This window comes from Microbacterium sp. 1S1 (genome assembly GCF_008271365.1).
GTDB lineage: Bacteria > Actinomycetota > Actinomycetes > Actinomycetales > Microbacteriaceae > Microbacterium.
On sequence record NZ_CP043430.1, the window covers coordinates 1232684 to 1289069 of the forward strand.

Consider the following 56386-nt stretch of genomic DNA (forward strand, 5'->3'; position numbering starts at 1 on the left):
ACCAGCTGCAGCGCTTCCTCCGCGAGTACGAGTTCGGGATGCGCGAGGTGGAGACGAAGATCTCGATCCTCCGTGACGAGTTCACCCACGACCACGCGTACAACCCGATCGAGCACGTCAAGAGCCGGCTGAAGTCTCCGGACAGCATCGTCGAGAAGATCGCCAGGAAGGGCATCGACGACCCGGACTTCGACCGCATCCGCGCCGAGATCACCGACATCGCCGGCGTCCGCGTGACGTGCAGCTTCGTGGCCGATGTGTACCGGCTGTTCGACCTGCTCACGGCGCAGGACGACGTGACCGTGCGCACCGTCAAGGACTACATCGCGAACCCGAAGCCGAACGGGTACAAGAGCCTGCACGCCATCATCGAGGTGCCCGTGTTCCTCTCGACCGGTGCGCTGTCCGTACCGGTCGAGGTGCAGTTCCGCACCATCGCGATGGATTTCTGGGCCAGCCTGGAGCACAAGATCTACTACAAGTTCTCGAACCAGGTGCCCGCGCATCTCGTCGACAGTCTCAGCGATGCCGCGGATGCCGCCGCCGAGCTGGACACCCGCATGGAGCGGTTACACCGGGAGGCGCACGGCGTGCCGCAGCGGCAGCTCGCCCCGCCGCCCCCGCCCGCGCCGCGGGTCGTCGAGGTCTGACCGCGTCCGCCCTCCTCAGGCGAGGAACTCGCGCGCGGCCGCGGACATCGCGGTGACCCCGACCTCGATCGTCGGATGGATCTCGGGCGCGAAGAAGGGGGAGTGATTGGTGGGGATGTCCTTCTCCACGGTGCCCGCCGCGAGGGCCTCGGCGAACCGGGTGGGTTCGACGCCGCCCCAGAACCAGAAGACGAGCGGCACGTCGGCGTCGCGGGCGAACCATGAGACGTCCTCGCTGCCGGTGAACATGCCGGGGTCGACGACGGCCGACTCGCCGAGCGCCCGACGCAGGGCCGCGGAGACCCGCGTCGTGGCCTCCTCGTCGTTGATCGTGGCGGGCAGTGTGTGATCGGTGCGGATCTCGGGCTCGCGCTCGGCGCCGGAGGCCGTCGCCTCGGCGCGCACGATGCGCTCGACGCTCGTGAGCACCTTGTCGCGCACCTCCTCGTTCGGATAGCGGAGGCTGAGCTCCAGCTTCGCCTCGGCCGGAATGATGTTGTTCTTGAGCCCGGCGTGGATCGAGCCGACCGTCACCACGGCCACCCCCTGCGGATCGATCTCCCGCGACGTGATGGTCTGCAGGCGCATCACGGTGGCGGCCGCCATCACGACGGGATCGATGGTCGCGTGCGGGCGGGAGCCATGGCCGCCGCGGCCGTGCAGCGTGACCGTGAGCCCGTCGGAGGCGGCCATCTGGGTTCCGCTGCGCACGCCGATGATGCCGGCGGGGAGCGGGGTGACGTGCTGGCCGAGCACCACGTCGGGCTTCGGATACCGGGTGAGCAGGCCGTCGTCGAGCATCGCCCTGGCACCGGCGCCGTACTCCTCCGCGGGCTGGATGAGCACCACGAGGGTGCCCGACCACTCGTCGCGGTCCGCGACGAGCCTCTCGACGGCGCCGATCATCGCGGTGACGTGCATGTCGTGGCCGCAGGCGTGCATCACGGGCACCGTCGTGCCTGTCGGGTCGACACCCTTCGCCGTGCTCGCGTACGCCAGCCCGGTCTGCTCCTCGACGGGCAGGGCGTCCATGTCGGCGCGCACCCACACCACCGGTCGCGGGAACTCCTCGCCCGCCTGGCTCCCTGAGCCCGTCGAAGGGTCTGAGCCCGTCGGAGGGTTCCGCAGGACGCCGACCACGCCGGTCACGCCGACCCCCTCCTCGACGTCGAGCCCGAGGTCGCGGAGGTGCTGGGCGGCGATGCCCGCGGTCCTCGTCTCCTGGAACGACAGCTCCGGGTGCTGGTGCAGATCGATGTAGAGCGCTTCGAGGTCGATGGCCATGCGCCCGAGCCTAGTCGGGTGGTCAGGGCTGCGCGTAGGACTCCAGAGCCGGTCCCGGATGCAGCACGCCGTTCACGATCGCGCGGATCGCGAACTCGCTCGCGGCGCCCAGGGAGACCGCTCCGGGGTGCAGGAGCCACTGGAGCTGCAGGCCGTCCATCACGGCGAGGATCGCGGCGGAGGCCGCGGCGATGGTCGCGGGTTCGGTCACGCCTTCCTGAGCGCAGAGCTCGCCGAACGCTGCGGTCACCTCCCGGCGCAGCGTCGTGTAGCGCTCCTCGAAGTACTCGCGGCCGGGGTGGTCGTCGGTCACCGACTCGGACGACAGGACGGTGTAGGCCTGCACGATGCCCGGCCGCTTCTCGTTGGCGAACGCGGTGCGGACGAGGTGCAGGAAGAGCTCCGGCCCGTCGGGGATGTGCTTCTCGGCGAGGTCGGCCACGTCGGCCTGGTCGCGGTAGGCGAGCACCTCGAGGAGGAGCTTCTGCTTCGAGCCGAAGTGATGCAGCACGCCGGCGTGGGTGATGCCGACCTGCTCGGCGACGTCGGCGAGCGTGCCGTTCGTGGAGCCCTTGTTGCCGAAGATCTCCACCGCCGCCTTGAGGATCTGCTCGCGCTTCTCCCGCGTCGCCGGGCGCACCCGCACCGTGTGCACGTCGTCCGTCATGCGCCCACCTCCCGTCGTCCCGCTCTGCTTGCCATCCAACTTACTCCTCGGTAACCTCTCCACAGCTTACTTTCTCGACAGTAAGCAAAACGCAGCGGCCGGAGGCGGTCCCTCGGCCGCGACGCCGCACAAGGACCCGTGCCCAAGGAGAAGCAATGAAGCTCACGAAAACCCTGATCGCCGCCAGCGCGGTCGCCGCCCTCGGCGTTTCGGCGCTCGCCGGATGCTCGGCCGGCGGTGGATCCGACGACGCCGTCGGATCCGCCTCCCTCACCATCGCGAAGCCCGACGGCGCGATCACCACCGAGTCGAACAACCCGTTCGTCGGCGACTCCGCGGCGTCGAAGTACGGCTACGCCAAGGTCGTGTTCGAGACCCTGGCCCTCGTGAATCAGACGGGTGACCGCGGCGTGACGCCGTGGCTCGCCGAGAGCCTCGAATGGAACGACGACTACACGCAGCTCACGGTCGTCCCGCGCGAGGGCGTCACCTGGAGCGACGGTGAGCCGTTCACGGCCGACGACATCGTCTTCTCGTTCGAGACCGCCTCGATCCCAGCCCTCGACACCGCCGGCCTCAAGTTCGAGGGTGCCGAGGTCGACGGCGACACCGTCGTGCTGAGCTTCGGCGACTCCAAGTACGTCAACCAGGCACGCGTGCTGCACGTCCCCATCGTCCCCAAGCACATCTGGGAGAAGTTCGAAGACCCCGCCACCGACCCCGTCAAGGGCGACGATCTCGTCGGCACCGGCCCCTACGCGATGGCGAACTGGTCGACCGAGTCGGTCACGCTCGACGCGCGTGACGACTACTGGGGCGGCGATCTCGCCGTGCCGGAGCTGCACTACGTCTCCTACGGGGACAACACCGCCCTCACCACGGCCCTCGCGAACGGCGACGCCGACTGGGCGCAGGCGTTCATCCCGCAGATCGAGGAGCAGTTCCTCTCCGCCGATCCCGAGCACAACAAGTTCCTCGCCTCCCCGACCACCGGCTCCGCCACGCTGTTCATGAACCTGCAGCAGAAGCCGTTCGACGACCCCGCCTTCCGTCAGGCGCTCGCCTGGGTGATCGACCGCGACGCCTACGTCGACATCGCGCGGGAGGGTGCCAGCGAGCCCGTCTGGTCGGTCACGGGCCTGTCGTCGATCCTCGAGGGCGAGATCCAGCCGGAGTTCGAGGGCGTCGAATACGAGGTCGACCCCGAGAAGGCACGCGGCCTGCTGGAGGCCGCCGGGTACACGTGGAAGGACGACGCGCTCATCGACCCGGACGGCACGCCCGTCTCGTTCACGCTCTCCGTCCCGTCCGGCTGGACCGACTGGAACACCGCGCAGGAGCTCATCGCCGAGGACGTGAAGGACGGAATCGGCGCCGAGGTCAAGATCGACATGCCCGACTGGGGTGGCTGGGCCGACCCCCGCGACAACGGAACGTTCTCGGCGATCATCCACTGGCTGGAGGACAGCGGCACGGCGTACGGCCTCTACACCTCGACCATGGACCCGCGGTGGATCTCGCCGGAGGGCAAGGCCGGCTTCAACTTCGGCCGCTTCGACGACCCGGAGGCGACCGCCGCACTGAACACCTACGCCAACGCCTCGTCCGACGAGGAGCGCACCGCCGCCATCGACACCCTGCAGACGATCTTCTCGGAGCAGGTGCCGGCCATCCCTCTGGGTGCCCACCCGCTGCTGGGTGAGTTCAACACGCGCAACTACGTCGGCTGGCCGTCGGAGGACGACACGTACGCGTCCGCCGACCCGACCCAGCCGAACATCGTGCAGATCTTGACGAAGCTGAAGCCCGCCGAGTAGGACGTCGACAGGCTCAGCCACCCACCGCGAAGCCTCGACAGGCTCAGCCACCCAGCTGGGTCCCTGAGCCTGTCGGTGGCCCGCCCCCACGAAGGACGCCCCATGCCAGATCCCCTGCTCACCGTGCGCGACTTCTCTGTCGTGTACGACGTCGATCCGCCCGTCGAGGCGGTGAAGAACGTGACCCTCGAACTGCAGCGCGGCGAGATCCTCGGCCTTGCCGGAGAGAGCGGATGCGGCAAGACCACGCTCGCCTACGGGGTCCAGCGCCTGCTGCGCGCTCCGGCCGTCATCACCGGAGGCAGCGTGACCTTCCACGACGCGGCGGGCGTCGACGTCGACGTCAACGCGCTGGACGTCGACGCGATGCAGCGATTCCGCTGGGACAGGGTGTCGATGGTGTTCCAGGGCGCGATGAACGCCCTCAACCCTGTCGCCACGATCGGCTCGCAACTGGAGGACGTGTTCGAGATCCACCGCCCCGACATGAACCGCCGGCAGCGGCGTGCCGAGGTCGAGGAGCTGCTGGAGATCGTCAAGGTCGGACGCCAGCGGGTGCGCTCCTTCCCGCACGAGCTCTCCGGCGGCATGCGTCAGCGCGTCATGATCGCGATGGCCCTCGCGCTGCGTCCGCAGCTGATGGTCATGGACGAGCCGACGACCGCGCTCGACGTGCTGGTGCAGCGGGAGATCCTGAAGCAGATCTCGCACCTGCGGCATGAGTTCGGCTTCTCGGTGATCTTCATCACGCACGACCTTCCGCTCCTGCTGGAGATCAGCGACCGGATCGCGATCATGCGCGAAGGCGAGATCATCGAGCTCGCGAGCGCCGAGCGCATCTGGACGCAGCCGGAGCACGAGTACACGAAGACGCTGCTGTCGTCGTTCCCCCGGCTCACCGGGGAGAGAGGAGTGCTGGTGCGATGACCACCCTCGAGTTCCGGAAGGTCACGAAGGCGTACGCCGTGCGCGGTGCCGGCCAGATCAAGGCCCTCGACGACGTGAGCTTCACCCTGAGGTCCGGTCGGACGATCGGCCTGGTCGGACAGTCCGGCAGCGGAAAGTCCACGATCGCGAAGATCCTCACCCAACTGGAGAGCCCGACCAGCGGTGACGTGCTGCTCGACGGGAAACCCATCCCGCGCCGCGGCCGGGGTCTGCGGACCTATCGCCAGCAGCTGCGCATGGTGTTCCAGGACCCGTTCGCCTCGCTCAACCCTTATCACTCGATCCGCTATCACCTGGAGCGGCCGATCCGCCTCGACGATGTGGTGCCCAAGAAGGAGACCGAAGACGAGGTGCGCAGGCTCCTCGACCGGGTGCGGCTCGATGCGGACGCGGTGATCGACCGCCGCCCGCATGAGCTCTCGGGCGGGCAGCGGCAGCGCGTGGCCATCGCGCGGGCTCTCGCCTCCCGGCCGTCCCTCCTGGTCGCCGACGAGCCGGTGTCGATGCTGGACGTCTCCATCCGGCTCGGGGTGCTGAACCTGCTCGCCGATCTGCAGCGCGAAGAGGGACTCGGTGTGCTCTACATCACGCACGACCTGGCGACCGCCCGGCACTTCAGCGACGAGATCATGGTGCTCAATCAGGGGCGCGTCGTGGAGTACGGCACGGCGGACGACGTGATCCTGAATCCGCAGGACCCGTACACCCGCGAGCTGCGCGCCGCCTCTCCCGATCCGGAGAGGCACTTCGCCGCGGCGGCATCGAACGGAGGCACCCTGTGAGCACGGCATTCCCCCAGCTGGACGACAACGACCTCGTCGCCCGCGACGCCCTCGAGGTCGGCACGACCGCGACCACGGCGCAGCGCACGAGACGGCAGGTGCCGTGGCGCTTCTTCGCCGGTCGCGCCGGGTTCTACCTGTTCACGCTGTGGGCGGCGATCACGATCAACTTCTTCCTGCCCCGGCTCATGAAGGGCGATGCGGTCAGCTCGTACCTCGCGCGCAACCGCACCGTGAGCCCCGAAGCCGCCGACGCGTTGCGGGTGCTGCTCGGCATCGACAGCGACAAATCGATCGGGCAGCAGTACCTCGAGTACTGGGGCATGCTGCTGCGCGGCGACCTCGGCATCTCGACCCTGCACGGCCTACGGCCTGTCTCCGAGGTGCTCGCCGCCGCCCTCCCCTGGACGCTCGGGCTGGTCGGCATCGCGACCGTCATCTCCTTCACGATCGGCACCCTTGCGGGAGCCGTCGTCGGGTGGAAGCGCGGCAGCAGGCTCGACGCGATCGTCCCCGTGACGACCTTCTTCAACACGATCCCGTACTTCTGGCTCGGACTCATCGCGATCGCGATCTTCTCGTCGACGCTGAAGTGGTTCCCGTCCTCGCACGCCTACGACAAGGGGCAGTCGCCGGAATGGAGTCTCGACTTCATCGGCCAGGTGATCATGCACGGCACGCTCCCGGCATTGACCATCGTGGTCGCCTCGCTCGGCGGCTGGGTGCTCGGGATGCGCAACATGATGCTGACGGTGCTCGACGACGACTACATCACGGTCGCGCAGGCGAAGGGCATGCCGAACAAGCGGGTGCTCTGGGGGTACGCCGCCCGCAACGCGGTGCTGCCGCAGATCCAGAGCTTCGCGCTGTCGATCGGCTTCATCGTCGGCGGCACGATCGTCATGGAGATGGTGTTCAGCTATCCGGGTGTCGGCAAACTGCTGCTCGACGCGACCAACGCCAAGGACTTCGCCCTCATGCAGGGTGTGTTCCTCGTGATCACGCTGTCGGTGCTCGTGGCCAACATCCTCGCCGATGTCGTCTACGCGTACCTCGACCCGCGCACGCGCCAGATGGAGTCCTGACATGACCGTTCCCCCCACCGCAGCGACCACGGCACCGGACGGATCCGCCGTCGTCACCGGCATGCCGGAGACCGCCACCCTGCGCACCCCACCGGTCGGAGCGCCGCCCCGCAAGACGTTCTGGTCTCAGCTCGCCCAGGCGTTCGCCATGTTCCGCAACCCGAAGTCGATCACGGGGCTCCTCATCCTCGGGGCGTTCGTGCTCATCGCGATCCTCGCTCCGTGGATCGCCCCGTACGGACCGACGCAGAAGGACCGCGCGGCGCTCCGTCAGCCGCCTTCCTGGGAGCACTGGCTGGGTACGACGCACATGGGCGAAGACGTCCTGAGCCAGATCATCTACGGCACCCGGGGGGTGATCGTCGTCGGCTTCCTCGCGGCGTTCATCGCCACGATCATCGCGATCACGATCGGTGTGATCGCCGGCTACGTGCGCGGGTGGAAGAGCGAGTCCCTGTCGGCCCTGACCAACGTGTTCCTGGTGATCCCCGGTATCCCGCTGATCATCATCATCGCCTCGCAGTTCGAGAACCCGCCGCTGATCGTGATCGCCGCGGTGCTCGGGATCACCGGCTGGGCGTGGGGTGCTCGCGTGCTGCGCGCGCAGACCATGTCGCTGCGCAACCGCGACTTCATCCAGGCCGCGCGCGCGAACGGCGAGCCGCTGCGCCGCATCATCACGGTCGAGATGCTCCCGAACCTCATGGCGCTCATCGCCTCGAGCTTCGTCGGCACGGTGACCGCGGCCATCCTCGGTCTCACGACCCTGGCTTTCATCGGGGTGATCCCGGTCAGCAACCTCAACTGGGGCACCATCCTGTTCTGGGCGCAGCAGAACGGCGCCTTCCCCCGGTTGTGGTGGTGGTACGTGCCCGCAGGGCTCTGCATCGCCGTCATCGGAGTGGCCCTCTCGCTCATCAACTTCGGCATCGACGAGTACGTCAATCCGAGGCTGCGGTCGGCGGGAGAGCGAGCCAGGGCGATGAAGAAGAAGGGGCTGAACGTGAACGACGCCGTCACGGTCGTCCGCAGCGTGCCCCTGCCGGAGAAGGGCCCCGATCCCGTATCGTCGGCGACCCCACCCGTCTCCTCCAGCACCGCCGACTCCTCGAAGACCGCGACACCGAACACGGACCAGAACACGAAGTGATGACCTCTCAGACCCTGACCACGCAGCTCCCGTACCAGGACCCCGCTCTCTCGATCCGCGAACGCGTGGCCGACCTCCTCGGCCGGATGACGCGGGAGGAGAAGGTCGGGCAGATGCTCCAGCTCGACGCCCGCGACGACATCGACGACCACATCGCCCGCCGTCACGCGGGATCGATCCTGCACACGTCCCCCGAGCGCATCCTGCGGGCGAACGAGCTCACCGCGCGGACCCGACTTCGCATCCCGCTGCTGGTGGGGGAGGACTGCATCCACGGACACTCCTTCTGGCCGGGCGCGACGATCTATCCGATCCAGCTCGGCATGGCGGCGTCGTGGGATCCGGCGCTCGTCGAGCGCGTGGCGCGGGCGACGGCAGAGGAGGTCGCGGCGACCGGCATCCACTGGACGTTCTCGCCGGTGCTGTGCATCGCACGCGACCTGCGCTGGGGGCGCGTGGGAGAGACCTTCGGCGAAGACCCGTTCCTCATCGGGGAGCTCGCGAGCGCGATGGTCCGCGGCTACCAGGGTGACGGCCTCGACGATCCCACCGCGATCCTCGCGACGGCCAAGCACTTCGCCGGCTATTCCGAGACGCAGGGCGGCCGTGACGCGAGCGAGGCGGACATCTCTCCGCGCAAGCTGCGCTCCTGGTTCCTTCCGCCGTTCGAACGGGTGGCGCGCGAGGGCTGCCGGACGTTCATGCTCGGTTACCAGACGACCGACGGGGTGCCGATCACGCTGAACGACTGGCTGCTCAGCGATGTCCTCCGCGGCGAGTGGGGGTACACCGGCACCCTCATCACCGACTGGGACAACGTGGGCCGGATGGTGTGGGAGCAGCGGGTGCAGCCCGACCTCACGCATGCCGCCGCCGCGGCCGTGCGCGCCGGGAACGACATGGTGATGACCACGCCTGGGTTCTTCGAGGGCGCGCTGGACGCGGTCGCCACGGGGCTGCTGCCGGAGGACGCGTTCGACGACGCCGTGTCCCGCATCCTCACCCTGAAGTTCGAGCTCGGGCTCTTCGAAGACCCCCGTCTCCCCCGCGACGACGTGTCCATGGTGGTCGGCAGCGCCGGCCACGCGGAGCTCAACCTCGACATCGCGCGTCGTTCACTCGTGCTCCTCGAGAACGACGGCGTCCTGCCGCTCGACCCTGCGGCGCCGCTGCGGGTGGCGGTGACCGGGCCGCTCGCGGACGACGCGCAGACCCAGCTCGGCGACTGGGCGGGAGGTTCGGGGCAGGCGGGCTGGCTCGACGGGCAGCCCCGCGAGATGATCACCACCGTGCTCGACGGCCTCCGCGCGGTGGGCGCGTGGAACGTCACGCACACGCGCGGCGCCGACATCCTCACGCTCGCCGACGACCCCCGCGGCACCCACTTCCCGGACAACCAGCCGCGTCCTCCCGTGGTGCAGCCGTGCCCGCCCGATCCGGCGCTGATCGCGGAGGCGGTCGCCGCCGCCGAGGCCGCGGACGTCGTTGTCGCGGTCGTCGGCGATCGCATCGAGCTCGTCGGCGAGGGGCGGTCCACAGCCACGCTGGAGCTCATCGGCGGCCAGAACGCGCTGCTCGACGCGCTCATCGAGACCGGCAAGCCCGTCGTCGTGGTGCTGCTGGCTTCCAAGCCCCTCGTGCTCCCGCCGTCCGTGCAGCGCGCGGCGGCGGTGGTCTGGGCGGCGAGCCCGGGGATGCAGGGCGGACGGGCGCTCGCAGACGTCGTCACGGGCGCCGTGGAGCCCTCCGGGCGGCTGCCGATCTCGTTCGCGCGCCACGTCGGGCAGCAGCCGACCTATTACAACCAGATCCGCGGCCAGCACGGCGACCGCTACGCCGATCTCACCCAGTCGCCCGCGTGGGCCTTCGGCGAGGGGCGGTCGTACACGACCGTGGCGTACGCGGACCTGGAGCTGGAGCGGGACGAGCTGGGGATCGATGACACCGCGGTCGGTCATGTGACCGTGACGAACACCGGCGACCGGCCCGTCCGCGAGACCGTGCAGGCGTACATCCGGGACGAGGTGACGAGCGTGAGCTGGACCGACCGCGAGCTCAAGGCCTTCCGGCAGGTCGAGCTCGCGCCGGGCGAAAGCGCCCGCGTGCGGGTCGAGGTCCCCGTCGCCGAGTGCACGATCGTGACCGCCGCAGGAGTCCGCACCGTCGAGCCCGGTGCCTTCACGCTGCTCGTCGGACCCAGCTCCCGCGAGGACCAGCTCCTCTCCGCCCCCTTCCAGATCACCTGACGAATCCGCCGAGGCCCCGCCTTCTCGCCGAGACCCCGTCGAATCCGCGCGGCGCGGACGGGGTCTCGGCGAGAGGTCGGGGTCTCGGCCTCGATTTGACCTCAAGTGCGCTTGAGGTTTTACGGTGGAGGGCGTGAGTGGGACAAGGAAGAAGTCGCGATGACGTACGTGATCGCGTTGCCGTGCGTCGACCTCAAGGACAAGGCCTGCATCGACGAGTGCCCTGTCGACTGCATCTACGAGGGGGAGCGGTCGCTCTACATCCACCCGGATGAATGCGTCGACTGCGGGGCCTGCGAGCCGGTGTGCCCCGTGGAGGCGATCTACTACGAAGACGACCTTCCCGACGAGTGGCAGGACTACTACAAGGCCAACGTCGAGTTCTTCGACGAGATCGGCTCGCCCGGCGGCGCCGCCCGGACCGGGCTCATCCGGCACGACCACCCCCTCATTGCCGCGCTCCCGCCGCAGGAGGTCCACGAGTGACCGCGCGCATCGCCATCGGGCGATCCGGCCGCGATGACCAGGACCCGCCCCTCGACCTCCCCGGCGTGATGGACTGGGAGGGCTGGTCGCACATCGACGAGGCCGAGCGCCGCGCCGGAGTCATCCGCGGCCGGGAGCGCACGAAGCTCGTCGACCACGTGGCCATGCGCGCCCATGCGGCCCCCACCCCCATCCCTCTCGAGGAGAGCACCCGATGACCCCCGACCCGAACACCACCCCGCATCCCGCCGCTCCGGTGCCGACACCGGTCGGGGAGGGCCTCAAGGCGGCGTTCCGCACCCATCCCGCCGGCGTCGCCATCATCACGGCGCAGGGCCCGGACGGACCGGTGGGGCTCACGGCGTCGAGTGTGTCGTCGGTCGCGGTCGACCCGGCGGCGATCGTGTTCTCGGTGACCAGGGCGACCGGCAGCGCCGGGGCCATCCTCGGCGCCGAGACCTTCGTCGTGCATCTCATCGACGACGAGCACTCCGCGCTCGCCCAGAGCTTCTGCGGTGAGCGGTGCCGAGCGCTTCACGCCGGAGCAGGGCTGGACGACGCTGCCGACCGGGGAGCCGCACCTGGCGGAGGCCCGGGTCGCGCTGCGCTGCCGAGCGATCCAGACCGTGCCCGTCGGCTCCTCGACCGTGGTGATCGCGGAGGTGCTCGAGGTGCTCACGGGGCGCCCCGCCCGCCCGCTCGTCTACATCGACCGCCGTTTCCACGCCCTGTCCCACGACACCGCCCTCTGACCCCGACACGAAAGGAACACCATGTCCACTCCGTACACGCTCCCCGAACTGCCCTACGACTACTCCGCGCTCGAGCCGCACATCTCGGGCAAGATCATGGAGCTGCACCACTCCAAGCACCACCAGGCCTACGTGACCGGCGCGAACACGGCGCTGGAGCAGCTCGCGGCGGCCCGTGACAGCGGCGACCTCGCCGCCGTGAACAAGCTCGAGAAGGACCTCGCGTTCAACCTGGGCGGTCACATCAACCACTCGGTGTTCTGGCAGAACCTCTCGCCCGAGGGCGGCGGGGCTCCGGAGGGCGAGCTCTCGGCGGCGCTCGCGGACTCCTTCGGGTCGATCGAGGGCTTCCGCGCGCACTTCACCGCGACGGCTCTCGGCGTGCAGGGCTCGGGCTGGGCCGTGCTCGCGTGGGACTCGGTCGGTGCCCGCCCGGTGATCTTCCAGCTCTTCGACCAGCAGGGCAACGCGCCGCTCGGCGTGACTCCGCTGCTGCAGCTGGACGTGTGGGAGCACGCCTACTACCTCGACTACCTCAACGTCCGCGCCGACTACGTCAAGGCGTTCTGGAACCTCGTGAACTGGCCGGACGTGCAGCGCCGCTTCGAGGCCGCGCGCACCGCGACCGCCGGTCTCATCGTCCCCTGACACCCTCGTCGACCCGGCCCCTTGCGCGCCTCCCGGCCCGTTGCGATCGTCCGCACCGGGCCGGGGTGGCCGCAGGGGGCCGGGTCGCGTTCAGGCGAGGGTGAGGAAGAGCTTCTCCAGGTCGGGCAGGGGAACTGCATCGTCCTGCGCGGGGTCTTCCAGGCACGTCTTCATCGCCGAGGCGATGATCTGGAACCCGGCCTTGTCGAGAGCCGAGGTCACGGCGGCGAGCTGGGTGACGACCGCCCGGCAGTCCCCGCCGCTCTCGACCGCGGCGATCACGGCGCCGAGCTGTCCCTGCGCGCGCTTGAGGCGGTTGGCGATCTTGCGCTGCGTGTCGGCGTCGACGGTGGTCATGGTCACTCCCTGAAGGTCGGCTGTGTATCTCACTATACCCCCGGGGGTATAGTCTCAATATACCCACCGGGGTATCCAGTGAGGAGAGTGAACACATGTGTCGAGCAGCCCGTTGCCGAACCTGCGGCAAGACCACCTGGGCGGGGTGCGGTCAGCACGTCGATGCCGTCCGTCGCACCGTGCCGGCGTCGGACTGGTGCGCGGGCCACCTGAAGGACGAGGCCAAGGGCGGGCTCCTGTCGCGGCTGTTGGGCCGATGAGCGCAGCACTTCGCGTCGTCATCGTCGGCGGTGTCGCCGGCGGCATGTCGGCGGCGACCCGGCTCCGGCGGCTGGACGAGTCCGCCGAGATCGTCGTCTTCGAGCGCGGACCCGAGGTGTCCTACGCCAACTGCGGCCTGCCCTACTACGTGGGCGGTGTCATCGAGGAGCGGGACACCCTGCTGCTGCAGAGTCCGGAATCGCTGCACCGCCGCTTCCGGCTCGACGTCCGCGTTCGCCACGAGGTCGTCACCATCGACACCGAGCGGAAGACGGTCGAGGTCATCGATCTCGAGAGCGGCCGCTGTGCCACCCACCCGTACGACCGCCTCGTGCTCGCCACCGGTGCCCGGCCCCGCGGCGACGAGCCGACCGGAGCCCTCCCCGCGCGGAGCCTGCGGACCGTGGCGGATGCCGATGCGATCGATGCCGCCCTCCGCCCCGGACTACCGGTGGTTGTCGTGGGCGGTGGGTACACGGGACTGGAGGCCGTAGAGAACCTCGTCGCCCGTGGCGCTGCCGTGACCCTGGTGCAGCGCGGTGCCCACCTGCTCGCCCCACTGGACCCGGAGATGGCCGCCCCGCTCGCGGCCGAGGTCCGGCGCCGCGGCGTCGACGTGCGGCTCGGCGTCGAGGTCGTGGCCACCGGCGCGGACTCGGTGACATTGAGCGACGGCACCGCCGTGCCTGCAGCGCTCCTCATCGACGCCTCCGGCGTGGTGCCCGAGGCCGGACTCGCCCACGCCGCCGGAATCCGCCTCGGCGAGACCGGCGGGATCGCGGTCGACGAGATCTGCCGCACCAGCGCCCGCGACGTCTTCGCGGTCGGCGACGGCGTCGAGAAGACCGACCTCGTCGGCGGTGGGGCGGCGCTGGTCACCATGGCCGGTCTCGCCAACCGCCACGGTCGCATGGTCGCCGACGTCATCGCGGGTCGAGAGGAGTGGGCGCGCCCCGCTCTCGGGACCGGAATCGTGCAGGTGTTCGGCCTCGCGGCCGCGAAGACCGGATGGAGCGAGAAGCAGCTCCGTGACGCCGGCCGCGACCACTATGCCGTGCACGTGCACCCCGGATCGCACGCCGGCTACTACCCGGGGGCGGAGACCCTGTCGATGAAGCTCCTCGCCGACCCCGCCACCGACCGTATCCTCGGGGCGCAGATCGTGGGCCGCGACGGTGTCGACAAGCGGATCGACGTCATCGCGACGGCACTGCAGGCGGGAGTCACCGCCGCCGGGCTGGCGCACCTGGAGCTCGCGTACGCCCCGCAGTTCGGCTCTGCCAAGGATGCGGTGAACATCCTCGGATACGTGGCCGAGAACACTCGCAGCGGCACCACCCCGACCGTCCAGTGGCACGAACTCGATGACGCCGTGCAGGCGGGCGCCGCCCTCATCGATGTCCGCTCCCCGGCCGAGTATGCGGACGGTGCCATCCCCGGCGCGCGGAACATCCCGCTCGACGAGCTCCGCGACCGCCTCGATGACCTCCCGGACGGACCCCTCGTGGTGCACTGCCAGGTCGGCCTCCGGGGGCACATCGCCACCCGACTGCTGCGGCAGCACGGGCGCGCGGTGCGCAATCTCGACGGCGGTTACCGCACCTGGCGGGACGCGACCGCGGCCTGATGAACTCGGCGCGTTCACAACTCAGGAGAACCGAGGCACCTGCGCCCGTCGGGGGCGGAACCGCGGGCTCCGCGCGCCACACTCCTGAGTTGTGAACGCCTGCGCACTCAGACGAGCCGAGCGGTCGTCCCGCGGACGTTGAGCTCGTAGGGCAGCGCGGCGGCCGGTCGCTCGGCCCCCGGATCGGTGAGCTTCGCGAGCACAGCGTCGGCCGCCCGCTCGCCCTGCCCGAGCGGGAACTGGTCGACCGTGGTGAGGCGGAAGAACTCGCCGAGCTCGTGACCGTCGATGCCGACGATGGACAGGTCTCCCGGCACCGCGAAGCCCAGGTCGCGGGCGGCGAGGAGTGCCCCGATCGCCATCTCGTCCGACGCCGCGAACACCGCGGTGGGACGAGGCCCCGGACGACCGAGGAGCTGCTTCGCGGCGCGGTAGCCACCCTCGACCGTGAAGTCCGCCGGCTCCAGGAACGCCGGGTTCAACGGGACCCCGGCCGTCGCGAGCGCCTTCTCGAAGCCGAGCCGCCGGTTCGTGGGGATGTGGAAGTCGATGTCGAACTCCGGGTTCGCACCGATGTGGGCGATCTCCGTGTGTCCCAGACCGAGCAGGTGCTCCGTCGCGAGTTGCGCCACGGCGACATCGTCGACCGTGAGCGTGTCGAGCTTCGGGTTCGGGCCGCCGATCGCGATGACGGGCAGACCGAGGTCGAGGAGCTGCTGCGTCTCGTCCTCGTCCAGCTCGATCGACACGGCGATCACGGCATCCACGCGCTGGCGGCGCAGGAAGGTGTCGAACACGTGGCGCCGCACGTCCTTGTCGGCGGTGATGTTGTAGAGCGTGATGTCGTAGCCGGCGCGCATGAGTGCGGCCGAGACCCCGGACAGCACGGTGCTGAAGAACCAGCGGTCCAGGAACGGCACGACGACGCCGACGTTGCGGGTGCGCCCCGACGCGAGGCTCGAGGCGCGGGAGGAGACCACATACCCGAGCGAGGCGGCGGCGGCCTGGACGCGCTCGCGCGCCGACTCCGAGACATGCCCGCGGCCGCTCAGCGCGCGGGAGACCGTCGCGGTGGAGACGCCGGCGAGCCGGGCGACCTCGTCGATGCTCGCCATCGTCTGCCCTTCGGATCGGAGACGTCCGTGGCGCGCCCCGTGTGAAGCGCGCCACGGACGTGACGGGTTTGTCAGGCCTTGGTGTACCAGACCGCGGTGTCGACGGGGACTTCCGAACCGTCGAACGGCTGGCTGCGGAGCAGGACGACGGCGCCCTCCGGAAGCTCGAGAGGGGCGGTGCCGAGGTTCGCCAGCACATGCACCTCATCGCGGCGGAAGGCCACGGCGTCGGGACCGGCGTCCTCCCACACGAGCGATCCGGTGCCGAAGCCGAACTCGCGGCGGCCGGCGAGCAGGCGCTTGTACAGAGCCAGCGTCGACGCGGGGTCGACCTCCTCGACGTCCCGGGCATAGTCCGCCCACTCCGCGGGCTGCGGGAGCCACGAGAGGCCCGTGTCGTTGAAGCCGAACGCCGGAGCCTCCGCCTCCCACGGCAGGGGCACGCGGCAGCCGTCGCGTCCGTAGCGCTCGCCGTTCGTGCGGAACCACGTCGGGTCCTGACGGTACTCGTCCGGGATCTCCATCGCCTCGGGCAGCCCGAGCTCCTCGCCCTGATACAGGTAGGCGGAGCCGGGGAGTGCGAGCATCAGCGTCGTGGCGGCGCGGGCACGGGCCAGGCCGATCGCGGTGTCCGGCTTGTCGGGGGTGTTCGGGCCGATGCCCTCGCCCTGCGGGTTGTCGATCGTGAGGGCGAGGCGCGTGGCGTGCCGGACGACGTCGTGGTTGGACAGCACCCAGGTGCTCGGGGCGCCGACTGCGCCGAACTCATCGAGCGACTCGCGGATCACGTCACCCAGGTCCTTCGCGTTCCACGTCGTCATCAGGTACGGGAAGTTGAAGGTCTGGTGCATCTCGTCCGGACGCACCCAGAGGGCGGTCTCCTTCAGCGTCGGCATCCAGGCCTCGCCGCAGAGCGCGCGGTCGCCGTCGTACTCGGCGAGCACCTTGTGCCAGTCGCGGTAGATCTCGTGCACGCCGTCCTGGCCCCAGTACGGCACGTTCGACTCGCCGCCGCCCATCGAGTCGGCGTCCGTCGGGGGCGTGTAGTCGGGCAGGCCCTCGGTCTTGATCATGCCGTGGGCGACGTCGACCCGGAAGCCGTCGACGCCGCGGTCGAGCCAGAAGCGCAGGATCGAGCGGAACTCCTCCTGCACCTCCTCGTTGTTCCAGTCGAAGTCGGGCTGCGTGGCGTCGAAGATGTGCAGGTACCACTGGCCGGGCGTGCCGTCGGCCTCGGTGACGCGCTGCCACATGCCGCCGCCGAACACCGACTCCCAGTTGTTCGGGGGTAGGTCACCGTTCTCACCGCGGCCGTCGCGGAAGATGTAGCGCGCACGCTCCGGGCTGCCGGGTGCGGCCTGGAGCGCCTCCTGGAACCAGGGGTGCTGGTCGGAGGAGTGGTTGGGGACGAGGTCGACGATCACCCGGATGCCCCGGGAGTGCGCGGCCTCGAGCATCTCGTCGAAGTCGGCCAGCGTGCCGAACAGCGGGTCGACGTCGCGGTAGTCGGCCACGTCGTAGCCGGCGTCGCGCTGCGGACTCGTCATGAACGGGCTCAGCCAGATCGCGTCGACACCCAGCTCCTGCAGGGCATCGAGGCGCTTCGTGATACCGGGGAGGTCGCCGATGCCGTCGCCCGAGGCGTCCGCGAAGGAGCGGGGGTAGATCTGGTAGATGACGGCGCTGCGCCACCACTCGGAACCGGGGGCTGCGAACTGTTCGAGCTGTGCCATGCGATCAGGCTACTGCAAACGCTTACACTCCCGCCACCACAGGTATCGAAACGGTTCGAGACTCCCTCCGCCCGTTCCGCCGACCCACCCCTTTCCGTCCGACCCACCCCTTCTGGACGGCCGGAACGGGCCGGGAGGAACGCAAGGGGTGGGTCGACGGGGGATGAGGGTCAGGGAGTCGGCATGCCGCCGTTGACGTTCAGCGTTTCGCCGAGGACGTAGCTCGACTCCGGGGATGCGAGGAAGACGTACGCGGGGGCGAGCTCGGCGGGCTGACCCATCCGCCCCAGGGGCGTGTCCTGGCCGAACTGGTCGATCTTCTCCTGCGGCTGGCCATCGCTCGGCTGCAGCGGAGTCCAGATCGGTCCCGGAGCGACGGCGTTCACGCGGATGCCCTTCGGCGCGAGCTGCTGGGCGAGACCCTTCGTGAACGCGTTGATGGTCGACTTCGTCGACGCATAGTCCACGAGGATGTCGGACGGCGAGTAGGCCTGGATCGATGTCGTGTTGATGATCGTCGACCCGGCGGGCAGGTGCGGCAGGGCTGCCTTCGTGATCCAGAACATCGCGTAGACGTTGGTCTTGAACGTGTCGTCGAACTGCTCGTCGGTCACATCGGTCAGGGACTCCTGGAACACCTGCTTGCCGCCGTTGTTGACGAGGATGTCGAGGCCGCCGAGCGCCGCGACGGCTTCGGCCACCAGCGTGCGGCAGTACTCGGGATCGCGGAGGTCGCCGGGGATGGTGGCGACGGTGACGCCTGCCTCACGCAGGATCCCGGCGATACGGCTCGCATCCTGTTCCTCCTCCGGGAGGTAGGAGATCGCGACGTCGGCGCCCTCGCGAGCGAACGCGATCGCCGTGGCCGCACCGATGCCGGAGTCGCCGCCGGTGATCAGGGCCTTGCGGCCGGTGAGTCGCCCGGTACCGCGGTACGACTCCTCGCCGAGGTCGGCCTTCGGAGTGAGGTCCGCGTCGAGGCCGGGCTCGCGCATGTGCTGCTTCTGCGGCTGGATGTCGGCGTAGAGCTCGACCGGGTTGGTGAAGGTGTACTGGTCGCGGGACATGGGGTGTCCTTTCCGGGAGGTCGGGGACGGGAGGACCATCGTGCGCGCCGCCTCCCGGGTGCGGCAAACGCCTTGCACCCATCCCGGGGCTTTGGTACACGCGCATGTGGCCGAAAGACACTTCCGGTAGTGCCTCCTGTCATGACAGGGTTGCGAGCATCCCCCCGTGTCGCTCGCGGCATGTCCCCCTGGGGGAAGTGCCGTCGAGAGGTCGTGATGTCCGCTTCTCCCCGCCGATCCGCGCCCTGGGCGGTCGTCGCCGCGCTCGTCGTCGGTGCCGTCCTGGCCGGCGCGGCGCCCGCCGTCTCCGACGCGTTCGGGGCGCGGCAGCAGCCCGCAGCGGACCCCGTGAACGACCCCGCCGCCTCGGTCGCGCTCGCGTACGAGTTCCTCGACGCCCGGGTCGACGAGTTCTGCGATGGAGACGGGCTGTGCCTGCCCCGCAGTTACGAGGGCGGCTTCTTCACCACGCCCGCCTGGGATTTCACACCGTCGTTCGTCTACGACGACGCGCTCGTCGTGATCGCCTACACCGCCCGCGGTCTCCCGGAGGACCTCCGTCGCGCCAGGGCGGTCGCCGACACGCTGCTCTTCGTGCAGGAGAACGACCCGATCGGCGACGGCCGCGTCCGTACCTCGTATGAGCCCCACGGCATCCGCCAGGGGCGCATGGAGATCACCGGGCCCGGGACCTTCACCGGCAATCAGGCCTGGGTCGGAATGGCCCTCGCGCGGCTCTTCCACGCCACGGGCGAGACGACCTACCTCGATGGTGCGGTGCGCATCGCGGAATGGATCCAGGACAACACCGCCGACATGACCCGCGCGCCGTACGGGTACACGGGCGGGCAGACCGACGCCGGAGTGCCGCTGGAGTGGAAGTCCACGGAGCACAACAGCGACATCGCCGGATTCTTCACCCAGCTCGCCCAGCTCACGGGCGACGGGGTCTGGGCGGAGCGGGCTGCCGTCGCTGCGGGTTTCGTCGCGGCGATGCAGAGCGCCGACGGACACGTGGACACCGGGACGCTGCTCGACGGCAGCACGATCAACACCCGTCCGATCCCGCTCGACGCGCAGACGTGGAGCCTCCTCGGTACCGGGGACACCCGGTACGGAGCGGCCATCGACTGGGCGCTCGCGCACCTCATGGCCCAGGACGGCCCGTATCGCGGTCCCGGCATCAGTGATGTGGACGTGTCCAAGGTCTGGTTCGAGGGCAGCGGACACCTCGCGCTCGCACTACAGGAGCGCGCGGCCGCCGGTGACCAGGCTCACGCGGACGAACTGTTGGCCGACATCCGGCTGGTGCAGCGCGACGCGGTGAACGGCGACGGCAAGGGCATCGTCGCGACGTCGACCGACGGGCTCGACTCCGGCTTCGGAGACCTCTACTACGCGAGCCTGCACACCGGCACGACGGCCTGGTACCTGCTCGCTGCGGTCGGCGACAACCCGTTCCGTCTCCCCTGACCTTGTCCGTCGACCCGGCCTCTTGCGATCGCCCCGGCCCCTTTCACGCGTCCGAACCGGGGTTGCACGCACACAGAGGGGTGGGTCGAGGAGGTGTCAGGCGGCGACGCGGGCGACCGCGGCGATGGCGCTGGTGAAGAAGTCGAGGCCGTCCACGCCGCTGCGCATCGCGACGGCGGTGTCCGGGCCGAAGCCGGGCTCGGTGGCGTGTTCGGGGTGCGGCATGAGCCCCACGACGTTGCCCGCCTCGTTCGTCAGCCCCGCGATGTCGCGCAAGGATCCGTTCGGGTTGACGCCGGCGTAGCGGAACGCCACGAGACCCTCGCCCTCGATACGGTCGAGTGTCTGCTCGTCGGCGATGTAGCCGCCGTCCGCGTTCTTCAGCGGGATGACGATCTCCTGGCCGGTGCGGAAGGCATTGGTCCAGGCGGTGTCGGCGTTCTCGACCGTGAGCTTCTGGTCACGGCGGACGAAGTGCTGGTGGTTGTTGCGGATCAGGCCGCCGGGAAGCAGATGTGCCTCGACGAGCATCTGGAAGCCGTTGCAGATGCCGAGCACCGGCATGCCCTTCGCGGCGGCGTCCTTGACCTCGGCCATGATCGGCGAGAGCGCCGCGATGGCACCGGCGCGCAGGTAGTCGCCGTAGCTGAACCCTCCGGGGAGGACGAGCGCGTCGACACCCTCGAGGTCGTGCGAGCCGTGCCACAGGGCGACCGGCTCCGCTCCGGCGATGCGGACGGCGCGCTGGGCGTCGACGTCGTCGAGCGAGCCGGGGAAGGTGACGACGCCGATGCGGACGGTCACTCCGCCACCTCGACGCCCACGACGTCTTCGATCACGGAGTTCGACAGCACCTCGTCGGCGAGGCGACGGGCCTCGGCGAGCACCTCGTCGGTGACCTCGCCCTCGACGGTGAGCTCGAAGCGCTTGCCGATGCGGACGTCGGTGAAGCCGTCGACGCCCAGGCGGGCGAAGGCGCCGGAGACGGCCTTCCCCTGCGGGTCGAGCAGTTCGGGCTTCGGCATGACGTCGACGACGATGGTGGGCATGACGGCTCCAAGAGTCGCGGGCGGACGGGCGCCCTCAGTCTACCGGCTCCCCGATGCTCCACCGAGACCCCGGCTTCCCGCCCAGACCCCGCCCTGCGCCCGCCGCAACGCCGGGGCGTCGGCGGGAAGCCGGGGTCTCGGGATCAGGTGGAGGGAGGAGGTAAAGGGGTCAGGAGTGGAAGACGGTGTGGAGGTCGCCGATCGCTTCGCGGCCGCCGAGGCCGTCGATCTCGAAGAGCACCGAGATGCCGGCGACGTGGCTGCCGAGTCGCTCCACGAGCTGGCGGCCGGCGGCGAGGGTGCCCCCGGTCGCTAGCACGTCGTCGATGAGGAGGACGCGGGAGCCGACGGGCAGGTCGTCATGCATCTCGATCGTGGCGGTGCCGTACTCGAGGGCGTAGTCGACCGAGGCCGCCGGACGGGGAAGCTTGCCGGCCTTGCGGATCGGGATGAGTCCGACCCCTGCGGCGATGGCGGCCGCTCCCGCGAGGATGAACCCGCGCGCCTCGATGCCGGCCACCACGTCGAACTGCCCCGCGAAGGGCTCGATGATCGCCTCGGTCGTCACGCGAAGGGCCTCGGCGTCGGCCAGGAGCGGCGTGATGTCGCGGAAGATGATGCCGGGCTCCGGGTAGTCCGGGATGCTGCGGATCAGGGCTTCGGCGCGGGTGAGGGCGGGGGAGAGGGTGGCTTCGGGCACCGGACAAGGGTACGCCGCGTTCACAACTCAGGAGAATTCGCACGGATCGGGCGGGAAGCGGCCGATAGGGGAGCTGGGGCGTCGGTACTCCTGAGTTGCGAACCGGCGGCGGCGGTGACGGCTCTCTCTTGACATCGTGGGAGCGCTCCCATAGAGTTCCCGACAACCCGTGGGAGCGCTCCCACGATCCCCGAAGCACCACCACGCACGAACCCACAAAGGAGTGAACCGTGAACTCACGTGCCCGCACCCGGATCCTGGCGACAGCCGCCGTGGCATCCGTCTCCGCTCTCGCCCTGGCCGGCTGCTCCGGCAACACCGGCGGCGACGGCGACACCGGCGCCAGCAGCGACGAGAAGGTCACACTGACCGTGACCACCTTCGGCACCTTCGGCTACGACGACCTCTACGAGGAGTACGAGAAGGCGCACCCGAATGTGACGATCGAGGCGACCAACATCGATACCGGCGGCAACGCCCGCACGGACGCCTTCACCAAGATCGCCGCCGGCTCCGGTCTCAGCGACATCGTCGCGATCGAGGAGGGCTGGCTCGGCGCGATCATGGACGTCTCCGACACCTTCGTCGATCTGCGGGACTACGGAATCGAGGACCGCAAGGACGACTGGGTCGACTGGAAGTACGGCCAGGCCACCGATGCCGAGGGTCGCGTCATCGGCTACGGCACCGACATCGGCCCGAGCGGGATCTGCTACAACGGCGCGGCGTTCGAGGCGGCAGGCCTCCCCAGCGACCGCGAGTCGGTCGCCGAACTGCTGAATGGCGACTGGGAGAACTACTTCCAGGTCGGGGCCGACTACACCGAGAAGACCGGCAAGGCCTGGTACGACCACTCCGGCTTCGTGTGGAACGCCATGGTCAACCAGCTCGACGAGGGCTACTACACGGCCGACGGCGACCTCAACGTGGAAGGCAACGACGAGCTGAAGGAGCGCTTCGAGCTCCTCGGCGCGGCGACGGAGGGCGGCCAGTCCGCGGCGCAGACGGCCTGGGACTGGAACGGCGGCAAGTCGTTCGTCGACGGCACCTTCGCCACCTTCGTCTGCCCCGGCTGGATGCTCGGCGTCGTGCAGGGCCAGGTCGAGGCCGGCGGCGGTGACGCGTCGACCGGCTGGGACTTCGCGGACGTGTTCCCCGGAGGCGCGGCCAACTGGGGCGGCGCGTTCCTGTCCATCCCGGAGTCCTCGAAGCACAAGGAGGCGGCGGCCGAGCTCGCCGACTGGCTGACGCAGCCTGAGCAGCAGGTGAAGCAGTCGGCGGCGGCGGGCAACTTCCCGTCGACCATCGAGGCGCAGGAATCCCTCGCCGAGGAGGCCACGCCCAACGCGTTCTTCAACGATGCGCCGACCGGCGCCATTCTCGCCGAGCGCGCCAAGGGCGTCGTCGCACAGTTCAAGGGCGCCGATGACTCGGTGATCCAGGAGAACGTCTTCGGCCCGGCGCTGAGCGCGCTCGACCGCGGTGAGACCGACACGCAGGGCGCCTGGGACCAGGCGATCGGCCTCCTGAACGACCTCGTCGGCTGATCATCTCGCTTCGACAGGCTCAGCGACCCAGCGAGGATGCTCAGCGACCCCGCAGATGGGTGGCTGAGCCTGTCGAAGCCCGGCTAAGGACTTGCCCATGACCCTCACCGCCCCGCCCGCGGAGCAGCAGGCCGCCGCCCTCGCGGCGACCGACGCCCCGCCGCGACGCTCCTGGCGCACCCGCGTCTCCCGGTTCGATCACCGCGCCTCCCCCTACTTCTACATCTCCCCGTTCTTCCTCCTCTTCGGACTCGTCGGCCTCTTCCCGCTGCTGTACACCGTGTGGGTCGCGGTGCACGAGTGGGATCTCCTGAAGGGCGAGGGGCCGTTCGTCGGCTTCGGCAACTTCGCGGCCATCCTCGGCGACGGGATGTTCTGGAACTCCATCCGGAACACATTGAGCATCTTCCTGCTCTCCGCCATCCCGCAGCTCGCCGTCGCGCTGGTGATCGCGTACCTGCTCGACCGCGGACTGCGGACCCCGACGTTCTGGCGGATGAGCGTCCTGATCCCGTTCGTCGTGACGCCGGTGGCGGTGGCGATCATCTTCTCCAGCATCTTCAACGAGGCGGACGGACTGGCCAACAACCTCCTCAACCTCGTCGGGATCGCCGATCAGCAGTGGAAGCACGACACGGTCCTGTCGCACATCGCGATCGCCGTCATGGTGAACTTCCGCTGGACCGGGTACAACGCGCTGATCCTCCTCGCCGCGATGCAGGCCGTGCCGCGCGACCTTTACGAATCCGCCGCGCTGGATGGCGCCGGGGCCGTTCGGCGGTTCTTCGCGATCACGATCCCCACCATCCGCCCGACGCTGATCTTCGTGGTCATCACGGCGACCATCGGCGGCCTGCAGATCTTCGCCGAGCCGCGGCTGTTCGACGTCTCGACCGCGGGCGGCATCGGCGGAAGCGACCGGCAGTTCCAGACGACCGTGCTGTTCCTCTGGGAGCTGGCCTTCTTCCGCCGGAACCTCGGGGAGGCCTCGGCGGTCGCGATCCTGCTCTTCCTGCTCATCGTGGCGATCGGCCTCATCAACTTCCTGATCTCCCGGCGCATCGCCACCGGAGACGCACCGAAGAACCGTGCGGCCCGACGCCGCACCCGCCCGACCGGGAAGGAGGAGGCGCGATGACCGCCACCCAAGCCCTCAGCGTGCCCGAGCGGATCCGCCGCCGGCGCGGCACCGCGAGCGGAAGCGCCGGCCTCGGCAGCCGCCCCGGCTTCCTCACCTACGGGCTCCTCGCGGCATTCGTGATCGGCGGCGCCTATCCGCTGTGGTGGTCGTTCGTCGTCGCCAGCGGCACGAACGCCACCCGCGGCGAGACCCTGCCCCTCATCCCTGGCGGCAACTTCCTCGCGAACGCAGTGAAGGTGTTCGATGCGATCCCGTTCTGGCTCGCCCTCGGCAACTCGTTCCTCATCTCGGCGATCATCACGATCTCCGTCGTGACGTTCTCCACGCTCGCCGGCTACGCGTTCGCGAAGCTGCGCTTCCGGGGGCGGGACGGCCTGATGGTCTTCGTGATCGCGACCATGGCCATCCCCACGCAGCTCGGCATCATCCCGCTGTTCATGCTCATGCGCGAGCTCGGCTGGACCGGTACGATCGGCGCGGTGATCGTGCCCACCCTCGTCACGGCGTTCGGGGTCTTCTTCATGCGGCAGTATCTCGTGGACGTGATCCCGGACGAGCTCATCGAGGCCGCCAGGGTCGACGGCGCGAACCAGTTCCGTACCTTCCTCACGGTCGGGGTGCCCGCGGCGCGGCCGGCCATGGCGATCCTCGGACTCTTCACGTTCATGACCGCCTGGACCGACTACCTCTGGCCCTTGATCGTGCTCTCCCCCCAGAACCCGACACTGCAGACGGCGCTCAGCCAGCTGCAGTCCGGTTACTACATCGACTACTCGATCGTGCTCACCGGTGCGGTGCTCGCGACCCTTCCGCTCCTCGTGCTCTTCGTGATCGCGGGGCGGCAGCTGGTCAGTGGCATCATGGCGGGCGCGGTGAAAGGATGACCCCTATGACGCGTGCCTTCCCCTCGGACTTCCTCTTCGGCGCGGCGACCGCGGCCTACCAGATCGAGGGCGCCGCCTTCGAGGACGGACGGACCGCCTCCATCTGGGACGCCTTCTGCCGGGTGCCGGGGGCCGTGGTCGGCGGCGACGACGGGGATGTGGCGTGCGACCACTACCACCGGTATCCGCAGGACGTGGCGCTGATGAAGGAGCTCGGCCTCCAGACGTACCGCTTCTCCACCTCGTGGTCGCGCGTGCGCCCGGACGGTGGCGCGGTCAACCAGGCGGGGGTCGACTTCTACAGCCGCCTCGTCGACGAGCTCCTCGCGGCCGACATCCTGCCCTGGCTCACGCTGTACCACTGGGACATGCCGCAGGCCCTGCAGGAGGTCGGCGGCTGGACGAACCGCGACTCCGTCGAGCGCTTCCTGGAGTACGCGGGCACCATGCACGACGCCCTCGGCGACCGCGTGAACGTGTGGACGACCCTGAACGAGCCGTGGTGCTCGTCCTTCCTCTCCTACACCGGGGGCGAGCACGCCCCGGGGCACACGAGCGTCGCCGAGGGGCTGTTGGCCTCCCACCACCTCCTCCTCGCGCACGGCACGACGGTGCGTGAACTCCGCGGCCGCGATGCCTCGCTCAACCTCGGCATCACGCTGAACCACACGGTGGCCGACCCCGCCGACCCGCAGAACCCCGCGGATGTCGACGCGGCCCGACGGCTGGACGGCCAGTTCAACCGGTGGTTCCTCGACCCCATCTACCGCGGCGCCTACCCCGCAGACACCGTGGAGGACATCCGCGCGGTGGACCCCGAGGCCGTGGCGCGGTTCGAGGCGGCGGTGCACGAGGGTGACCTCGACACGATCGCCCAGCGCATCGACACACAGGGTGTGAACTACTACCACGGCGACCTCGTGTCCGGCACGGGGCCCGACGACGCGGCGGTGTCCAGCGGCCCGGAGACGGCGCACGTGACGCGGAGCCCGTATCCCTCGCACGAGGGCATCCACGCGGTCGAGCGCGGACTGCCGCGGACCGCCCAGGGCTGGGAGGTCCAGCCCGAGGGACTGACGCGACTGCTGCAGCGGCTCTGGACCGAGTACGCCGAGCCCGCGGGTGTGGTCCTCTCGGTGACGGAGAACGGCGCGGCCTACGACGACACCGTCGTGGTGGAGGACGGGGAGACGCGGGTGTCCGACGCCGACCGCACCGCGTTCCTGCGCGCGCACCTCGACGCCGTGCTGGACGCCAGGGACAGCGGCGTGGACGTCCGCGGCTACTTCTACTGGTCCCTGTTCGACAACTTCGAGTGGGCCTGGGGGTATGACAAGCGCTTCGGCATCGTCCGCGTGGACTACGACACGCAGGTGCGCACGGTCAAGGACTCGGGCCGCGAGTACGCCCGCATCATCGCCGACCGCGCCCTCTGACCCGATCGCGTCGCCCGAGCGGCTCCCTCCGCGGCCGGGACAGAGCTGATCGGGCGATTCGAAGTGGCACAGTGTGCACGGGCACGGGTCCGGGTGGATGAGAATGGGGCGATGGAAGAGAGCATGCGGTGATGTCGCCCCGGGCGACCATCGAGGAGGTGGCGGCGGCCGCGGGGGTGTCCCGATCGACCGTGTCGCGCGTCGTGAACGGGTCGACGGCGGTCAGTCCCGAGGCGCTCGCCGCCGTGCGCGCCGCGATCGACGAGCTCAACTACGTCCCCAACCGCGCCGCGCGTTCGCTCGCTTCCCGCCAGACCCACGCGATCGCCCTCATCGTCCCCGAGGACACGACCCGCTTCTTCGGCGACCCGTTCTTCGCGGCGATCGTGGCCGGCATCACCGGCGCCCTCCGCAGCTCCGACTACCTGCTGAACCTGCTGATCGCGAGCGACGACCCCGGCGACAAGATGACGAGCTTCGTACGCAACGGCGGTGTCGACGGCGCACTCATCGTGTCGCACCACACGAGTGACGCGTTCGTCGACCGGATCGCGGACGCCGTACCCGTCGTCTACGGTGGCCGCCCCGTCCGACGGAGCGAGGGCGACTACGTGGTCGACGTCGACAACGTCGCGGGGGCGCGGGAGGCCACGCAGCACCTCGTGGCCATCGGTCGCACCCGCATCGCCACGATCTCCGGCCCTCTCACGATGCTGTCCTCGGCGGACCGCGTCCAGGGGTTCCGCGCCGCGCTCTCCCAGGCCGGCTTGACGCCCTTCGCGGAGGAGGAGGGAGACTACAGCGAGGCGAGCGGGGCCGATGCGGCACGGCGCCTGCTCGCGGAGGGGCGACCGGATGCGATCTTCGTCGCCAGCGACCTCATGGCCCGTGGGGCGCTCACCGCGCTGCGGGCCGCCGGCGTCCGCGTGCCCGAGGACATCGCCCTCGTCGGTTTCGACGACTCCTCGGTGGCCCTGACCACCGACCCGCAGCTGACGACGATGCGCCAGCCGATGTACGCCCAGGGTGAGGCCATGACGCAGGTGCTCCTGTCCCGGCTCGCCGGGGAGGAGCCGCCGCGGACGACCATCCTGCCGACGGAACTCGTCGTCCGCGGCTCCGCCTGAGCCGCGATCCCGGCACGGGTGAGGCCCGGTCGCGGGGCGACCGGGCCTCGGAGGTGACGGAGCTGGTGCGACGGCGGGGTCAGTTCCCGTAGAGCGAGACGACGCCGGTGCGGTCGGCGGCCGTCATCGACAGGTCGTCCGAGCTGCCGTTGCACTGCGGGTAGTGCATGATCGAGGACGAGTCGTACGGGGTGAGCGGGCGCCAGTTGTTGTCCTCGAAGCAGGTGCCCGCCTCCGGACGGGTGTGCTCGTGACGGAAGCCGAGGACGTGGCCGAGCTCATGGCCGAGCACGTTCGTCGGCGTCCACGCTCCGGCGCTCCAGATCGAGTCGTCGATGAGGACGTTCTGCTGACGAGCCGGCGTGCTGGGGAAGAATGCGCGGGCGATGTACTGTGTCGTCGCCACGGGTTCGACCGAGAAGACGACGGCATTGTTGCGCGTGGTGCAGTTCGCGTCGGCGCTGCTCACGTAACGGAAGTCGATCTTCGAGGACGCCGACTCCCAGAGCGCGGCACCGCCCTCCATCGCCCGGACGACGTCCGCGTGCCGGCTGCCGAACTTCGTGCTCACGCAGTAGGTGAGGTTGGCCACCTGCGAGGCCGACCACTTGTCGTCGATGTTGTTGACCGTGTTGACGATGAGGCCGTCGTTGCGGGTCTCGGGACCCAGGAGGCGGTCGTAGAACTCGCGCAGCTCCTTCTTGTTCGAGATCACCTCGTCGCCGTTGACGACGTAGGCGCCGTCGACATCCCGATAGGTGGACGACGCGAACTCCTGGTAGGAGGGTGCGGAGTCGTCCGGGGATGCGGCCGTGGCGGGGATGACCGCGCTGAGGCTGAGCGCGGCCGCCGCGGTGGCGGCGATCGCGAGTTTTCTGCTGAATCGCATGGAAGATCCTCTTCGATCTGAGCGGTGCCGCGCGCCCGGTGAGCGAGCGGACTCCGGCCGGAACGGTGAGCATCGCTGCCATCGAGGGGCCGAAGCCCGCTCACGCTAACCTCGCGATTTCGACGGGGTCAAGGCGCGACACGGCTCGCCGAGCGCTTTCTGCACTCAGGTCAGGAAGAGGCGGATGGGTCGCCGTCGAAGGTCCCGCCACGGCTCGGCCGGACGTCGGCACGGGCGGTCGACGACCGGGCCTGGTCGTCGGTCCCTCGTCGTAGGCCGGGGGTCGAGGATGACCACGGACGCGTCTCCGCCACCCCCTCCATCGGCGGAAGACGCGTCCGTGGCCCGCTGCGGCAGGCCCCCCACGCCGCGAGTGCTCGCACCCTCCATAGGTTGAACGAGCATTCAGTGATTAATCTATCCCGAGACGGCCCGTGAGGGAATTCCGCCGGAGGACCCGGGAGGTGGACACCGCATGGCGCGATCGGATGCGCAGAACCGTGCGGCACGGGAGCGAGCACGCGAGAACATCCTCCAGGCGGCGATCGAGGTCTTCAGCGAGCGCGGCGTCGCCGGGGCGGGCATCGCCGAGATCACCCGTCGCGCCGGAGTGGCCCAGGGGCTGGTGAACTATCACTTCGGCGGCAAGGACCAGCTCGTCGCCGCGGTGATCGACCGCTGGTTCGAGACGGTCCTGGCCTTCGCGAAGGTCGAGGGCACGCCCGACGAGATGCTGGCCGCGATCATCGACGGGGCGATCGGCGCCACGGCCTTCGCGATGCCGCTGCAGCGTGCGGTGCTCGCCATGCAGCAGCAGCCGCTGACACATCGGCTGTTCGCGGAGTCGGAGCAGCGCTACGCGGAAGGCGCGACGGCCGCCGAGGATGCCGTGCGCGCGGTGTTCCGCGCCCGCGGTGCCGAGGACCCGGCTCTGGAGGAGGTCATGCTCCGGAGCACGCTCGAGGGCGTGTTCGTGAAGTACTGCGTCTTCGGCGACACGTATCCGCTCGAGGACGCGCGGCGCTGGCTGCACCGCCGGTACGGTCTCCCGGAGCCGACCGCCGCGCTGCCCGGCCTGCCGGCCTCGCCCCAGGGCGAACCCCGACCCCGCGCGACGGCGGCGCTGCGGACCGACCCGTCCTGAGCCGCAGGCCCCGCTCAGTCCAGGTGCATGCGCGCGAAGGCCCCGAGCACGACCCGCTCCGACTGGACGAGGTAGCGCTCCAGCTCGGCCGCCCCGGCCTCGGCTCCCCGGGTGAGGAAGGTGTCGAGGACGGCGCGGTTCTTCCGCACGAACGGCTCGTGCAGCGCGCGCGGGTCGTCGATCTTGAGGAAGGCCAGACGCAGCTCCGCCGCGACGTTCCGGTAGGTGCGGGCGAGGCGGGGGCTGTCCGCGAGGTCGACCAGGGCGACGTGGAAGGCCATGTTCGCACTCCCGACCGCGCGCCAGGCGGACGTGTCGTCGGCCGAGACCCCGGCCACGGCGGCCTCGGCGGCGGCGACCGCGTCGGTCATGCGCTGGACGGCGGGATGCTCGGGCTCGGACTGCCGGAGAGCCGTGCACTCGATCACGCGGCGGGCGCGGTAGATGTCGATGACGTCGGCGATCGACGGGGAGGCCACGGAGACACCGCGGTGCGGGACGTGTTCGACGAGGCCCTGTTCCGCGAGCACCCGGAACGCCTCGCGCAGGGTGTTGCGCGACACGTCGAAGCGCTCGGCCAGCGACGACTCCGACAGTCGCGACCCCGGGGCGACGTCGCCGTCGATGATGCGCTGACGGAGCACGTCGGCGAGCGGGCCCTGCTGATTCATGCCTTCATCGTAGGTGGCACATGAAAGCAACCGTGCTGTAGCACGACGGAAACATGATTGTTGAACAATCGAGGTCTGTCCGTTCTACACTGGGGGTCACCCGACACCCACCAACGACGATGGGACCCCCCTATGTCCGAGCAGTCCGCCCCCTCCCTGACCCCCGAGGACGAGGCCCGCGCCGCCCACGCGAAGAAGCGCGCCGGCCGCAGCGCCGTCATCGGCGCGATCTTCCTCATGGCGACGAGCGCCATCGGTCCCGGCTTCATCACCCAGACCGCGACGTTCACCGCCCAGATGGGGGCCGCGTTCGCGTTCGCCATCCTCGTGTCGATCCTCGTCGACATCGCGGTGCAGTTGAACATCTGGCGCATGATCACCTCGTCCGGCAAGCGCGCCGGCGAGCTCGCCAACAGCGCCATCCCGTTCTCCGGCCACGTCATCGCCGTGCTCGTGGTGATCGGCGGTCTCGCGTTCAACATCGGCAACATCGCCGGTGGCGGCCTCGGCCTGAACGCCCTCCTCGGTCTCGACCCGAAGCTCGGCGGTGCGCTGACGGCGGCCCTCGCCATCATCATCTTCCTCGTGAAGAAGGCCGGCAAGGTGATGGACATCGTGCTCATCGTCCTCGGCATCGGGATGATCGTGATGACCCTCGTCGTGGCACTCATCGCCCAGCCGCCCATCGGCGACGCGCTGCGGCAGACCTTCGTACCCGACCAGCTGAACTTCGCCACCATCACCACGATCGTCGGCGGCACCGTCGGCGGTTACATCACCTACTCCGGTGCGCACCGCTACCTCGACTCCGGCCACGTGGGCCCGCAGTACGCGAAGCCCGTCATGCGCGCCGCCGCCAACGGCATCCTCGTCACCGGCATCATGCGCTACGTGCTGTTCCTCGCGATCCTCGGCGTCGTCGCCTCCGGCGTGGCGCTCGACCTCTCCTCGCAGGCCGCCAACCCCGCCGGTCAGGCATTCGGTGCGGTGCTCGGCGACGCCGGTCTGCGGATCTTCGGCGCGATCTTCTGGGCGGCCGCGATCAGTTCGGTCATCGGCGCGGCCTACACCTCGGCCACGTTCCTCTCGACGTTCACCGCCAAGCTCCGCGGGGGCTGGCCGCTGCAGCTCGCCACCGTCGCGTTCATCGTCGTCTCCCTCGGCGTCTACCTCGCGATCGGTACGGCTCCCGCGGCGATCCTCGTGTTCGTCGGTGGCTTCAACGGCCTGATCCTTCCCATCGGCCTGACGGTGTTCATGTACATCGGCTGGTTCCGCCGCGACCTGCTCGGCGACCGGAAGTACCCGCTGTGGCTCCTCATCGCGGGCACGGTGGTGACCGCACTCACCTGGTACATGGGCGCCGTCTCGATCGGCCCCATCTTCGCCTTCCTCGGAATCGGAGCGTGACGACATGGCGACCATCGACCTGAACTCGGACCTCGGCGAGAACGTCCCCGACCGGATCGTCAGCGACGACGCGAGCATGCTCGAGATCGTCACGAGTGCGAACGTGTCCTGCGGGTTCCACGCCGGGAGCCCGGAGGGCATCCGCGAGACTCTGGCCGCGGCCGTCGCGGGCGGCGTCGTGATCGGCGCCCACCCCGGGTACCGCGACTACGAGAACTTCGGGCGCACGAAGGTCGACATCGACTCGGCGACCCTCCAGGCGCACGTGGAGTACCAGCTCGGCGCCCTCCTCGGGCTCGCCGCGGCGGTCGGTGGACGGGTCTCCTACGTCAAGCCGCACGGGGCGCTCTACAACACCATCGCTCGTGACGAACGACAGTCGAAGGATGTCGTGGCGGCCATCAGGGCGATCGATCCCTCGCTCGTGCTGCTCGGCCTCGCCGGCGGCGTGGTGCTCGACGTCGCCGAGCGGGCCGGGCTCGCGGTCGCCGCGGAGGCCTTCGCCGATCGGGCTTACCAGCCGGACGGTCAGCTCGTCTCCCGCACCGAGGACGGGGCCGTGCTGCACGACCCCACCGCGGTGGCGGAGCGGATGGTGCGCCTGGCCGCGGACGGCGTGATCCGGGCGATCGACGGCACCGACGTGGCCGTGTCCGCCCAGTCGATCTGCGTGCACGGGGACAGCCCGGGATCGGTCGCGATGGCCGCGGAGACGAAGCGCCTGCTGCAGGCGGAGGGCATCACCATCGCCCCGTTCGCCGGAGTCTGACATGGCCGTGCTCGCGACCCCCGCCCAGCTCGCCGACGCCCGCGCCGTCCGTGCCGCCCACCGGGCCGGTCACTCCGCGCCCACCAGCGGGGTCGCTCCGGGTCTGACCCAGGCGAACCTCATCGCCGTGCCCGCGGACTGGGCCTTCGAGACCCTTCTGTACGCGCAGCGCAACCCGAAGCCGTGCCCCGTCCTCGAGGTGATCGAGCAGGGGCAGGTGGCGTCGCGGCTCGCGCCCGGCAGCGACATCCGTACCGACATCGGGCGGTATCGCATCTGGCGGGACGGTGAACTCGTCGAGGAGGTGTCCGACGCGACGGCGGCGTGGGACGAGCATCCCGACCTCGTCGCCTTCCTCATCGGCTGCAGCTTCACGTTCGAGACGGGTCTCGTGGAGGCCGGGATCCCGATCCGTCATCAGGAGCTCGGACGCAACGTGCCGATGTACCGCACGGCGGTGGCCTGCACACCGGCCGGGCGGCTGCGCGGCGAGATGGTGGTCTCGATGCGGCCGATCCGCGCGGACCGCGTGGCCGATGCCGTGCAGATCTCCGGTCGTACGCCGGCCGTGCATGGCGCGCCCGTGCACATCGGCGATCCGGCCTCCCTCGGCATCGCCGACGTGATGGCGCCCGATTTCGGCGACGCCCCCGAGATCCGCCCCGGCGAGATCCCGGTGTTCTGGGCCTGCGGCGTGACCCCGCAGGCGGCGATCATGGCGTCGAAGCCGCCCTTCGCCGTCACCCACGCCCCTGGCTACATGTTCGTCACCGACGTGCCGGATGCGGAGTACCGGGTCTGATGCGCATCCTCACGGCCTCCGACAGTGCGCTGCTCGTCGAGGCGGACGACCTCGAGCAGGCCATGCGTCTCAACCTCGCATGGGACGGCGTCCCGGGCGTGGTCGAGCGCATCCCCGGTGCCCGCACGGTGCTCGTCCGTTTCGACCCGCACCAGACATCGGCTGCCGCGCTCGCCGAGGTGCTGGCCGCGACGGAGGTCGATACCGCGGTGCTGCCGGATGCGGGAGAGGTGACCGTCCCCGTGCGGTACGACGGGGAGGATCTGGACGAGACCGCTGCGCTCCTCGGCGTGTCGGCGGACGGGCTCGTGGAGCGCCATCTCGCCGCGGACTGGCGCGTCGCGTTCTCGGGCTTCGCCCCCGGCTTCGGCTACGCGGTCAGCGGCGACCCGCTCTTCGACGTGCCCCGGCGGTCGTCGCCCCGCACCCGCGTTCCCGCCGGGTCGGTCGCGCTCGCCGGCGCGTTCAGCGGTGTGTATCCGCGGGAGAGCCCGGGCGGCTGGCAGCTCATCGGCCGGACCGCCCTGGAGATGTGGGACATCCACCGCGATCCGCCGGCTCTGCTCGCGCCGGGGCGCCGGGTGCGCTTCGTGCGCGCGGAGCGGGAGTCGGTGCCGGCGTCGTCTGCGTCGGTCGCCCGCCCGACGGGCACCACCCGACCGGACACCACTCCGGCAGTGGAGATCGTGCGACCCTCGCTGCAACTCCTCGTGCAGGACGCGGGACGCCCGGGCTTCGCGGCCCTCGGGGTCTCGGCCTCCGGCATCGCCGACCGCGTCGCCATGCACACGGCGAACCGGGCGGTCGGCAACACGCCCGTGGCTGCGGTGCTGGAGAGCGTCGGGGGCGCGGTGCTGCGCTTCCACGGCGCCGGTGTCGCCGCGGTCGCCGGGGCCGTGGGGCCGCTCACCCTCACGGACGCCGACGGCGGAGAGCGGACGCTCCTTCCCGGGGTGCCGTTCGCGACGGTGGACGGCGACGAGCTCACGCTGGGCCACCCCGAGCGCGGTCTCCGGTTCGTGATCGCCGTCCGCGGCGGCTTCGCCCCGGCTGCGGCACTCGACAGTCGCGCGACCGACACGCTCGCCGGGCTGGGTCCCGCGCCCCTGACCGCGGGCGACCTCCTTCCGATCGGGGATGCCGCTGTGGCCGCCGTCGAGCCGGACCCGGTGCCACGCCCCCTTCCCGCAGCCGGAGAGCTGGTCACGTTGGAGATCACGCTCGGGCCGCGCGACGACTGGTTCACCGCCGCGGGGATCGACGCCCTCACCGGACAGGAGTGGACGGTCACACCGCGCTCCGATCGCGTCGGCATCCGGCTGCAGGGAGACGTCCCCCTGGAACGGGCGGTCGGTGGTGAGTTGCCGAGCGAAGGGGCGGTGACCGGCGCCATCCAGGTGCCGCCGGACGGTCAGCCCGTGCTCTTCCTTCCGGATCACCCGCTCACCGGCGGCTACCCCATCATCGGCGCCCTCACCGATCGCAGCCTCGACCTCGCCGCCCAGCTCCCGCCCGGCGTGCGGGTGCGCTTCACCGTCAAGGAGACCCCATGACCACTGTGCTCATCGCCAACCGCGGCGAGATCGCGGTCCGCGTGATCCGCGCGTGCGCGGAGGCCGGCTACACGTCGGTCGCCGTCTACGCCGACCAGGATGCCGATGCCCTGCACGTACGGCTCGCGGACCAGGCGGTGGGCCTCGGCGGCGACACCGCGGCGACGACGTACCTGTCGATCGAGGCACTCATCGACGCGGCACGCCGGAGCGGTGCCGACGCCGTGCACCCCGGCTACGGCTTCCTGTCCGAGAGCGCCGCCTTCGCGCGCGCGGTCGAGGACGCGGGCTTCGTCTGGATCGGCCCCTCGCCGGAGAGCATCGACGCCCTGGGCGACAAGATGACCGCGCGCCGAATCGCGCAGCGCGTCGGGGCGCCGCTCGCCGCGGGCACGGATCAGCCGCTGTCGGGCCCGCAGGAGGCGGTGGCGTTCGCCGAGGAGCACGGCCTGCCGATCGCGATCAAGGCGGCGTTCGGGGGCGGCGGTCGTGGCCTGAAGGTCGTCCGCGAGCTCGCGGAGGTCGCCGACGCCTTCGAGGCGGCCACCCGTGAGGCGACCGCCGCGTTCGGCCGCGGGGAGTGCTTCGTGGAGCGCTTCCTGGAGAGCCCGCGGCACATCGAGGTGCAGGTGCTCGGCGACGGGCGCGGTGGCGTGGTCGTCGTCGGCGATCGCGACTGCTCGATGCAGCGCCGCAACCAGAAGCTCATCGAGGAGGCGCCTGCGCCCGGTCTCACCGACGCGCAGCGGACCGCGATCCACGATGCGGCCCGGGAGATCTGCGGCGACGTGCAGTACCGCGGTGCCGGCACCGTCGAGTTCCTCCTCGCCGCGGACGGCACGATCTCCTTCCTCGAGGTGAACACCCGGCTCCAGGTCGAGCATCCGGTGACGGAGGAGGTCACCGGAACCGACCTGGTCCGCGAGCAGTTCCGCATCGCGTTCGGGGAAGGCCCGTCCTTCACGGAGACCCCGGCACCGGCCGGGCACGCGTTCGAGTTCCGCATCAACGCCGAAGACCCCGGGCGCGGATTCCTGCCCAGCCCCGGACGGGTCGACGCACTGCGCATCCCGGGCGGCCCCGGCGTGCGGTGGGACAGCGGCATCGAGGCCGGTGACACCGTGCAGCCGGCGTTCGACTCGATGATCGCGAAGCTCATCGTGCACGCGGACACCCGGGACGCGGCTCTCGTGCGGGCGCGTCGCGCGCTGCGAGAGCTCGCCGTGGAGGGTCCGGCGACCGTGGTCCCGTTCGACCTCCGAGCCATCGACGACCCTGCGTTCGCGACCGAGACCTTCGCCGTGCACACCCAGTGGATCGAGACCGTGCTGCTCCCGGCGCTGGAGGCGCAGCCCCGCCCCGCGGTCGCCCCGGTCTCGGGGCTGCGGCGGTTCGCGGTGGAGGTCGACGGCCGTCGCGTGATGCTCGGTCTCCCCGCGGAACTGCTCGCCGGGATCGGCCGTTCGGTGGCGGTCGACGGGGAGCCGGTGTCCACGGACGACCCTGCCGAGCTTCGGGTCCCCGCGCCGGGAACCCTTGTCCGGTGGCTCGTCGACGACGGGGCCGAGGTGAACGCGGGAGACCCGGTGGCCGTGCTCGACGCCATGAAGATGGAGACGACGGTCGCCGCCCACCGTGCGGGTACCTTGACTCGGCGCGCGGACGCCGCCGCGACCCTCTCCGCCGACGCCCTTCTCGCCACGATCGCCTGAGCCCGCGCCGGCCCCCATCCCGGCCCCGTCCCGCTCCGCCCCGGTCCCGTCCCCGGTCCCGTCCCCGTCCCGTCCCGTCCCGGTCCCGTCCCCGGGTGCGGGGTGCGAAAACGCTCCCCCGCCCGCCCGTAAGCCCCGTTTCCGATCCGGCACTCCCTATCCCGAAAAGGCCCTCCCCGCGTGCGAGGGCGAAAACGCCCCTCCTGGACCTCGCGGGCGTCCCGTTTTCGATCCCGTACGCCCCGATCGCGCAGCACACCTCGGAGAGTGCGAAAACGCCCCCTCCTCGTGAGAGGAAGGGGCGTTCTTCATCCCGGCCGCGAAGCTCCGGGCTCCTACGCCCCTGCGGAGAGGCGGTCCGAGTGCGAAAACGGGCGTCCGCGGGGTCCAGGAGGGACGAAAGCCGTCCCGCACGCATCGCGAGGGGGAGAGGGACGAGGGACGAGGGGACGGGGGAGGGGAGGGGGCTAGGCGGGGTCGCCGCCGAGGGGCCGACGGGCTCGAGGGGCTTCGGGTCGTCGGCGCCGGTCTTGCGCGCCCGGGCGATGAGGTTGCCGAGGTGGTAGATCAGCAATGCCGCGACCGTCCCGAGCACGATGCCGCCGAAGGCGAAGTCGCCGAGCTGCATCGTGAACCCGGCGATGCCGATCACGAGCGACACCGCGGCGGTGTACTGGTTGACCGGGCGGGAGAAGTCGACGCGGCTGTCGACCCAGATCTTGATGCCGATGATGCCGATGAGACCGTAGAGCGCCGTCGTCGCGCCGCCGAGCACGCCCGCGGGGATCGAGTTGAACACCTCGCCCACCTTCGGCGAGAACGCGAGGAGGATCGCGAACAGACCCGCCACCCAGTACACGGCCGTCGAGTACACGCGGGTCGCGGCCATGACGCCGATGTTCTCGCCGTAGGTCGTGGTGCCCGATCCGCCGAAGCCGCCCGCGATGGTCGTCGCCACGCCGTCCGCGATGAGCGCGCGGCCGGTGTGACGGTTGATCGCCGGGTCCTCGGTCATGGTCGCGACGCCGCGCACGTGGCCGACGTTCTCCGCGATGAGGACGAGCACGACGGGCAAGAACATCGCGATCGTCGACCAGGTGCCCGGCTCGACGAAGTCCGGGAACTGGAAGTGCGGGAGGCCGACCCAGGGCGCGTCCGCGATGAGCTCCGCCGGGGTCTTGTCGCCGCGCAGCGGGTTGGGAACCGCGAAGGATCCGTTGAACGCGGCCCAGACGAAGCCGACGGCGACGCCGAGGAAGATCGAGATGCGGCCGAGGAAGCCCCGGAAGAGCACCGCGAAGAGGATGATCGCGACGAGGGTGATCGTGGCGGTCACGGGATCGAGCGCGAAGTTGCTCCAGGCCGTCGGGGCGAGATTGAAGCCGATGAGGGCGACGATGGCGCCGGCGACGACCGGGGGCATCAGCGCGTCGACCCAGCGGAGCCCGACGAACTGCACGACGAGCCCGACGACGGCGAGGAGCACGCCCACCGCGACCACGCCGGCAAGGGCGGAACCGGTCCCGCCCGCGGCGACCGCCGCGGTGATGGGGGCGATGAACGCGAACGACGAACCGAGGTAGCTCGGCAGCTGGTTCTTCGTGATGAGGAGGAAGAGCAGGGTGCCGATGCCGCTGAAGAGCAGGGTCGTCGAGACCGGGAAGCCCGTGAGCGTCGGCACGAGGAAGGTGGCGCCGAACATCGCGACGACATGCTGCGCGCCGATCGCGATGGTCGCGGGCCAGGACAGGCGTTCCTCGGGGGTGACGACGGTGCCGGGCTCGACGGTGCGGCCGTCTCCGTGCAGCTTCCACAAAGCCATGCGGGCTCCTCAGGGTTCGGGATCGGGGGCGGAGTGCTGGAGCAACACTACCGATTCCTGAGTTTTCCCTGGGCGTCGAGCGGTCGCGGCGAACGTGTCAGGCGCCGAGGCGGTCGATGAGCTCCCGGTACCGCGCGGTCGTGCGGGCGACCACGTCCTCCGGCAGCGCGGGGGGCTCGTCCTGCTTGTCCCAGTTCGCGGCGAGCCAGTCGCGCACGATCTGCTTGTCGAAGCTCGCCATCCGCTCGGTCGGGGTCGTCCCCGTGCGCCAGGCCTCGGCGTCCCAGTAGCGGGAGGAGTCGCTCGTGAGGACCTCGTCGGCGAGGCGGAGCGTGCCGTCGGCGTCGGTCCCGAACTCGAACTTCGTGTCCGCGAGGATGAGGCCCTTCTCCTCGGCGATGGCCGCGGCCCGGCGGTAGATCGCCAGGGACGTGTCGCGGAGCTCGGCCGCCCGCTCCGCGCCGACGAGCTCGACGACGCGGTCGAACGTGATGTTCTCGTCGTGCTCGCCCATCGGCGCCTTGTAAGCGGGGGTGAACAGCGGCTCGGGCAGCCGATCGCCGTTCTGCAGCCCCGCCGGCAGAGCGATGCCGCACACGGTGCCGTGCTCCTGATATTCAGCCCAGCCGGACCCGGTGATGTACCCGCGCACCACGCACTCGATCGGCAGCATCTCGAGCGACTGGGCGAGCATGGCGCGATCGGCCACTTCTTCCGGGAGGTCGCCGTCCGCGAGATGGTTCGGCACGTCGAGCTGAGCGAACCACCAGCGGCTGAGGCGGGTGAGCAGGGCGCCCTTGTCGGTGATACCGGGGGAGAGCACGACGTCGAAGGCGCTCACCCGGTCGGACGCGACCACGAGGATGCGGGTGTCGTCCGGATCCTCCGACGCGTAGAGGTCGCGGACCTTTCCGGAGTAGAGGTGTCGCCACCCGGGGATGACCTGCGCGTTGCCTGCGGACGGTGTGCTCACTCGCCCATTATCCCGGTGATGCGTCTTCTTCCGTGCCGAGACCCCGCGGTGGCGTCGAGACCCCTGGCTGTGGCGTCGCGACGCCGGGGTCTCGCCGGAAACCCGGGGTCTCGGCTGAGGCGGCGCGGGTGTATAGTCCATGTGGACTATTTGGAGATACGGCAGGGGAGGCGCATGGGCAAGGATCCGGTGGCGGCGCTCACGCCGCTCGGCGTCATGGTGCTCGCCCTCCTCCGCGAGAGCGACATGCATCCGTACGAGATGGTGCGCCTGCTCCGTGTGCGCCACGACGACCGGCTCATCACCGTCACCAACGGCACGCTGTACCACACGGTCGCCCGGCTCCAGCGGGCCGGACTGCTCGACGAGGTCGGCACGGACCGCGAGGGCAACCGCCCAGAGCGCACGACCTATACGCTCACCGACGCCGGACGGGAGGCCGTGGTCCTATGGGTCCGCCGCGCGCTCCCACGCATCGACCGTGAGGCCGACGCCCGCGTCGCCCTCGCCGAGGCGCACAACCTCGAGCGCGACGACGCCGTCGCTCTGCTGCAGGAACGCCGGGAGGCCCTCGTCGCCTCGCACACGCTCCACCACGACGGACTCGCCGCCGCCCGCGCCAAGGGTGTCCCGCCGCAGGTCCTCGTCGAGATCGAACGGCAGGAGGCGCTGCTCGACGCGGAGCTCCGCTGGCTCGACTCGCTCCTCACCCGCCTCGCCGGCGACGAGCTCCGCTGGGGCCCGGACGCCTTCGACGACACCGACCGCTACCGCGCTCAGCGAAAGGCTGCACAGCAATGACCGACTCCCGCCAGACCTCGGGACCCGAGACCGGGCCCTTCGCCGCCGGTCACGCGCCGAAGAGTCCGTGGCCCGCGCTGTGGGCCCTCGTCATCGGGTTCTTCATGATCCTCGTCGACACCACGATCGTGTCCGTCGCGAACCCGGCGATCAAGGTCGCCCTCGATCCCGACACGAACAACCTCGACAACGTGGTGTGGGTCACGAGCGCCTACCTGCTCGCCTATGCCGTGCCGCTGCTCATCACCGGGCGGCTCGGCGACCGCTTCGGGCCGAAGAACATCTACCTCATCGGGCTCGCGGTGTTCACGCTCGCCTCGCTGTGGTGCGGACTGTCGACGACGCTCGAGGGGCTGATCGCGGCCCGCGCGGTCCAGGGGCTCGGTGCCGCGTTCATGACCCCGCAGACCATGGCCGTCATCACCCGCACCTTCCCGCCGAACCGCCGCGGTGCGGCGATGGGCCTCTGGGGCGCCACGGCCGGCGTCGCCACGCTCGTCGGCCCCCTCGCGGGCGGCCTGCTCGTCGACGGCTTCGGGTGGGAGTGGATCTTCTTCGTCAACCTCCCCGTCGGCGTCGTCGCCTTCGTGCTCGCCTGGATCCTCGTGCCCACGCTGAAGACGCACCCGCACCGGTTCGACCTCGTCGGCGTCGTCCTCAGCGCGCTCGCGCTGTTCCTCATCGTCTTCGGGCTGCAGGAGGGTGAGAAGTACGACTGGGGCACCATCGCGGGTCCGGTCTCGGTCTGGGGCCTGATCATCGCCGGCGTCGTGGTGCTCGCGCTCTTCATCGTGCAGCAGGCGCGCACCCGCAGCGAACCCCTCGTGCCGCTCGCGCTCTTCCGCGACCGCAACTTCTCCGGCGCGAACGTCGCGATCGCCGCGGTCGGCTTCACCGTCACGAGCATGTCCCTGCCGATGATGTTCTTCCTGCAGACCGCGCGCGGTCTGACCCCGACCGAGGCGGCGATGCTGCTCATCCCGATGGCTGTGCTGTCGGGCGTGCTCGCCCCGGTCGCCGGGAAGATCCTGGACCGCGTCGACCCCCGGATCATCCTCGTCCCCGGCCTGCTCTGCGTCGCCGGCGCCCTCGTCTGGTATTCCACCCTCACCACGATGGACACCCCCATCCTGATGTTCCTGCTGCCGTCCGCGCTGATGGGCATCGGCAACGCGGGCATGTGGGGGCCGCTCGCCACCACGGCAACGCGCAAGCTGCCGCCGCGGCAGGCCGGTGCCGGTGCGGGCATCTACAACACCACTCGCACCATCGGCTCGGTCATCGGCTCCGCGTCGATCGCCGCGTTCATGCAGTCGCGGCTGGAGGCCAACCTCCCCGGCCTGTCCGACGCTCCGGCCGGCTCGGGCGACGGTGCGCTGCCGCCGCAGATCGCCGAAGGCTTCGCGGCAGGCATGTCCCAGACGCTGCTGCTGCCCGCCGGTGTGATCCTCGTCGCGCTGGTCGCCTCGCTGTTCCTCCGCGGCCAGGATCGGAAGGACGAGCCCGTCGCCACGACCCCTCCGGCCTGACCGCGCGAACCCCGACACGCCGGTATCCGCGCGGGTTCCGGCGGGGGTCGGCGCCCCGCCGGGATTCCGGTGCGCGGGAGCCGCAGGGTTAGGGTGGATGGTCGGCGGCCGCCGGGTCGCCCCATCTGATCCCCGAGGAGCTCTCGACGTGAGCCGAAATCCGTCCTCTGCACCGAGCCGTCTGCGCCGCCTCGGCCGCACCGCCGGCGCGTCCGCGCTCGCCGCCTTCGTCGCCGTCGGCGCGTTGCTCGTCGGCGCGACCCCCGCCACAGCCGCCGACGACGGCGAGACCTATGTCATCGGCACCGACACGACCTTCGCGCCGTTCGAGTTCACGAACGAGTCCGGTGACCTGGTCGGCATCGACATGGACCTCCTGCGTGCGATCGCCGAGGACCAGGGCTTCGACGTGGAGATCCGCCAGCTCGGCTTCGACGCCGCCGTGCAGGCGCTGCAGTCGAACCAGGTCGACGCCGTCATGGCCGGGATGTCGATCACCGAGGAGCGCCAGCAGACCTTCGACTTCAGCGACCCGTACTTCACGAGCGGCGTGCAGCTCGGCGTGCTCGAGTCCAGCGACATCGAGTCCCTGGATGACCTCGACGGCAAGACCGTCGCGGTGAAGACCGGCACGCAGGGGCAGACCTTCGCCGAGGAGAACGCCGACGAGTACGGCTTCCGCATCACGCCGTACCAGGACACGACCGACATGGTCGATGCGGTCAAGGCGGGTCAGGCCGTCGGCTACTTCGAGGACTTCCCGGTGCTCGCCTACGGCATCCAGCAGGGGTCCGGCTTCCGGCTGGTCGGCGAGCCCGCGCTCGGCGGCGAGTACGGCTTCGCGGTGAACAAGGGCGAGAACGCCGAGCTTCTGGAGATGTTCAACGCCGGCCTCGCCAACCTGCAGGACTCCGGCGAGTACGACGAGATCGTGGACACCTACCTCGCGTCGGGCGACGACGCGCAGGAGGCGCAGCCCACCGACATCATCTCGGTCGCGGTGAAGTACTGGCCGGCCCTCATGCAGGGGCTCTGGCTCACGATCCTCGCCACGATCGTCGCGGTGGTCGCCGCGTTCATCCTCGGGATCATCTTCGGATTCGGACGCCTGTCGAAGTTCGCGCCGTTCCGCTGGGTCGCGACGGCCTACGTCTACGTCTTCCGCGGGACCCCGATCCTGATCCAGGCGTTCTTCGTGTTCTTCGCCATCCCGCAGCTGATCCCCGACCTCAAGTTCGATCCGTTCGTGGCCGGTGCGATCACCCTGTCGCTGAACACCGGTGCGTACATGACGGAGATCATCCGCGGCGGCATCCAGGCCGTCGACCCCGGTCAGGCGGAGGCCTCCCGCTCGCTCGGCCTGAGCCACTGGAAGACGATGCGCAAGGTCGTGCTGCCGCAGGCGTTCCGGATCATGATCCCGTCGTTCGTGAACCAGGGCATCATCACGCTGAAGGACACCTCGCTCATCAGTGTCATCGGTCTCGCCGAGCTGACGTTCGTCTCGCGCCAGATCATCGCCTCGACGTATCTCTCGGCGCAGGTGCTGACGATCGTCGCCATCATCTACTTCGTCGTGATCACGCTGTTGACGCTGCTCGCGAACCGCCTGGAGAGGAAGGCCAACGCATGAGCAAGATCGAGGTCAGGGACCTGCACAAGTCCTTCGGCGACAACGAGGTACTCAAGGGCATCGACCTCACGGTCGAGGACGGCGAGGTCATCGCGGTCATCGGCCCCTCCGGCTCGGGCAAGTCGACGCTGCTGCGCTGCCTCAACAAGCTCGAGGAGCCCACCTCGGGGCACGTCGTCATCGACGGCGTCGACCTCACCGACAAGAGCGTGAAGCTGGACGAGGTGCGCCAGCGCATCGGCATGGTGTTCCAGCACTTCAACCTGTTCCCGCACATGACCGTGCTGGAGAACATCACGCTCGCCCCGGTGGAGCTCGGCCGCATGACGAAGGCCGAGGCCCGCGACCGTGCCCGGTCGCTGCTCGAGCGTGTCGGTCTCTCGGAGAAGGCGGATGCGAAGCCCGCGTCGCTCTCCGGCGGTCAGAAGCAGCGCGTGGCGATCGCCCGTGCCCTTGCGATGGACCCCGAGATCATGCTGTTCGACGAGGCCACCAGCGCTCTCGATCCCGAGATGGTGGGTGAGGTGCTGCAGGTCATCCGCGATCTCGCCGAGGGCGGCATGACCATGGTGCTCGTGACGCACGAGATGGGCTTCGCCCGCGAGGTGTCCGACCGTACGGTCTTCATGGACGGCGGCGTCGTGGTCGAGGAGGGCGCCCCCGCCGACCTGTTCGGTGCTCCCAAGAACGAGCGCCTCCAGGACTTCCTGTCCAAGGTGCTCTGACCCCGTTCGATTCGCACACAGGGCTGCATTCCGTCGAGGAATGCAGCCCTGTGCGCTACTCGCGGCGGTGGTCAGTCGGCGACGCGGGCGGCGATGTCGGTGCGGTGGTGGGCGCCGTCGAGGCGGATGCGCCCGATGGCGTCGTACGCGCGGGCCCGCGCGGTGCGGAAGTCTGGGGCCACGGCCACGACGTTCAGCACGCGGCCGCCCGTCGCGATGAGCGATCCGCCCGGGGCGTCGGGGCTGGCGGTCGCGGCGTGCACCAGACGCACCCCTTCGACGGCGGCGGCGTCGGCCAGGCCCTCGATCGGGCGCCCGGTCTGCGGCGCCTCCGGGTACCCCTCGCTCGCCAGGACCACGGTGATCGCGACCTCGTCGCGGAACACGGGCTCCGGCTGATCCTCGAGCGTGCCGGACGCGGCGGCGAAGAGCAGCTGTGAGAGCGGGGTCTCCAGTCGCGGCAGGACGACCTGAGTCTCCGGGTCGCCGAACCGCGCGTTGAACTCGATCACGCGGACGCCGTGTGGGGTGAGGATCAGACCGGCGTAGAGGAGCCCGATGAACGGCGTCCCCTCGGCGTCGAGCTGCCGGACGACCGGGAGGGCGACGTCGCGGGTGACCTCCTCGACGAAGGCCCGCTCACTGCCGAACTGCTCCGCGAGCCAGGGCAGCGGCGAGTACGCGCCCATCCCACCCGTGTTGGGACCGGCATCACCGTCGAACGCCCGCTTGAAGTCCTGCGCCGGGCTGAGAGCCCGAACCGTGTCGCCGTCGCTGAGGAAGAACAGCGAGACCTCGGGTCCGGACAGGAACTCCTCGACGAGGACGGGGCCGGCCGGGAGGTACTGCTCCGCGTGCGCCAGGGCTTCCGCGCGGTCGGAGGTGACGACGACGCCCTTGCCCGCGGCGAGTCCATCGGCCTTGACCACGTGCGGGGCGCCGAGCTCGTCGAACGCGGCCTCGACCTCGGCGACGGTGGCGGCGCGGACCGCGCGGCCGGTGGGCACACCGGCGGCGTCCATGACCCGCTTGGCGAAGGCCTTGGAGCCCTCGAGCTGCGCGGCGGCCTTGCCGGGCCCGAAGACCGGGATGCCGCGGCCGCGGAGCTCGTCCGCGACGCCCGCGACGAGCGGAGCCTCCGGGCCGATGACCACCAGGTCGACGGCGTGCTCATTGGCGAAGGCCGTGACCGCGGCACCGTCGAGCGGGTCGAGGGCGACGGGGGTCGCGTCCTGCGCGATGCCCGCGTTGCCCGGGGCGACGAGGATCTCGTGCGCGGTGGACTCGGCGCGCAGCGCCAGGATGATCGCGTGCTCACGGGCACCGGAACCGAGGACGAGGATCTTCACGCGTCCAGCCTAGCGAGGCGTGTAGCGGGGGTTTCGGGCAGTGCCTCGTTCACAACTCAGGACGATGGGTCCGGCTGCGGCGAGCCGGCGGCTGATCCGGGCAGATCGGCCGTGGTTCTCCTGAGTTGTGCACCGGGTCGGTGGGTGAGAGGCGGCGGGGTCAGAGCTCGATCGGGCGCTCGGCGGCCGTGTCCCAGGGCACGGTCCAGCCGGTCGCGTCGAACAGCGCGTCGAGCACCATGGCGGTGAACCCCCACACGATCGTGCCGTCCACGTCGAACGCGGGCCCGCGGAACGTGCGGCCGGCGCGGGACACGGTCGAGGTGAACCGGGTCGCGGGGTCGAGGAGCTGGGCGACGGGCACGCGGAACACCTCCACGGTCTCGGCGTGATCGACGGCGACGACGCGGGACGGCGACTGCCACCACGCGAGGACGGGGGTGACGAGGTGGTTGCTGGCCGCGAGCGGGATGGCGGGGAGGGTCGCGAGGACCTCGACGCCCGCGGGGTCGAGGCCGGTCTCCTCCTCGGCCTCGCGGAGCGCTGTGGCCACCGCATCGGCGTCGGCCGGCTCGGTGCGTCCGCCAGGGAAGGAGACCTGACCGGGATGCGACGAGAGAGTCGGGGCGCGGCGTTGCAGCAGCACGTCGAGGTCGCGCGCGACGGCCGCGTCGACCGTGGGCGCGGGGACGCGGTCGAAGACGCCGAAGAGGATCAGGACGGCGGCGTCGTGCGCGGTGCCGGGGTCGGCGAGAGGCGGGATCGGCACGCTCCAGGACGGGTCGGCCGCGGCGGCGAGCAGCTCGGCTCGGGCGCCCTGCGGATGCATGCTCATGTCATCGAGCTTATGACCGGGCCGCCGTGGCGGATCTAGGGTGGGGGGATGGCCAAGAAGATCGACGTCGTCGACGGGCGTGCGGCGCTCGGTGCCGTCCGGGACGCGGAGGCCGCCGGCGCCAAGCCGCCGAGGGCGGAGCTCGCCACGGCCGTGCGCTATCTGCTGCAACTGCTCGACGAGAAGGCGCCGGGCAACAGCGTCGAGGTGCGGGTCCCGCCGTTCGGGGCCGTGCAAGTCATCCAGGGTCCGCGGCACACGCGCGGCACACCGCCGAACGTCGTAGAGATGGACGCCGCCACCTGGATCGCGGTCGCCACCGGCGCCGAGGCCTGGGCCGACGCCGCGACAGCCGGACGCATCCACGCCTCGGGCACGCGCGCGGACCTCGCCGCCGTGCTCCCGCTGCGGCCCTAGCGTCGCGACGGCGGCCGTCCCCGCGCCGGCGACGACCGAGCAGGCTCCGGTGTGGCCGTGGATCATCGGCGGCCTGGTCGTCGTGGCCCTGGCGGCGGGCGGGGTGCTGATCGCACGCCGCGTGCGGAGGGGGGAGCCGGCCGAGACGACGACCGAGGGCTGAGTCCGGCGGGCTGCGGAACCGCCGTTCCCCTGGCGCACAGGGAGGAGGGCGGTTCCGCCTACCGGGTGCGCGGCGCCTCTGGACGGTGGGACAATGGAGACATGCCCTCTCACGACAGCCACCAGACCGTCGAAGCGACCGTGCGCCGCGTGCCGCGGTACGGCGTGCTCATGGGCATCGGCGTCGTGCTGGGCGTGATAGCCGCCGGCATCCTCACCATGACCGGTAGCTTCGAGCAGTCGGAAGCGCTCGACGTCGTCTATCCCCCGGGCCAGGTCTTCGGCTTCCTCCTGCTCTGGACCGCCCCGATCGGGCTCGCTCTCGGGGGCGTCGCCGGGCTCGTGCTCGAGCGTCTCGCCCGTCGCCACGATCGCGTCGTGACCGTCGACCGGGAGACCGTGGTCGACGACGACGACGACACGGACCGCGGCTAGGCGAGCTCGGCGATCACGGGGCGGATGGCGGAGTCGAACGCCACGACGTCCCGTCGGAGTCCGTCCGTCACCGCGACCGTGAGGTCGCCGATCCACCAGACTCCGCGCTGCGACAACGGCAGCACCTGCACGTTCAACTCGAACGAGTGGGCGCGGCGGCCGATGTCGCGCTCGAACTCCGCGATCGCGCTCGCGTACGCCCGATAGGCGTCTCCGCCGGTGTGGCTCTTCATCGCTCTGACATAGCGATCGTGCGCCGTCTCCGCATAGCGCACCGCGCTGCCGGCATGCGGACGGATCGCCGCGGTGAGCGCCTCGGCGCCGCTCGCCGGGAGGGCCACCAGAGTGTCGAAGCCGTCGATGAGTTCCAGCGGGACGTCGGAGTGATGCGCGCGCGGTTCGACGGTCATGTCCCAGTAGTCGCGCCACTGCGCCTCGACCTCGGAGGACGCGTCGGCGGCGTCCGGCGCGCGGACCGGAAGGTCGCGGAGGGCCGGCAGATCCAGCGGCGCCCGGATGCCCAGAAGCTGCCGGAGAGCGAGCGCGACGAGCACCGAAACGCTCGCGTCTTCGCGGATGAGCCACTGCGGCTTGTCGGCCATGGCCCCATCGTAGGCGGGCGCGGCGGCCGCGCCGAGCCCCGGCACGGTAATGCTCTGCGAGAGCCGCGTCAACCCTCGCTGCGATCCTCGACCCCCGGAGTAGAACTGCAGGCACGTCGGCGGCCGTCGGCGGGAGTCGAGAGGAAGAACGATGTCGCAGAGCAATGCACAAGGTGCCGCGGGCGGCGGTACGACCGAGTCTCCGGGGACGGTCCGGACCGCTGCACACGAGGCGGCAGGTGTCGCCGGCACGGCGAAGGACGAGGCGGCGGGCGTCGTCGAGACCGCGAAGTCCGAAGTCGGCGCGGTGGCTCACGAAGCCAAGGATCAGGTCCGAGACCTGTATCACCAGACCAAGAACGAACTGTCGGAGCAGGCGGCGGTGCAGCAGCGCCGGGTCGCGGACGGACTCCGGTCCGTCGGCGGCGAGCTGGATTCGATGGCGCAGAACGCGGACGGGGGCGTCGCGGCCGACCTGGTCCGCCAGGCGTCGACGCGCATCCAGGGGATCGCCGGCTGGATCGGCGACCGCGATCCCGGTTCGCTCCTCACCGAGGTGAAGTCGTACGCACGCGCCAAGCCCGGAACGTTCATCGCCGTCGCGGCGCTCGCCGGTCTCGTGGCCGGCCGGCTGACCCGTGCGCTCTCCGAGGGCGCAGCGGACTCCGCCTCCTCGGGTACGGGGTCCGGCACGCCCGGTTCCGCCGCCGCAGGGGCGACTCCGGCCATTCCGCCTCGCCCCGTCGTCCCGGCTGCGGGCACTCCGGGGGCCGTCCCCGGCAGCGCCGGTGCCGCAGGAGTGGTCGGCGGTGCAGGAGTCGCCGAGAACACGACCCTCGGCGAGCCACCCCTGCCGACCGACGGCACGGTGCCCGGCGCACCGGACGGCATGAGCGGGATCGACGCCGGCACGGCACCGTGGGGTGTCACTCCCCGCGGCGAGACGGTGGACGACGGGGACACGCCGCTCTACGACCGGACGGACGCCGCCAACCGCGGATCCGGTGACGAGGAGCGACCATGACCGACGCCACCCCCACACCCTCGGAGCAGAAGGCCGAGACGACGTCTCTCGGCGATCTGCTGAGCGAGGTCACCAGCGACCTGTCGACCCTGATGCGGCAGGAGCTGGAACTGGCGAAGGCGGAGCTCAAGCAGTCGGCCACCCGTGCCGGTCGCGGGGCGGGCATGCTCGGCGGGGCGGGATACGCCGCGCTGATGGCCGTCTTCTTCCTGTCCGTCGCCCTCTGGTGGGCCCTGGGCGCGTACGTGACCGGCCTCGGCTGGTCCGCCGTGATCGTCGCCGTCATCTGGGCGATCGTCGCCCTCGTCCTGTTCATGACCGGACGCAAGCAGTTGAAGAGCATCGAAGGGGCTCCGCGCACCGTGGACAGCCTCAAGCGCATCCCCGATGCGGTGAAGAGGAATGAGGAGAACAAATGAGCGATTCACCCGACGCGATCCGCGCCGACATCGAGCGGACGCGAGCGGAGTTCGGCAGAGATGTCGACGCGCTCGCCGACAAGGTCACGCCCTCGAAAGTCGTCCACCGTCAGACGCAGAAGATGAAGGGCGCAGTGCGCTCGGTCGTCGACCGCGTCATGGGCGCTGCCGACGACGCAGGGGACCGGCTGGGGGACGCCTCCTCCTCGGTCGCCGACGCGGGGCGGCACACCGTCGCCAAGGCGCAGGGCAATCCGCTGGCCGTGGGGCTGATGGCCTTCGCCGCCGGTCTCGTCGTGGCTGCCGTCATCCCGGCGTCCTCGAAGGAGAAGGAGTTGGCCGAACAGGTCAAGGACAAGGCCCAGCCGCTGGTCGACGAGGCGACGGAGGTCGCCAAGACGATCGGACAGGACCTGAAGGAACCGGCTCAGGAGGCCTTCGCCGCGGTCAAGGACGAGGCCGCGGGGGCCGCTGCGCACGTCAAGGACGACGCGACTCGCGCCGTCGACGAGGTGAAGGGCAGCGCCCAGGACGCTCGCGACACCGTCGCCGGCGGGAGCTGACCCCTTCTTCCCCGATGACGAGGGCCCGGTTCGCGATGGCGACCCGGGCCCTCTCTCTGTCTCAGGCGTTGGCGGCGGGGAATGTCGGCGGCCGCTTCTCGAGGAAGGCGGCGAGGCCCTCCTCGCTGTCGTCGAGCCGGAAGGCCTCCCCGTACAGGCGGGTCTCCTCCCCGAAGGCGGCGCGCCGGCTGCTCTCCACGGCGGCCCGCAGTGCGGACCGGGCGAGGGCTGTCGCCGCTCGGGAACGGGGCGCACCGGCCGTGAGGGCCGACGCGGCCTCCTGCTGCAGCGCGGGAGCGGCCACCACTCGGGACGCCAGCCCGCAGGCCCGCGCCTCCTCACCGTCGAGTGTGCGGCCCGTCAGGACCATCTCACTCGCCAACGCCGGCCCCACCCGCTCGACGAGCCTGCGCACGCCGCCGAAGCCCGGGATGAGTCCCAGAGTCGGCTCGGGCAGCGCGAAACGCGAGTCGGCGGTGGTGTAGATGGTGTCACAGGCGAGCGCCAGCTCCAGTCCCCCGCCCACGGCGGCTCCGTCGACGCACGCGATGGTCGGGAACGGGGCCTCCTCGATCCGCATCATCAGCGCCTTGGCGCTCCGGGCGATCGCCTGACCGGCGGCGGCGGGGTCGGCGGAGGCGCGGGCCTCGCGGAGCTCTCCGATGTCGGCCCCGGCGGAGAACGCCACACCCGCGCCGCTCAGGACGACTCCTGCCAGGGGGCGCGGTGCGAGGCGGTCGAAGACGCGGGCGAGCTCGGCGAGGAGAAGGCCGGACAGCGCGTTGCGACGCTCGGGGCGCCGCAGGCGGATCTGCGCCACGGGCCCGGCTGTGGTCAGTTCGATGGTTTCGAAGGTGTCGTTCATGAGTCCCAGATCGCTCCAAAGGCAGGGATGCCTTCTCGTTCGAGCCCCTCGACGAGGGGCCAGGTGGTGTTCTTGTTGGAGATGCAGATCACGGCCTCGGCACCGCTCGTCTGCACCGCCCGGCGGGCGAGCATGAGCAGGTCGGGCTTGCCGTCTGCGCGGGTGTCCCAGATCAGCGCATCGGGCACCGCGTCGCGGATCTCGGACACGAGGCCCGGCCCGTACGTCTCGACGGGCGACCGCGTCGACCACACGAGGTGTGCGGGTGCGGTGCGGGCGAGGAGGTGCGGCAAGCAGGGGCCGATTCCGCTGCCCGTGGCGACCCAGACCACCTTCGTGAAGAGCCGGTCGATGTTACCCACCCCGGCGGTCGGGATCCCTTTCACCCAGAGGTGTCGCGGTTTGTCGTCGATGAGCCGACTCGTCCAGTCGCCGGCGCGCGAGACGGTCAGGCGGAAGCCGGACTCCCCGGGAGCGGGGATGTTGGCGAACGCATGCCATTCCCGGAGCGGGCTGCGACTGATCGTCGTCGACGACCCGGCGAACGGAGTGACACCGTGGTCGAATCGTGCGATGGCGACATGGCTGGACGGGGTCTCGATCTCGACCGGCACGCGACGCAGCCGCAGCCAGGGCAGCGCGATACTGACCGTGGTCGCCGCGAGCAGCCACAGCGGAGCCGAGGTGAGGTACTGCGCCGGTGTCGCCTGCGCCTGGGCGAGCATCGCGACGGCCTGCACCCAGACGATCGCCAGCAGTGCCCACCCTCCGAAGCGGTGCGTGAGCTCGAACGCGTCGTGGTGGCGGGCCCGCAGCCCGGGCAGTGAGGTGACGAGCATCGACGCGAGGATGAGCGCTCCGGCCACGCTCGTGGTGAGGAACAGCGTGGACGCTCCATCCGCGATGGTGCGCGCGGTGAACACGGCGTACCAGGCGGCCGCCCCGATCGCGGCCCCGACGTGCACGCCGCCGAAGCTGTAGATCTTCCCCAGCCCCCAGCGGATGCGCAACGGGAGGGTGTGCGGTGCCCGGGTGGCGATCCGGAAGAGCAGGTTGATCACGTACTGCTGGCGCACGATCGCCGCAAGCGAGACGTTGATCCCCGCCGCGACGAACGCCTCCGCAGCCGTCGGGTGCGGCATCACCGCGAAGCCCACGGCGTTGAGAGCGACGATGAGGATCGCGAGCCGGTTGTACGGCTTCACATGCCGGGAGCGGCGCAGGCGCGACCAGCGCTCCGTCAGGGCGGGCTTCCGGTCGGCAGGCGTCGCCGTCGTGGCGGTCACGCGGCCGCCTTGGTCGAAGAGGACGCTTCGAGGAGTCGGAGGACCGCGGTCCGATCCACCTTGCCGCGCGGGGTCAGGGGCAGCCGGTCCACGGCCACGACCTCCGTCGGCACGCAGTAGTACGGGAGGAGCTCGGCGACCGCGGCGCGTGCCGCCGCGGGATCGGCGGTGGCCGGGACGATCACCGCTGCGAGGCTCCGGGCGTCCCACCGCACCGTGACCGCGGCCGTGCATCCTGCTGCGGTCTCCAGGGCGCGGGAGACGGAGTCGAGTTCGACGCGGAAGCCGCGCACCTTCACCTGGTCGTCCGTGCGGCTGAGGTGCTCGAGCTCGCCGGCCTCGGTCCAGCGTCCGACATCGCGCGTGCGGAACATCCGGCCGCCCGCGACGAACGGGTCGGGTCGGTAGCGCTCGTCCGTGAGCTCCGGATTGCCGATGTACCCGGTCGTCACCCCCGCTCCGCCGACCCACATCTCGCCGCTCTCTCCGGGCGCGACGGGGCGGAGATCCGGACCGAGCACGTACACGCTCGTCCCCGGCACCGGGCCGCCGATCGTGAGCGGCCGCCCCGGGGTGTGCTCCACGAGGGTGTTGATGATGGTGATCTCCGTCGGGCCACAGGAATTGAGGAAGCGGCGGTCCTGTGCCCACTCGTCGGCCAGCGCCTGCGGGCAGCGCTCGCCGGCCACGGCGACGGTGTGTGCGGAGCACCGCGCGGACGAGAGCGTGGCGAGGATGCTGGGGGTGGCGACGAGCACGTCGACTCTCTCGGCGGTGGCGGCGATGTCGGCTCCGCGGATCACGAGCGTGCCGCCGTGCACGAGCGCGCCGAACGTCTCCCACATCGCCATGTCGAAGGCGATGTTGAGCACCTGCCCGACCCGCGTGCCCGGCGTGATCCCGAGGTCGCCCGGCGACTGGGCGAGGAGGTTGACGAGATTGCCGTGGCTCACCTGGACGCCGTTCGGCGTCCCCGTGGTTCCCGAGGTGAAGATGACGGCGCAGGTGTCGGACGGGTCGGACGCCGCGGCCGTGCTCTGGTCGGCGGCCGCGTACTCGTCGTCGATCCGGACGACGTCCACGTCCTCGGGCATCAGTCCGAGGAAGCGCTCGGTGGTGAGGACGACGCGCATGCCGGCCTGATCGGCGACCTTCCGCAGCTGGGCGCGCGGCGAGATGCGCGCGTCCTGGGGGGCGTAGGCGGCGCCCGTCTTCAGGACGGCGAGGATGCCGACCACCATGGCGATCGATCGTTCGAGGAAGACGCCGACCACGTCGCCGCGACCGACGCCCAGGACGCGCAGATGCGCGGCCAGGCGCTCCGCCGCGTCGTTCAGCTCGCCGTACGTCACCGTGGCCGTGAGGTGCTCCACGGCGCAACGATCGGGATCCTCGGCAACTCGCGCCTCGAACAGCGCCGTGATCGAACGCGGCGGTGCGGCGGCGGGCGCTCCGAACGAATGCGCGGGCAGACGTGGCTGTTCGGGGCGTACGGGCGGGGTCGGGTCGGTCATCGCAGGTCCTTTCTGTCCGGGCCCTCGCTCGAGACCGGTGAGGTCGGGTCGCGAGGCGGGACCGCCCACGCTAGGCAGGGCGACGGGCGAACGGGCGACATCTTTCGGAACCGTAAGCAGCAGGGGAGCGACGGGCCGGCGGCCCGCCGACGGGCGGTAGGCTGTCTGGGTGGCTGCCTCCCCCACCAACCCCTATTCCGAAGCCGGCGTCGACACCGCGGCGGGCGATCTCGCCGTCGAGCTGATGAAGTCATCCGTCCGCGCGACGCACGGCCCCGAGGTGCTCGGCGGTGTCGGCGGTTTCGCCGGCCTGTTCGACGCCAGCGCGCTGCGCGACTTCCGGCGCCCGCTGCTCGCGACGAGCACCGACGGCGTCGGCACGAAGGTCGCGATCGCGCAGGCCATCGACAAGCACGACACGATCGGGCAGGACCTGGTCGGCATGGTCGTCGACGACATCGTCGTCGTGGGCGCGAAGCCGCTCTTCATGACCGACTACATCGCGTGCGGCAAGGTCGTTCCCGAGCGCATCGCGGACATCGTGCGGGGCATCGCCGAGGCGTGCGCGGCGACGGGCACCGCGCTCGTCGGCGGCGAGACGGCGGAGCACCCCGGCCTCCTCGGGCCGCGCGACTACGACGTCGCCGGCGCGGCGACGGGGGTGGTGGAAGCCGACGCCATCCTCGGTGCGGAGCGCGTGCAGGACGGCGACGCGGTGATCGCTGTCGCCTCCAGCGGCCTGCACTCCAACGGCTACTCGCTGGTGCGCCACATCATCACCCGTGCCGGGATCTCCTACGGCGACAACGCCGCCGACTTCGGCTGCACCTGGGGCGAGGCTCTCCTGGAGCCGACGCGGCTGTATACTCTTCCGCTGCTGCGCCTGATCGAGGCCTCCGGCGGGGTCCACGCCCTGAGCCACGTGACCGGCGGTGGCATCGCGGCCAATCTCGCGCGCGTGCTCCCGCAGGGGAGCTGGGTCGAGGTCGACCGCAGCACGTGGTCGCCGAGTCCCGTCTTCCGGGTGTTGAGCGACATCGCGGGTTCCACGCTGGAATCGGCCGAAGGCACCTGGAACCTGGGCATCGGATTCCTCGCCGTGGTGGCGGCGGACAAGAAGGACGCCGCGATCGCGGCGCTGACCGCCGAGGGCATGCCCTCCTGGCAGGTCGGCACGGTGGGTTTCGGCGCGCGTCCGGCCGGCGAGTTCGAGCAGGGCGCCAAGGGCGTCGATGGTGGAGCAGTGCGCCTGGTCGGCGCCTACGCGGACGGAGCGAAGTAAGAGCCCATGTGCGGCATCGTCGGAATGGTGGGCTCTGCCCCGGTCAATCAGGACATCTACGACGCCCTCCTGCTGCTGCAGCATCGCGGGCAGGACGCGACGGGCATCGCCACCGCAGAGGCGAACGGCGTCATGCACAACGCCAAGGCGCAAGGGATGGTGCGCGAGGCGTTCCGCACGCGCGACATGCGGGCGCTCCTGGGCAACGTCGGTCTGGGCCACGTCCGCTATGCGACGAAGGGCACCGCGTCCAGCGAGGAGGAGATGCAGCCGTTCTACGTCAACGCGCCCTACGGCATCATCCTCATCCACAACGGCAACCTCACGAACACCCGCGAGCTCACCGCCGACATGGCCCAGCGCGACCGGCGGCACCTGAACTCGTCCAGCGACACGGAGCTGCTGCTCAACGTCCTCGCCGGTGAGCTCCAGGCCACCACCTCGACGGTCGACCTCGACCCCGACCGGATCTTCGAGGCCGTCGCCCGCACGCATGACCGGATCGAGGGCGCGTACGCCGTGATCGCGGTCATCGCCAACTACGGCCTGCTCGCGTTCCGCGATCCGTTCGGCATCCGTCCGCTGATCCTCGGGCGCCGCCCGTCGGTCGTCCCCGGGGCCGAGGGGAAGGACGAGTGGGTCGTGGCGAGCGAGTCCCTCGTGCTGGAGAACGGCGACTACGAGGTCGTGCGCGAGGTCGAGCCCGGCGAAGCCGTCTTCATCACGAACGACGGCGAACTGTTCACGAAGCAGTGCGCCGCCGAGACGCACCTCGCGCCCTGCGCGTTCGAGTACGTCTACCTCGCCCGTCCCGACTCCGTCATGAACGGCGTCTCGGTGTACGAGTCCCGCCTGCGGATGGGGGACAAGCTCGCCGATACGATCGCGAAGCACGTGCCGATGGACAAGATCGACGTGGTCATGCCGATCCCGGACTCGTCCCGCCCTGCCGCGATGGAGGTCGCCCGCAAGCTCGGGATCGAGTACCGCGAGGGCTTCTACAAGAACCGCTACGTCGGCCGGACCTTCATCATGCCGGGCCAGGCGGTGCGCAAGAAGAGCGTGCGCCAGAAGCTCAACGCCATGTCCACGGAGTTCCAGGGCAAGAACGTGCTGCTGATCGACGACTCCATCGTTCGCGGCACCACCTCGAAGCAGATCATCCAGA

Annotated in this window: 52 protein-coding genes and 2 pseudogenes (2 of these 54 cut by a window edge); 35 read left to right on the top strand and 19 right to left on the bottom strand. The window is 70.5% G+C overall.

Going from position 1 to position 56386, the window contains the following annotated elements:
- Nucleotides 1-650, top strand: partial view of a GTP pyrophosphokinase family protein gene (locus FY549_RS06120; protein ID WP_149084255.1) — the 3' portion only. It extends 55 nt beyond the left edge of the window; 650 of the gene's 705 nt are visible here — the last part of the coding sequence; the start codon falls outside the window, past its left edge; it ends in the stop codon at nt 648-650.
- Nucleotides 651-665: 15 nt separating this feature from the next.
- Here the strand turns inward: FY549_RS06120 and FY549_RS06125 are convergent, their stop codons facing one another.
- Together FY549_RS06125 and FY549_RS06130 are read right to left on the bottom strand one after the other, a co-directional pair.
- Entirely contained in the window at nt 666-1934 is a 1269-nt protein-coding gene (locus FY549_RS06125; protein WP_149084256.1) for an amidohydrolase, read from the bottom strand.
- 22 nt (nt 1935-1956) lie between these two features.
- A complete protein-coding gene (locus FY549_RS06130; protein WP_149084257.1) occupies nt 1957-2601 on the bottom strand; it encodes a TetR/AcrR family transcriptional regulator in 645 nt (214 codons plus the stop codon).
- Nucleotides 2602-2756: 155 nt separating this feature from the next.
- On the opposite strand from FY549_RS06130, the gene FY549_RS06135 reads away from it, so the two are divergent.
- From FY549_RS06135 to FY549_RS06180, 10 genes and pseudogenes are all read left to right on the top strand, one after another.
- Complete coding sequence (locus FY549_RS06135; RefSeq protein ID WP_149084258.1) at nt 2757-4418, top strand: ABC transporter substrate-binding protein; 1662 nt, start codon at nt 2757-2759, stop codon at nt 4416-4418.
- Between the two features lie 102 nt (nt 4419-4520).
- Nucleotides 4521-5345 (top strand): ABC transporter ATP-binding protein, encoded by an 825-nt coding sequence (locus tag FY549_RS06140; RefSeq protein WP_149084259.1) that lies wholly within the window; start codon nt 4521-4523, stop codon nt 5343-5345.
- On the top strand, nt 5342-6148 hold the full coding sequence (locus tag FY549_RS06145; protein ID WP_149084260.1) for an ABC transporter ATP-binding protein: 807 nt from the start codon (nt 5342-5344) through the stop codon (nt 6146-6148). The genes FY549_RS06140 and FY549_RS06145 overlap by 4 nt, the downstream gene beginning before the upstream one ends.
- A complete protein-coding gene (locus tag FY549_RS06150) occupies nt 6145-7233 on the top strand; it encodes an ABC transporter permease (protein WP_149084261.1) in 1089 nt (362 codons plus the stop codon). Before FY549_RS06145 ends, FY549_RS06150 begins: the two co-directional genes overlap by 4 nt.
- A gap of 1 nt (nt 7234) precedes the next feature.
- Nucleotides 7235-8383, top strand: a complete 1149-nt coding sequence (locus FY549_RS06155; RefSeq protein WP_149084262.1) for an ABC transporter permease — start codon at nt 7235-7237, stop codon at nt 8381-8383.
- Complete coding sequence (locus FY549_RS06160) at nt 8383-10629, top strand: glycoside hydrolase family 3 N-terminal domain-containing protein (protein WP_149084263.1); 2247 nt, start codon at nt 8383-8385, stop codon at nt 10627-10629. The genes FY549_RS06155 and FY549_RS06160 overlap by 1 nt, the downstream gene beginning before the upstream one ends.
- A 159-nt stretch (nt 10630-10788) precedes the next feature.
- The gene (gene fdxA / locus FY549_RS06165) at nt 10789-11115 is read left to right on the top strand and encodes a ferredoxin (protein ID WP_025103996.1); all 327 of its coding nucleotides are present in this window, start codon (nt 10789-10791) and stop codon (nt 11113-11115) included.
- Nucleotides 11112-11333 carry a hypothetical protein gene (locus FY549_RS06170; protein ID WP_149084264.1) on the top strand — a complete coding sequence of 74 codons (222 nt, stop codon included), beginning with the start codon at nt 11112-11114 and terminating at the stop codon, nt 11331-11333. The genes fdxA and FY549_RS06170 overlap by 4 nt, the downstream gene beginning before the upstream one ends.
- Nucleotides 11330-11867, top strand: a pseudogene (locus FY549_RS06175) (flavin reductase family protein). Before FY549_RS06170 ends, FY549_RS06175 begins: the two are co-directional and overlap by 4 nt.
- Before the next feature lie 21 nt (nt 11868-11888).
- A complete protein-coding gene (locus FY549_RS06180) occupies nt 11889-12515 on the top strand; it encodes a superoxide dismutase (protein ID WP_149084265.1) in 627 nt (208 codons plus the stop codon).
- A 90-nt stretch (nt 12516-12605) separates the two neighbouring features.
- Here the strand turns inward: FY549_RS06180 and FY549_RS06185 are convergent, their stop codons facing one another.
- Nucleotides 12606-12872, bottom strand: coding sequence for a metal-sensitive transcriptional regulator (locus tag FY549_RS06185; RefSeq protein ID WP_149084266.1), 267 nt, complete (start codon nt 12870-12872; stop codon nt 12606-12608).
- Between the two features lie 256 nt (nt 12873-13128).
- Between FY549_RS06185 and FY549_RS06190 the strand changes: the two genes are divergently transcribed.
- Nucleotides 13129-14760, top strand: coding sequence for an FAD-dependent oxidoreductase (locus FY549_RS06190; RefSeq protein ID WP_149084267.1), 1632 nt, complete (start codon nt 13129-13131; stop codon nt 14758-14760).
- A 107-nt stretch (nt 14761-14867) separates the two neighbouring features.
- Here FY549_RS06190 and FY549_RS06195 read toward each other — a convergent pair whose 3' ends face one another.
- The 3 genes from FY549_RS06195 to FY549_RS06205 all read right to left on the bottom strand — a co-directional run bounded on the left by FY549_RS06195 (nt 14868) and on the right by FY549_RS06205 (nt 18675).
- Complete coding sequence (locus FY549_RS06195) at nt 14868-15875, bottom strand: LacI family DNA-binding transcriptional regulator (RefSeq protein WP_149084268.1); 1008 nt, start codon at nt 15873-15875, stop codon at nt 14868-14870.
- A 71-nt stretch (nt 15876-15946) separates the two neighbouring features.
- On the bottom strand, nt 15947-17608 hold the full coding sequence (locus FY549_RS06200; protein ID WP_149084269.1) for a glycoside hydrolase family 13 protein: 1662 nt from the start codon (nt 17606-17608) through the stop codon (nt 15947-15949).
- Nucleotides 17609-17778: 170 nt separating this feature from the next.
- Nucleotides 17779-18675, bottom strand: a complete 897-nt coding sequence (locus tag FY549_RS06205) for an SDR family oxidoreductase (protein WP_149084270.1) — start codon at nt 18673-18675, stop codon at nt 17779-17781.
- Nucleotides 18676-18891: 216 nt separating this feature from the next.
- Between FY549_RS06205 and FY549_RS06210 the strand changes: the two genes are divergently transcribed.
- Entirely contained in the window at nt 18892-20148 is a 1257-nt protein-coding gene (locus FY549_RS06210) for a hypothetical protein (RefSeq protein ID WP_149084271.1), read from the top strand.
- Nucleotides 20149-20244: 96 nt separating this feature from the next.
- Here FY549_RS06210 and purQ read toward each other — a convergent pair whose 3' ends face one another.
- From purQ to FY549_RS06225, 3 genes are all read right to left on the bottom strand, one after another.
- A complete protein-coding gene (gene purQ, locus FY549_RS06215; protein ID WP_149084272.1) occupies nt 20245-20952 on the bottom strand; it encodes a phosphoribosylformylglycinamidine synthase subunit PurQ in 708 nt (235 codons plus the stop codon).
- Nucleotides 20949-21197 (bottom strand): phosphoribosylformylglycinamidine synthase subunit PurS, encoded by a 249-nt coding sequence (purS, locus tag FY549_RS06220; RefSeq protein WP_149084273.1) that lies wholly within the window; start codon nt 21195-21197, stop codon nt 20949-20951. The genes purQ and purS overlap by 4 nt, the downstream gene beginning before the upstream one ends.
- 169 nt (nt 21198-21366) lie before the next feature.
- Nucleotides 21367-21897 (bottom strand): adenine phosphoribosyltransferase, encoded by a 531-nt coding sequence (locus FY549_RS06225; protein WP_149084274.1) that lies wholly within the window; start codon nt 21895-21897, stop codon nt 21367-21369.
- Nucleotides 21898-22127: 230 nt separating this feature from the next.
- Between FY549_RS06225 and FY549_RS06230 the strand changes: the two genes are divergently transcribed.
- The 5 genes from FY549_RS06230 to FY549_RS06250 all read left to right on the top strand — a co-directional run bounded on the left by FY549_RS06230 (nt 22128) and on the right by FY549_RS06250 (nt 28032).
- On the top strand, nt 22128-23444 hold the full coding sequence (locus FY549_RS06230) for an ABC transporter substrate-binding protein (RefSeq protein ID WP_149084275.1): 1317 nt from the start codon (nt 22128-22130) through the stop codon (nt 23442-23444).
- Between the two features lie 97 nt (nt 23445-23541).
- On the top strand, nt 23542-24582 hold the full coding sequence (locus FY549_RS06235) for a carbohydrate ABC transporter permease (RefSeq protein WP_149084276.1): 1041 nt from the start codon (nt 23542-23544) through the stop codon (nt 24580-24582).
- Entirely contained in the window at nt 24579-25469 is an 891-nt protein-coding gene (locus FY549_RS06240; RefSeq protein WP_149084277.1) for a carbohydrate ABC transporter permease, read from the top strand. The genes FY549_RS06235 and FY549_RS06240 overlap by 4 nt, the downstream gene beginning before the upstream one ends.
- 5 nt (nt 25470-25474) lie before the next feature.
- Entirely contained in the window at nt 25475-26905 is a 1431-nt protein-coding gene (locus FY549_RS06245) for a GH1 family beta-glucosidase (RefSeq protein ID WP_187614937.1), read from the top strand.
- Between the two features lie 131 nt (nt 26906-27036).
- On the top strand, nt 27037-28032 hold the full coding sequence (locus FY549_RS06250; protein WP_149084279.1) for a LacI family DNA-binding transcriptional regulator: 996 nt from the start codon (nt 27037-27039) through the stop codon (nt 28030-28032).
- A gap of 79 nt (nt 28033-28111) precedes the next feature.
- Here FY549_RS06250 and FY549_RS06255 read toward each other — a convergent pair whose 3' ends face one another.
- Nucleotides 28112-28921, bottom strand: coding sequence for a M57 family metalloprotease (locus FY549_RS06255; RefSeq protein ID WP_149084280.1), 810 nt, complete (start codon nt 28919-28921; stop codon nt 28112-28114).
- Between the two features lie 475 nt (nt 28922-29396).
- Here FY549_RS06255 and FY549_RS06260 point away from each other — a divergent pair, with 475 nt between their 5' ends.
- Nucleotides 29397-30065, top strand: a complete 669-nt coding sequence (locus FY549_RS06260) for a TetR/AcrR family transcriptional regulator (protein WP_149084281.1) — start codon at nt 29397-29399, stop codon at nt 30063-30065.
- A gap of 14 nt (nt 30066-30079) precedes the next feature.
- Here FY549_RS06260 and FY549_RS06265 read toward each other — a convergent pair whose 3' ends face one another.
- Nucleotides 30080-30736, bottom strand: a complete 657-nt coding sequence (locus FY549_RS06265) for a GntR family transcriptional regulator (RefSeq protein WP_149084282.1) — start codon at nt 30734-30736, stop codon at nt 30080-30082.
- Nucleotides 30737-30868: 132 nt separating this feature from the next.
- On the opposite strand from FY549_RS06265, the gene FY549_RS06270 reads away from it, so the two are divergent.
- From FY549_RS06270 to FY549_RS06290, 5 genes are read left to right on the top strand one after another with little or no spacing between them, the layout of a single operon-like run.
- Complete coding sequence (locus FY549_RS06270) at nt 30869-32146, top strand: NRAMP family divalent metal transporter (protein WP_149084283.1); 1278 nt, start codon at nt 30869-30871, stop codon at nt 32144-32146.
- A gap of 4 nt (nt 32147-32150) precedes the next feature.
- A complete protein-coding gene (locus tag FY549_RS06275; RefSeq protein ID WP_149084284.1) occupies nt 32151-32915 on the top strand; it encodes a LamB/YcsF family protein in 765 nt (254 codons plus the stop codon).
- A 1-nt stretch (nt 32916) separates the two neighbouring features.
- A complete protein-coding gene (locus FY549_RS06280; RefSeq protein ID WP_149084285.1) occupies nt 32917-33717 on the top strand; it encodes a putative hydro-lyase in 801 nt (266 codons plus the stop codon).
- Nucleotides 33717-35270, top strand: a complete 1554-nt coding sequence (locus FY549_RS06285) for a 5-oxoprolinase/urea amidolyase family protein (RefSeq protein WP_149084286.1) — start codon at nt 33717-33719, stop codon at nt 35268-35270. The genes FY549_RS06280 and FY549_RS06285 overlap by 1 nt, the downstream gene beginning before the upstream one ends.
- Nucleotides 35267-36982: an acetyl/propionyl/methylcrotonyl-CoA carboxylase subunit alpha gene (locus tag FY549_RS06290; RefSeq protein WP_149084287.1), complete on the top strand. Its 1716-nt coding sequence runs from the start codon at nt 35267-35269 to the stop codon at nt 36980-36982. Before FY549_RS06285 ends, FY549_RS06290 begins: the two co-directional genes overlap by 4 nt.
- Before the next feature lie 472 nt (nt 36983-37454).
- Here FY549_RS06290 and FY549_RS06295 read toward each other — a convergent pair.
- Together FY549_RS06295 and FY549_RS06300 are read right to left on the bottom strand one after the other, a co-directional pair.
- Nucleotides 37455-38804: pseudogene (locus tag FY549_RS06295) on the bottom strand (uracil-xanthine permease family protein); the annotation flags it as partial.
- A gap of 97 nt (nt 38805-38901) precedes the next feature.
- A complete protein-coding gene (locus tag FY549_RS06300) occupies nt 38902-39777 on the bottom strand; it encodes a phosphoribosylaminoimidazolesuccinocarboxamide synthase (RefSeq protein ID WP_149084288.1) in 876 nt (291 codons plus the stop codon).
- 174 nt (nt 39778-39951) lie between these two features.
- Here FY549_RS06300 and FY549_RS06305 point away from each other — a divergent pair, with 174 nt between their 5' ends.
- The 4 genes from FY549_RS06305 to FY549_RS06320 all read left to right on the top strand — a co-directional run bounded on the left by FY549_RS06305 (nt 39952) and on the right by FY549_RS06320 (nt 44465).
- The gene (locus FY549_RS06305) at nt 39952-40578 is read left to right on the top strand and encodes a PadR family transcriptional regulator (RefSeq protein ID WP_149084289.1); all 627 of its coding nucleotides are present in this window, start codon (nt 39952-39954) and stop codon (nt 40576-40578) included.
- Nucleotides 40575-42107: an MFS transporter gene (locus FY549_RS06310; protein WP_149084290.1), complete on the top strand. Its 1533-nt coding sequence runs from the start codon at nt 40575-40577 to the stop codon at nt 42105-42107. Before FY549_RS06305 ends, FY549_RS06310 begins: the two co-directional genes overlap by 4 nt.
- Nucleotides 42108-42255: 148 nt before the next feature.
- Nucleotides 42256-43740 (top strand): amino acid ABC transporter substrate-binding protein/permease, encoded by a 1485-nt coding sequence (locus FY549_RS06315; protein ID WP_149084291.1) that lies wholly within the window; start codon nt 42256-42258, stop codon nt 43738-43740.
- Nucleotides 43737-44465 carry an amino acid ABC transporter ATP-binding protein gene (locus FY549_RS06320; protein WP_149084292.1) on the top strand — a complete coding sequence of 243 codons (729 nt, stop codon included), beginning with the start codon at nt 43737-43739 and terminating at the stop codon, nt 44463-44465. The genes FY549_RS06315 and FY549_RS06320 overlap by 4 nt, the downstream gene beginning before the upstream one ends.
- A gap of 71 nt (nt 44466-44536) precedes the next feature.
- Here the strand turns inward: FY549_RS06320 and purD are convergent, their stop codons facing one another.
- A complete protein-coding gene (purD, locus tag FY549_RS06325; protein ID WP_149084293.1) occupies nt 44537-45814 on the bottom strand; it encodes a phosphoribosylamine--glycine ligase in 1278 nt (425 codons plus the stop codon).
- A gap of 160 nt (nt 45815-45974) precedes the next feature.
- A complete protein-coding gene (locus FY549_RS06330) occupies nt 45975-46649 on the bottom strand; it encodes an NUDIX hydrolase (RefSeq protein WP_149084294.1) in 675 nt (224 codons plus the stop codon).
- Between the two features lie 48 nt (nt 46650-46697).
- Between FY549_RS06330 and FY549_RS06335 the strand changes: the two genes are divergently transcribed.
- The gene (locus FY549_RS06335; RefSeq protein ID WP_149084295.1) at nt 46698-47066 is read left to right on the top strand and encodes a sterol carrier family protein; all 369 of its coding nucleotides are present in this window, start codon (nt 46698-46700) and stop codon (nt 47064-47066) included.
- Between the two features lie 264 nt (nt 47067-47330).
- Entirely contained in the window at nt 47331-47663 is a 333-nt protein-coding gene (locus tag FY549_RS06340; protein ID WP_149084296.1) for a potassium transporter Trk, read from the top strand.
- Here FY549_RS06340 and FY549_RS06345 read toward each other — a convergent pair.
- Nucleotides 47660-48265 (bottom strand): zinc-binding alcohol dehydrogenase, encoded by a 606-nt coding sequence (locus tag FY549_RS06345; RefSeq protein ID WP_149084297.1) that lies wholly within the window; start codon nt 48263-48265, stop codon nt 47660-47662. The two genes, FY549_RS06340 and FY549_RS06345, sit on opposite strands and share 4 nt — an antisense overlap.
- A gap of 151 nt (nt 48266-48416) precedes the next feature.
- Between FY549_RS06345 and FY549_RS06350 the strand changes: the two genes are divergently transcribed.
- From FY549_RS06350 to FY549_RS06360, 3 genes are read left to right on the top strand one after another with little or no spacing between them, the layout of a single operon-like run.
- Nucleotides 48417-49289: a hypothetical protein gene (locus FY549_RS06350; protein WP_149084298.1), complete on the top strand. Its 873-nt coding sequence runs from the start codon at nt 48417-48419 to the stop codon at nt 49287-49289.
- Nucleotides 49286-49708, top strand: a complete 423-nt coding sequence (locus FY549_RS06355; protein ID WP_149084299.1) for a phage holin family protein — start codon at nt 49286-49288, stop codon at nt 49706-49708. Before FY549_RS06350 ends, FY549_RS06355 begins: the two co-directional genes overlap by 4 nt.
- Nucleotides 49705-50271, top strand: coding sequence for a DUF3618 domain-containing protein (locus tag FY549_RS06360; RefSeq protein WP_149084300.1), 567 nt, complete (start codon nt 49705-49707; stop codon nt 50269-50271). Before FY549_RS06355 ends, FY549_RS06360 begins: the two co-directional genes overlap by 4 nt.
- Nucleotides 50272-50332: 61 nt before the next feature.
- Here the strand turns inward: FY549_RS06360 and FY549_RS06365 are convergent, their stop codons facing one another.
- Genes FY549_RS06365 through FY549_RS06375 form a run of 3 tightly spaced genes read right to left on the bottom strand, consistent with a single transcriptional unit; the run spans nt 50333 to nt 53936 of the window.
- Nucleotides 50333-51136, bottom strand: coding sequence for an enoyl-CoA hydratase/isomerase family protein (locus FY549_RS06365; protein WP_149084301.1), 804 nt, complete (start codon nt 51134-51136; stop codon nt 50333-50335).
- Complete coding sequence (locus FY549_RS06370) at nt 51133-52422, bottom strand: hypothetical protein (RefSeq protein ID WP_200838913.1); 1290 nt, start codon at nt 52420-52422, stop codon at nt 51133-51135. Before FY549_RS06370 ends, FY549_RS06365 begins: the two co-directional genes overlap by 4 nt.
- Nucleotides 52419-53936 (bottom strand): amino acid adenylation domain-containing protein, encoded by a 1518-nt coding sequence (locus FY549_RS06375; protein ID WP_149084302.1) that lies wholly within the window; start codon nt 53934-53936, stop codon nt 52419-52421. The genes FY549_RS06370 and FY549_RS06375 overlap by 4 nt, the downstream gene beginning before the upstream one ends.
- A 169-nt stretch (nt 53937-54105) precedes the next feature.
- On the opposite strand from FY549_RS06375, the gene purM reads away from it, so the two are divergent.
- Both purM and purF read left to right on the top strand, forming a co-directional pair.
- A complete protein-coding gene (gene purM / locus FY549_RS06380) occupies nt 54106-55218 on the top strand; it encodes a phosphoribosylformylglycinamidine cyclo-ligase (RefSeq protein ID WP_149084303.1) in 1113 nt (370 codons plus the stop codon).
- 6 nt (nt 55219-55224) lie between these two features.
- Nucleotides 55225-56386, top strand: the 5' portion of a protein-coding gene (purF, locus tag FY549_RS06385) for an amidophosphoribosyltransferase (RefSeq protein WP_149084304.1). 311 nt of this gene lie beyond the right edge of the window; only the first 1162 of its 1473 coding nucleotides appear in the window; its start codon is at nt 55225-55227; its stop codon lies beyond the right edge, outside the window.

What these genes read in the sequence shown, in the direction of transcription:
- FY549_RS06125 (WP_149084256.1), bottom strand. Translation starts at nt 1,934, where the DNA reads ATGGCCATCGACCTCGAAGCGCTCTACATCGATCTGCACCAGCACCCG.
- FY549_RS06160 (WP_149084263.1), top strand. Translation starts at nt 8,383, where the DNA reads ATGACCTCTCAGACCCTGACCACGCAGCTCCCGTACCAGGACCCCGCT.
- FY549_RS06180 (WP_149084265.1), top strand. Translation starts at nt 11,889, where the DNA reads ATGTCCACTCCGTACACGCTCCCCGAACTGCCCTACGACTACTCCGCG.
- FY549_RS06355 (WP_149084299.1), top strand. Translation starts at nt 49,286, where the DNA reads ATGACCGACGCCACCCCCACACCCTCGGAGCAGAAGGCCGAGACGACG.
- FY549_RS06265 (WP_149084282.1), bottom strand. Translation starts at nt 30,736, where the DNA reads ATGAATCAGCAGGGCCCGCTCGCCGACGTGCTCCGTCAGCGCATCATC.
- FY549_RS06285 (WP_149084286.1), top strand. Translation starts at nt 33,717, where the DNA reads ATGCGCATCCTCACGGCCTCCGACAGTGCGCTGCTCGTCGAGGCGGAC.
- FY549_RS06345 (WP_149084297.1), bottom strand. Translation starts at nt 48,265, where the DNA reads ATGGCCGACAAGCCGCAGTGGCTCATCCGCGAAGACGCGAGCGTTTCG.
- FY549_RS06290 (WP_149084287.1), top strand. Translation starts at nt 35,267, where the DNA reads ATGACCACTGTGCTCATCGCCAACCGCGGCGAGATCGCGGTCCGCGTG.
- FY549_RS06375 (WP_149084302.1), bottom strand. Translation starts at nt 53,936, where the DNA reads ATGACCGACCCGACCCCGCCCGTACGCCCCGAACAGCCACGTCTGCCC.
- FY549_RS06200 (WP_149084269.1), bottom strand. Translation starts at nt 17,608, where the DNA reads ATGGCACAGCTCGAACAGTTCGCAGCCCCCGGTTCCGAGTGGTGGCGC.
- FY549_RS06365 (WP_149084301.1), bottom strand. Translation starts at nt 51,136, where the DNA reads ATGAACGACACCTTCGAAACCATCGAACTGACCACAGCCGGGCCCGTG.
- FY549_RS06260 (WP_149084281.1), top strand. Translation starts at nt 29,397, where the DNA reads ATGGCGCGATCGGATGCGCAGAACCGTGCGGCACGGGAGCGAGCACGC.
- FY549_RS06155 (WP_149084262.1), top strand. Translation starts at nt 7,235, where the DNA reads ATGACCGTTCCCCCCACCGCAGCGACCACGGCACCGGACGGATCCGCC.
- FY549_RS06310 (WP_149084290.1), top strand. Translation starts at nt 40,575, where the DNA reads ATGACCGACTCCCGCCAGACCTCGGGACCCGAGACCGGGCCCTTCGCC.
- purS (WP_149084273.1), bottom strand. Translation starts at nt 21,197, where the DNA reads ATGCCCACCATCGTCGTCGACGTCATGCCGAAGCCCGAACTGCTCGAC.
- FY549_RS06140 (WP_149084259.1), top strand. Translation starts at nt 4,521, where the DNA reads ATGCCAGATCCCCTGCTCACCGTGCGCGACTTCTCTGTCGTGTACGAC.
- FY549_RS06320 (WP_149084292.1), top strand. Translation starts at nt 43,737, where the DNA reads ATGAGCAAGATCGAGGTCAGGGACCTGCACAAGTCCTTCGGCGACAAC.
- FY549_RS06145 (WP_149084260.1), top strand. Translation starts at nt 5,342, where the DNA reads ATGACCACCCTCGAGTTCCGGAAGGTCACGAAGGCGTACGCCGTGCGC.
- FY549_RS06250 (WP_149084279.1), top strand. Translation starts at nt 27,037, where the DNA reads ATGTCGCCCCGGGCGACCATCGAGGAGGTGGCGGCGGCCGCGGGGGTG.
- FY549_RS06210 (WP_149084271.1), top strand. Translation starts at nt 18,892, where the DNA reads ATGTCCGCTTCTCCCCGCCGATCCGCGCCCTGGGCGGTCGTCGCCGCG.
- FY549_RS06275 (WP_149084284.1), top strand. Translation starts at nt 32,151, where the DNA reads ATGGCGACCATCGACCTGAACTCGGACCTCGGCGAGAACGTCCCCGAC.
- FY549_RS06205 (WP_149084270.1), bottom strand. Translation starts at nt 18,675, where the DNA reads ATGTCCCGCGACCAGTACACCTTCACCAACCCGGTCGAGCTCTACGCC.
- FY549_RS06335 (WP_149084295.1), top strand. Translation starts at nt 46,698, where the DNA reads ATGGCCAAGAAGATCGACGTCGTCGACGGGCGTGCGGCGCTCGGTGCC.
- FY549_RS06350 (WP_149084298.1), top strand. Translation starts at nt 48,417, where the DNA reads ATGTCGCAGAGCAATGCACAAGGTGCCGCGGGCGGCGGTACGACCGAG.
- FY549_RS06185 (WP_149084266.1), bottom strand. Translation starts at nt 12,872, where the DNA reads ATGACCACCGTCGACGCCGACACGCAGCGCAAGATCGCCAACCGCCTC.
- FY549_RS06195 (WP_149084268.1), bottom strand. Translation starts at nt 15,875, where the DNA reads ATGGCGAGCATCGACGAGGTCGCCCGGCTCGCCGGCGTCTCCACCGCG.
- FY549_RS06255 (WP_149084280.1), bottom strand. Translation starts at nt 28,921, where the DNA reads ATGCGATTCAGCAGAAAACTCGCGATCGCCGCCACCGCGGCGGCCGCG.
- FY549_RS06135 (WP_149084258.1), top strand. Translation starts at nt 2,757, where the DNA reads ATGAAGCTCACGAAAACCCTGATCGCCGCCAGCGCGGTCGCCGCCCTC.
- FY549_RS06235 (WP_149084276.1), top strand. Translation starts at nt 23,542, where the DNA reads ATGACCCTCACCGCCCCGCCCGCGGAGCAGCAGGCCGCCGCCCTCGCG.
- FY549_RS06130 (WP_149084257.1), bottom strand. Translation starts at nt 2,601, where the DNA reads ATGACGGACGACGTGCACACGGTGCGGGTGCGCCCGGCGACGCGGGAG.
- FY549_RS06340 (WP_149084296.1), top strand. Translation starts at nt 47,331, where the DNA reads ATGCCCTCTCACGACAGCCACCAGACCGTCGAAGCGACCGTGCGCCGC.
- FY549_RS06190 (WP_149084267.1), top strand. Translation starts at nt 13,129, where the DNA reads ATGAGCGCAGCACTTCGCGTCGTCATCGTCGGCGGTGTCGCCGGCGGC.
- FY549_RS06330 (WP_149084294.1), bottom strand. Translation starts at nt 46,649, where the DNA reads ATGAGCATGCATCCGCAGGGCGCCCGAGCCGAGCTGCTCGCCGCCGCG.
- FY549_RS06360 (WP_149084300.1), top strand. Translation starts at nt 49,705, where the DNA reads ATGAGCGATTCACCCGACGCGATCCGCGCCGACATCGAGCGGACGCGA.
- fdxA (WP_025103996.1), top strand. Translation starts at nt 10,789, where the DNA reads ATGACGTACGTGATCGCGTTGCCGTGCGTCGACCTCAAGGACAAGGCC.
- FY549_RS06270 (WP_149084283.1), top strand. Translation starts at nt 30,869, where the DNA reads ATGTCCGAGCAGTCCGCCCCCTCCCTGACCCCCGAGGACGAGGCCCGC.
- FY549_RS06280 (WP_149084285.1), top strand. Translation starts at nt 32,917, where the DNA reads ATGGCCGTGCTCGCGACCCCCGCCCAGCTCGCCGACGCCCGCGCCGTC.
- FY549_RS06240 (WP_149084277.1), top strand. Translation starts at nt 24,579, where the DNA reads ATGACCGCCACCCAAGCCCTCAGCGTGCCCGAGCGGATCCGCCGCCGG.
- FY549_RS06305 (WP_149084289.1), top strand. Translation starts at nt 39,952, where the DNA reads ATGGGCAAGGATCCGGTGGCGGCGCTCACGCCGCTCGGCGTCATGGTG.
- FY549_RS06245 (WP_187614937.1), top strand. Translation starts at nt 25,475, where the DNA reads ATGACGCGTGCCTTCCCCTCGGACTTCCTCTTCGGCGCGGCGACCGCG.